The organism is Pseudoalteromonas sp. BSi20480, from assembly GCF_000241365.1.
GTDB lineage: Bacteria > Pseudomonadota > Gammaproteobacteria > Enterobacterales > Alteromonadaceae > Pseudoalteromonas > Pseudoalteromonas marina.
On sequence record NZ_BADX01000166.1, the window covers coordinates 115,343 to 173,013 of the forward strand.

Consider the following 57,671-nt stretch of genomic DNA (forward strand, 5'->3'; position numbering starts at 1 on the left):
GGGATATCATCTCGTTGAAATATTTCTAATGTTTTTAACGCTGCTGTAAAGCCAACCCGTTCGGTCCAATAAGAACTACTGATGAAGGATTGCTGCGCTGCATCCATCACTTCAGAACGACCTATTATAGCGCCTATTGGATGACCGTTACCCAACGCCTTTCCTAACACACAAATATCAGGCTCTATCGATGTTAAAAGATGAGACGCCCCTGTGTTAAGTCTAAAACCAGATGATATTTCATCAAAAATTACAACGATGTTATGTTCAACAGCTAAATCTTTCACAGCTTGTAAAAAGGCAACATCCGGCAACCCATGACGAAAAACTTCCATCATAACAACGCCAAGGTTATCACCGTGAGCATCTATGATTGCCTTAAAGCCATCAATATCACCTTCCTTAAATGGCACCACGGTATTTTGTAATTGCTTAGGAACACCAGCAGGCCTTAAACCAGGTAATAACTGCTCATCTAAATTTTCAGCGTCTGTTATATTTGTTGCTAAGTACCAATCATGCCAACCATGGTAGCCGCAAAAAGCAACAACATCTTTTTTACTATAGGCACGAGCAATTCGCACTGCTAACGCACACGATTCACCACCAGTACGAGTAAAGCGGACAGCTCCCGCCCAAGGGTGTATCTCAATAAGCTTTTCGGCTAACTCCACCTCTTCATGACAGTTCAAACTACTCATGCTTCCGTTAGAAATCGAACTTATTACCGCATCGTTAATTTCATCATTAGCATAACCTAAAGAACTAGTACCAATTCCCATAATAGAGAAATCATAGTAATGATTATCATCTAAATCCCAAACTTCACAGCCTTTAGACTTTTTATAATAGGCAGGCCATTGGTCGGGTAAAAACATTTCGGCACGCTTTGAAAGTAATTGATTCCCACCAGGAATAATTTTTTTGGCCTTTTGCCAAAGCTCTGCACCCGAATTGCTTTTTGATGACATGTTTTTTCCTTAGGAATAATAAGTTTAAATTATTTATTAACTATTATAATGAAATTTCGCTTACGCTCTAATAACTTATCGGCAATTTAAAAAAAAGACTTAGGAAGAATAGATATTTTTTATAGAAGTGATTTTTTCATAAACAAACCATGGTCAGTTTGTTCGCTAATTTCAAAGCCCAATTTTTTATAAGCAGAAATTGCAGGTGTATTACCTTTATCAACACCAAGTATTATTGTTTCGGTATGAAAGTGTTTTGCCAAGTAATCTGCACTTATAGAAATAACCTCAGCTGCAACACCTTTACCACGCCACTGAGCCTCACCTAACAAAATCCCCATTGTTGCGGTTTTATTAACTAAATCTATAGGTTCATACTTTATATTGCCGATGTGTTCACCATCAGTAAAAATGCCCAACAAAATAGCTGCTGGGTCATTATTTTTAGCTTTAATATAGTTCTTCAACTCGTCTAAAGATGACGATTTATAACTAATAAACTCTTTAGCTTTACTATCGTCAAACCAGCTTAGGTAGCGATATGTTGCATCAGCCTCTGTTAAGAGTGAAAGAACAAATCGTTTACTCTTAATCTGCATATTGACTAGCTCACCGAAGGCTTTGAGTAATCGAAGCTGTAATCACTTAACTCATTCCAACGGTCTCTGTATTGCTGTGGAGCATCAGCAATAAAATCTCGCCAAAGTGTTTTAGCTTTTTCATAGTAAGGGACTATCGTTGTCTCATCACCAAAGTTATAAAGTAGCGAAATAAGTACTGAGGTAACGTAAAGCGACTCACCTTCAAGTAGCAGATAAAGATGTGTGTATCTTGGATGGTTTTTAAATGAGAACAAATACCTTAAGCTCTCAAGTAACTGCTCTAAAGCTTCGGTTCGATTTAAAATTGGACCATCAAGTATCTCAACCATAGTGTTACATAGCTGCTCAAACTCATCAAAATCTAAATAGTCTGTCAAACACACGTTTTTATCTACTGCAGAAAATGGCTGAGTTTTTATATGTTCAATAACTTCATTTTTAGAAAAACTAAATTCTTCTAGTAAAATATCATCCGATCTCAAGGGCATACTGCCCTTAACGGCAGCGCCATCACTGCAATTAAAACAATTTATCCCTGCATCGAGTTTAGACTCTAAAAAACGTTCCATTTGCACTTTACCAGTATGCATAAAGTGATCTGTTATGATGCTTTCGCCAAAATTACCAGGCACAATGAGTTCGCCACCCATCTTTAAGGGCGCATGTATCGTTTCCCCCTCACCCGAGTAATAATAGCTGCCTTTTGAATGATGGTGATTGGGATCTTTATAACCGTTATCGGCTCCGAAAAGGTAGATATTTTTAAACTCCATACTACCAAAAAAGCTCAGCGCGGTATTACCCACCAAGGGGTTACTAAACCCTATTGTTGATGTGATCCTGCCATTATTTAAAAACTCAGATATATGAAATAAAGAGGTGCCCGCTTCGTTACTTTTCAATGCTACTCCGCACCAGCCGAATAAATCTAAAACTTTGGGGTACATTACATTGAGAACGAGCAAGTTTATTTTCTGGCGTGTATGCTCAGGAATGAATGCAGTTAAAAAGTCTTCAGTTGCTTTTGTCCTTTCCAGTGCGACATGAAAATCTGGTGTTATGCCTTGCTTGAGCAATGCTGTCGTCGCAGAGTTACAAGCAACAATAATGACTTTATCTTGTAACTTTTTAATCGTATCGATGTCATTATCTAATGACGGGCCATTAGCGACGATAAAAATAGGGAAATGATTGTAAGTTTCTGAAATCTTTTTTGCTGGTTGTAGTAAATTTATAGGTTTTAAAGAGTTATCCACTGAATGAGCAACACTTAATAGTGCATCATCAAAAAAGCCCCACCCCATAAAAAATTGATGATAATTACCTTTAAACTCATTAATTAATTTATTTACAGCTTCAGAGGGGTAATGTTGAAAAAAAAGTGCACTTGCAACACTAAACGCACCAATTTCTCCAGCTCTTAAATGCAAAGCTTCATACATTTCTTGCTCAGGAACACCGATCGAAAAGTATAAATAACTTCCAGCTTCATCTACTTTATTAAGGAAGCTAGCCCAATCAAATGTAAACAAACTTGCAAAAAAAATAATCTTCATTGGGTTCAAAAATACTTATATAAGCTGCATTAAAAGAACCGAACATATTATCTAAATGATAACCTAAGCCAACACCAAATATTATTGCACTAGGTATAAATTCAGCAACGGATTTTGTTGGAGTAAGGGCTTGTTGAGTTTCATTGTATATAGCGCCAATTTCAGCCATTAAATCAATATGGATAAAACCCGTCTCATTTTTTAAAAACTCTAATTGGCTATGGTCAACTTTACCCATAATCGGGTTTTCAAGCATACTTTTTATTTGTTCGCTAGACTGCTTATGAGGATCCTCGCTATAAATAGGCACCCCAGTGTCGTAGTCAATAAAGTTGGCTGAGCCATTTGAATTCAGAAATAAGTTAAATTTGCTACTTGGCTGATGTGAACTAAATTTCTCGGCAATATCAGGAAAATACTTTTTAAACGCTAGAATATTATTGTCAAAAGTAATATTGGCTTTATCTACAAAAGCATCTTCGTTTTGTTGTTTTTGAGAAATTGAATTGAGAGCCTCTTCAATCTCATTTATTGACTCTTGAGCACTTTGCAGATTATTTTTAGACATTTTGATATTTCTTAATATTCTTTTGATTTTTATTAAACTGAGTAATATTTTTAAAGGACTGTTTTTTTAAATCGTCGACTTTATTCAATACACTTTGATGCCTTGCGGCGACTGATAGAAAATAAGTAGCATTTTCATGTAGGGATAATTGATCGGTCGCTTTTATTTCGTCAAGTAGCTTGCGGTCTAAATTGAGGGCCTTTTCTAGGTTTGGCTCATCAATCGCAGCTTCAAGCTGCGATATCAAAGATTCCATTTTATCCAACATTTGCATCGATACCGTTTTCAGATAACGTCTGCTCTCTTACATCATGTGGAATTGCATCCCACGCTGATTTTATTTCTTTTAATAGGTTCGATACTTCAGTAATTATTTCTGGGTCGTTTTTTATACTCGCATCCAGTAAACGCTCATCCATATATGTATAAAGTGAATAAAGATTTGTTGACACATCACCACCAGCGTCAAAATCTAAACAACCGCGTAATGCATTGATTATTGCTGATGCTTTTGAGATATGCTCACTCTTTGCCTCAAAGTGCTTTTTTTCAATCGCCACTTTCGCTAAAACCATTTTCTCAACTGCACCAGCCATTAGCATTTGAATAATTTCATACCTGTCAGCCCCTGCAACTCGCGTTTTTAAGGCTTCTTTTTGATAATTCTTTACTTTAGCGTTGTACATAATTCACCTGTATATTTTATTGCTAAATCAATTCTTTATGGTTAACTATCTGAACGGGTAAACCCTGGAAGACTTGCCAGTTGTGCACTTAAGTAGGTTTGTGTTGACTGCATTTGCGCAAGCAGTACATCTAACCCTGCATATTGTTCTCGTAGCCTAGCTTCCAAAGACTCCATTCTGAATTGATGATTTTCAACATCATCTTCTAATTCAGAAATTTGTCCATTTAAACTGTCCTCTCGCTGCTTCATTATGCCGTTTGTGTCGACATAATTATTTAGCAGCTCCTCAAACTTTGAGGCTATACCATTTTCACCTGCAAAAGCCTTGCCAATATCATCAAAATTATTATCTAACGCGTCATTTAAGCTTCTGACTAAAGTCGACTTCTCTAAGTAACCTTCTTTATTAACTCCAAGCCCAATATCAAAAATACTCTCAAAGGGGCCCGCATCTGTTAAGCTTGTTGATAAAGCATTCACTAATTGCGAACTAAGAGAGCGAATAGTCGAGTCACTATTTAAAGGTTTACCTATGCGTGACTGAAACCCTAGTTGACCTATAACATTATTATAATTTGTAATTAATTCATCAACTAACGTTGTTGCGCTTTCTCGGTCAAAATCGACTGAAAGTTTGGCAGTCTCATTGTCAACACTTTCACGTTTTGCTGTTATCGTCATATCTTGTACAGCATCTTTAAAGGTGTTTGTGTCGTTTGTTATGGTAATACCATCAACTTTAATAATTGCATCTTTTGCGGTGTTTTCTGCTGCTATTCCAATGCCGCCTGCACCACCAGCATTTGCTACAGTGGATACGTTATCAAGTTCAGCATTGTCGTTTGTAATAACAAGATCATTTCCAGTGCCTGTCACTGTTGAAGTCAAAACAAGCTTCGCTTCACTCCCTGTGTTGATAATATTAGCCGTAACACCAAAATTACTATCAGAGTCATTTATCGCATCGCGTAAATCTGAAAGAGTAGCACCGGCGTCTAAGGTTAAATCGAAAGTCTTATCCGGGCCTGCTGAAAATGATAGTGTACCGCCTGAAGCACTCACAACATCTTCATTAGTAGCAAACAATCCATCCTCAGATAGTGCTCGGCTACCTTGAGCTATTGCAACTACTTCTATTTTAAAATCACCTGGTGTGATATCTGAGGTAGGTGTAACAGAGATCAAGTCTCCGTCATCACTTGTTGGCTGGGTTATATTAGCAACTCGTTTATTGAAGTTATCTGGGTCTGCTAATTTTTCAATTGTATCTTGTAACTGCGATAAAGCAGATTTAACTTCACCTATCGCTGATAACTCGACTTGAAGCGCCTCATCCTTCGCTGCAAAGGCATTCATTTTAGGTACATTTTCAGCATCAACTGACGCCGAAATTATACTTTCCAAATCGAGACCTGAACCAATACCCGCAGATGTAATAAGAGGCATAATATAATCCTAAATAGCTGAAATGGCTAAACTGTTTTATTAAACAGTAAACCTTTATTAGTTAATTTATCGGCAAATTCGTCTAAAGCTTTAGCTATTTCCCTGAACTCTTCGGTAGGAATTTCTCTAATTACTTCATCGTTGCTTTTATCAAGCACTTTAATGATAGGAAGATCTCCACCATCATCAAACTCAAATTTTAAGTTAGTTGATGTTACTGGGATATACTCATTTAGCTTCTCTAGATTGTCTTTTACTTCGACAAATAATTCTTTATCTTCTTTACCTTCTTGCTCTTCTTGATCTTTAAGATTTTGAGCATTCTTCAAATCAACAGCTTCTCTTGCTGTTAAAGCTGTACCCTTTTCAAGCTTTTCTTCTTTTACCGCGTCTTTAGTAATAGATGTATTTACAACACTGAGTCCATCTATCGTTTTTTGTGTAGAATTTAAATCAATCATCTCGGCTACCCTCGAAACATATATTAAGACTATAAGCCACATTTGGACTATTTGCTTAGTCTAAAGTGGCTCATAGTTCAAATCAATTAGCCTAAAAGCGATAACGCTGCTTGTGGACGCTGATTTGCTTGGCTTAAGATTGTTTGGCTAGCCTGTTGTAAGATCTGCATCTTAGTTAAGTTAGCTGTTTCTTGTGCGAAATCCGTATCTTGGATACGTGATTTTGCAGCCGATAAGTTTTCTGAGATATTTGACTGATTTCGGATAGTTGATTGGAAACGGTTTTGAACAGCACCTAACTCCGCACGTTTTTTATCAACTACAGCAATCATTGAGTCCATACCTGCTAAAACAAACTGTGCATTACCCTGTGTTGATACGCTAATTGTTTCGGCTCTGAACTTTGTATCAAAGTCATCTGTAGCGCCAACTGCCGCACCAGAAACATCAGAAACACCAGCAGCTAATGTAGTAAGACCTTTACCAGTTAAGTTACTTGCAACACCTGCAATTCCTGATAATGTGAATCCACCATTTGCAGAAATAGAATTAGGGCCACTTGCCGTAGTACCCACATCTTGCATACTAAAACCTATAGTTTGCACAGCGTCGGCACCAACTTGGAATTTAGCATCATAGCTACCATCTAGTAAATTTTGACCACCAAATGTTGTGTCTTCTGCAACACGGTTAACTTCTGACGATAATGAACGAATTTCTTCTTGAATCGCTAAACGGTCTTCATCTGTATTTGAACCGTTAGATGCTTGTTGAGCCAATGTACGAATACGTTGGAACATTGATGTTACTTCATCAAGCGCACCTTCAGCTGTTTGTGCAAGTGAAATACCATCGTTCGCATTTCGGTTACCTTGATTTAAACCATTCACTTGTGATGATAAACGGTTTGAAATCTGCATACCTGCAGCATCGTCTTTTGCACTGTTGATACGCATACCTGACGATAGACGTTGGAATGAAGTATCCAATGCGTTACTTGATTTGCTTAATTGTCTTTGTGCGTTCAAAGAACTCACATTACTATTTACGTATAAAGCCATGATAGCCTCCGCTTCAAAGTTCGATAGACAATAACGGGATACCCCTACCCTGTTATTATCCGTGATTTAGAGTCCTGGATTTTTAGTCCTCTAAATCATATATCGTCCATTGAAGCGAAAGCTTTAGCTTTATTTGTATTTAATTTCTACTAGCTGTGATCTTATTAACCCTGAAGTAGGCTAAGTGCCGCCTGTGGACGCTGATTAGCTTGCCCTAAAATAGTTTGACTTGCTTGCTGTAAAATCTGATTTTTAGTTAAGTTAGCCGTTTCCATTGCAAAATCAGCGTCTTTGATACGCGATTTAGCAGCAGATAAATTTTCAGAAACATTCGCTTGGTTACGGATTGTTGATTGGAAGCGGTTTTGTACCGCACCTAATTCTGCACGCTTTTTATCAACTACAGCAATCATTGCATCCATACCTGCAAATACTTGCTGTGCATTAGCCTGAGTAGATACACTAATTTCTGCAGCAACCATACTTGTGAAACTAGCAGTTGCAGCTGTAATACTACCGCTACCAATTTCGCTTATTCCAGCCGCAAAAGTAGACATACTTTTTCCTGCGACTGCAGATGCAATCCCTGCAATACCAGACATTGTAAAACCACCATTTGCAGAAATTGTATTAGCACTACCACCTACATCCTGCATGCTAAACCCGATTGTTTGAACTGCATCAGCACCAATTTGAAAGCTTGCTGAATAGGTACCGTCAAGTAGATTTTGACCACCAAAAGTAGTATCCGTAGCAATACGATTTACTTCATCAGATAATTGACGGATTTCTTCTTGGATAGCCAGTCTATCTTCATCTGTATTAGAGCCGTTTGACGCCTGTTGAGCAAGCGTTCGAATACGTTGAAAAGTAGAGGTAATTTCATCCATTGCACCTTCCGCTGTTTGTGCTAAAGAGATACCATCGTTCGCATTTCGGTTACCTTGGTTAAGGCCTAATATTTGCGACTGTAAACGATCTGAAATTTGCAAACCCGCAGCATCATCTGCTGCGCTATTTATACGAAGACCTGACGATAAGCGCTTAAATGACGTATCTAAGTCACCACCGCTTCTCTCAAGCTGCCTTTGCGCATTAATCGCACTTACATTGGTATTTACATATAAAGCCATAATAAACTCTCTTATTATCTGTCAAAGTTAGGTCACTCTCTCATTCAAAGAAAGTGGGAATTTGACAAAGTGACTAGATATGTAGGCGGTATACTCTGCCTAGGGGCAACTATCTGCCACTTTGTAAGTTAAAATAAACTTACAAAGACAAAAGCAAACATTAGGCCAACTTTATATTAAAGACTGAAAACCTGTTGTACTTAGCTCTTATTTAAAATTGGGCAGTTTAAAGGCTGTAATAGTATAATAAAGGAATAAGGCCCGTTTAGGGCCTTATGATTTGATAAGTTTGAGAGTGGGTGACTGACATAAACTAATGGCATAGTTTATGCTAGTACATATGTGTTCTACAAATGTTAGAACAATTTGGATTAAGGCCTCCGCTGGCAAAATCCTATAGCGCCTTTGTTAATACCCCATTAAGCAGAGGCGCTTTCATTTCTTCTTCGCCAATAAATTGACTAATCTAATTGTAAAGCTTTATTAACCTAGTAGGCTAAGTGCAGCCTGTGGACGCTGGTTAGCTTGTCCCAAAATTGTTTGGCTTGCTTGTTGTAAAATCTGCATCTTAGTTAAGTTTGCCGTTTCTGCTGCGAAGTCTGTATCTTTAATACGTGAACGCGCAGCTGATAAGTTTTCAGAAATGTTTGATTGGTTACGAATTGTTGATTGGAAACGGTTCTGAACCGCACCAAGCTCTGCACGTTTTTTATCAACAACAGCAATTAATGAATCCATACCTGCTAAAACAAATTGTGCATTACCTTGAGTAGATACACTGATTGTTTCAGCTCTAAATTTAGTATCAAAGTCATCCGTGCCCGCCACGGCTGCACCAGAAATATCAGAAACACCTGCGGCTAAAGTTGTTAAACCTTTACCCGTTAAGTTACTAGCAACACCTGCAATACCTGATAATGTAAAACCACCGTTTGCAGAAATTGTGTTTGGACCACTAGCCGTAGTGCCTACATCTTTCATGCTGAAGCCGATAGTTTGTACCGCATCAGCACCAACTTGAAAACTTGCTTTGTAAGAACCATCAAGAAGGTTTTGACCGCCGAATGTTGTATCTTCAGCAACACGGTTAACTTCTGATGATAATGAACGAATCTCTTCTTGAATTGCAAGACGATCTTCATCAGTGTTTGAACCATTAGATGCTTGTTGTGCAAGTGTACGAATACGTTGGAACATTGATGTTACTTCATCAAGTGCACCCTCAGCCGTTTGAGCTAGAGAGATACCGTCATTCGCGTTACGATTACCTTGGTTTAGACCATTTACTTGTGATGTAAGACGGTCAGAAATTTGTAGACCAGCCGCATCATCTTTTGCGCTATTGATACGCATACCTGATGATAAACGTTGGAATGATGTATCAAGTGCATTACCTGAGTTGTTTAACTGTCTTTGTGCGTTTAACGCACTAACATTTGTATTTACATATAAAGCCATGATGTCTCTCCTAAAGTAAACTTATCATTTACTCTCAAACTTACTAGATTAAGCAGTGGTTGTAATTTCAACGCTGTGCTTGGTTAATTAAGTTATCGGTCTAGAAAAAAAATCCTTTAGCTTTTTTTAAAAAAATCAAATTTATTTTTTAACTTATTGAATTTATTTAATTAAAATAAAAAAATTTAAAGTCATCGCTAAATAAAAACATCATTATAAATGTTCTTAAAGTGCTTTTATTGGTGAGGTAAGTAATTTATTTAAAAGAAGTATTTATTCAAAGCGAAGAGTTTTACAGAGTAAGGCAAAGTATTGCCTTACTCTGAGTTTAATTATAAGTAATCAAACAACGAAAGGTTTGCTAAACGGCCAAAGGTTGCCTGTGATGCCTGAAGTGCTGTTTCTTGTTTGGTTAACTCAGTTATTGCTTCTGTTATATCTATATCAACCAAGTCAGATCGTGCTGATTTGTTATTAATATCTAAATCTGTATTTGATTGCAGTACTTTTTCTGCTGTATTGATTCGTCCACCCAGTCCAGCTTGGGTTAGAGACACATTATTTTTTGCGTTCGAGATTTGAACAAGCGAGTCAGCAATGACTTGCTCAAATTCTTCTTCAGTTAAAGCAGGGTTAGTCAGGCCCGCTATTAGCTCACTCATAGAGTTAAGCACATTTTCTTTTTTAGGCGCTTCAAGCGTAATATCAATTTGGCCTGTCGCAACTGGCGTAACACTTATCTCCATACCTGCAAACTTAATAACAGAGTCGTTGATGTTACCGGTTGCTAGTATTGTCCCTGCTTGCTCTATTTGATAAGTATTAGGTGATCCCGCCGTAGTGATCACATTTAGTGTATTAGCACCTGCGGCAGCCGATGGATCCGGGTTATAGTTCTGTTTATGGAACGTATCAAATTGACCTTGTTCCGTTACATACACCTTAGAACTTGTAATACCGCCTGATACAACTCCATCGTTAGAAACAACATCTAAACGCGCATCCACTTTTTCAAAGGCATCAAACCCATTATCACTTGATTTAATACCAACCCCTTCAGCTATCTTAATCATATGCTGACCTTGGTCGCCGCCGTAAACATATAAACCGGTGGATGAATCGAGCGAGTAAGTCTGTGTATTATCCTGATAACCAGAAAAAATGTATTTCCCGTCTTCAGTTTTAGAGTTCATTAAATCAAGTACTGTACTTTGAAGCGCCTTAATTTCTTCGGCAAGCCCCTCTCTGTCAGCTGCACTATAAACACCATTTCCTGATTGAATGGTCAAAGTATGCGCTCTCTCTAATGCGCTTTTGATGTTTTCAAGTGCACCTTCTTCTATATTCAAGCGGCTATTAAGCATAGTTATATTTTTACTGTACTGCTCATTACTCTGTATTCTATCGGTATATTGAAGTGCGCGGGAAGCCGCTGCAGGATCATCCGACGCCGTTAACACACGCTTTTGAGTATTAACTTGCTCTTGAGCCTTACTAACATTTTGTTGATTGTTCAAAATTGAATTTAAACTACTTTGGTACATCAAATTGTTTGATAAGCGCATAATTACCTCGCAGCACTTAATATAGTGTCAAAAACAGTACGAGCAGTTGCAAGTACCTGTGCAGAAGCCGCATAAGACTGTTGAAAACGTAATAAATTGGCAGCCTCTTCATCAAGGTTTACGCCAGAAAGCGATTCATACCAGGCTTCAGATTGCTGAGCAAGCGCTTCAAATGCTTCCCCATTCGTTTTTGCTTGGTTAGTTACCACACCTATATCGCTTACCAATCCTGCATAAGCTTGATTAAATGTTTTGTGGTTGTCTGAATTTGCACCGCTAACAACATTTTGACGCACTAATTCACCTTGCTGTAACCCCGCTAACTTTTGACCATTACGGTTATCATCAAAGCCACCTTGGTTAAACTCAAGTGTGAATGTATCGCCAGTTTCAGGGCTGCCTTCAATATCAAAGTCAAAACCATATAGTTCAAAGCCATTACCTGCCTGTTGTAACATGTCTTTTGCTGGCAAAGTTGCTGTAAAAGTACTGGTATTTACACCATCACTTATTGTGTATTCATTTAGATTAGCGGTTTTAACAACACTAATAGGGCCATTTGTAAGACCTGCCGGTGACGTTGTAAAGCTACCAGTAGTAACATCATTTACCTCACCAACCGTAATCGTGGCATTTCCTATGTTGTTAATGTCGTTTGCTGTTCTTATTGGTGCTGCAAGCGCTAAATCTTCACCACGAGTGGTTGCTAAAGACATATTTGCCGCCGACTCAGAGTTAAGCTTTATTTGAAACTGATCACCTGCATTAGCAGCGCCAGCTACATTAATTTCTAAACCAAACGATTCGCCACTCGTGATTGTAGATGAATCAATGACGCCAGCGGTTATATTTGCTGTCGATGCTGTGCCTAGCGGCTCACCTTTATTATCTATTGGCTGAATTTCGACCGTTGAAGCACTGGTATAAGTAATTATAAAGTCACTTGCAGGCAATTCACTGCCCTTACCAGCTTCAAGGGTTGCAGTCATACTTGAACTACCCGTATTAGCGGTATAAGCATAGCCACCAACCGTAGGAATATTAAAAATATTACCCCCGAGCTCTCCGTTAGCGTCCATACCCAGCTTGTTTTGTTCATTAAAAGAATCGGCTATTGCTAAACCCATTTGGCCAATTTGATTTTGAGCAGGGACTAGCACATCGTCTCTAAATGCCAGTAATCCACCAATTTTTCCCTTTAATTTAGATACATCAACTTCAAGCGGCACTGCCTTGCCCCCATTAACATCTAACCTAAGTTCTTTAAAGTTTGGATCAGGATCGCCACGCATAGAAAACAAATTAAACGAGCCATTTTGCATTACAACCGCTTCACCGGTGCCCATAAATACAAGTTTTTCACCATTTGGGCCATCCAGTGTTTCTATATCAATAAGTTCTGATAAATCACGGATTGCCTTATCGCGTTCATTATAAGTAGAACTTGCATCGGCTTGGTTATTGGTGCCGTTAACAGCAGCAATATCTTGATTTAATGTACCAATTTTTTGAATTAAGCCATTTGCCTCTTCTGTAAATACGTCTAGCTGTTCATTTACAATATTTTTCTGATCGAAAACAATGCCTGAGAGTCTGTCCATTTGATTCACTAAGTTTTCAGCATCCGTCATTACCAGCGAGCGGGCAACGGTAGATGAAGGCTGATTTAACGACTCCTGAACATTATTAAACAATGAATTTATACTAGTAGATAAACTATTAGAATCTTCTGAAAACAAACTATCAACGCGGTTTGACTCTGTAACAAATTGATCAAAAAACGTTTTATTAGAGGTGTCTCTGTTGAGTTGCTCTTGGGCAAACTGGTTTAACAAGCGATAGGTTTCTCCTTTTCCTACCTGGTTATCAACCATAGTTGTATGCTCTGTGCGCTCTCGCACATAGCCTTCGGTATTTACATTCGCTATATTTTTACTTGTCGTTTGCAGTAGTTCCGAATTTGCTCTAACCCCAGAACTGGCAATGTTTAATAAGTTAAACGACATTTACTTTACTCCTTGGCGAATAACACTGGCTGCAACATCTTTTAATTGAGCACTGTTAAGCACTTTTTTTATTTTACTAGCGTAATTAGGATCCGTTGCGTAGCCGGCTTTTTGTAATGAATCTAAAAACTCGCTTGGCTTAGCTGTATTTTGTAATGCTTCTTGGTAGCGTGGGTTTTGGGTTAAAAAATCAACAAAGTCGTTTACGCTCTCTTTTATTGAGTCATAAGCTCTAAAGCTTGCTTGTTTTTTAACAGGCGTTCCTTGTTCAAACTCTAGGGTTACTTTACTTGCTTTTTCGCCATCCCAGCTTTTATCTGATTTGATATTGAATAAGTTATTTGAACTGTTACCGTCGCTTTTATTAATAATGTGCTTACCCCAACCTGTTTCAAGTGCGGCTTGTGCAACCATAACAGCAGGGTTTAAGCCAATTTTTTGTGCTGCTGTTTTAGCGTGTTCCCATACTGTAGTTACAAACTCTTCAGTACTTTTGAATGGCGCTGAAGGAGCTTCAGGCACTTTAGAATCGGTTTTATCGTTTTGAACATTAACAGAAGCTTTTTCTTCATTTTGGGTATGAGGAAGCGAAGAGCCCGCACGCATATCACTTAAAAAGTCATTGGTGGTTCTCAAAACAGAACCCGGCATAAAAGTTTTGCCGTCTGGCGATAACTGCTGAACAATTAAATCAGCAAGGCCTAAAGACCCATTTGATGAAAGCTCAGTAGATAACTGTTGATCATGCATGTCTTCAAAAAACTTAACGCTACTTGAGTTAAGTGGGCTTTCTTTATCTTCAAACGCTTCGTTAGCTTTACGCATACTTTTAAGTAGCATTTGGGTAAAAATAGCTTCAAATTGCGCAGCTGCTTTTTTAAGAGCGGCTTTAGATGCATCGGTTGATGCATCACCACCGCTTAAGGCTTCTTTACGAAGTGAATCTAAATTGCCTAAATCAAAAAAGTTTTGTTTGTCTAGATGATTAGTTTCCATCAGCTTTTTGACACAATAATGAATAATACAAATTAAAATGCAAAAATTAAGCCAGATTGAAAATGTGAATGATGGAGTGAAAGGGAAGCTTTAGCAAAGGCTTTGCTAAAGCTTAATAAATATTAAATAACAACAAGTTGACCGTTTATTGCTCCGGCTTCTTTAAGGGCCTCTAAAATAGCCATTAAATCGCCAGGCGCTGCGCCTACCTCGTTTATAGCACGAACTAAATCGTCTAAACTAACACCCGGGTTAAACACAAATGCACGCGAATCGTCTTCATTTACATCTATAATTGATTGCTGCGTTACAACGGTTTCGCCCTCAGCTAATGCATTAGGTTGAGCCACATTTTGTTGCTCTGAAATGGTGACGGTTAACCCGCCATGTGTTATTGCTGCAGGCTGTAACTTGACATTTTTACCAATCACAATGGTGCCCGTACGCGAGTTAACGATAATTTTTGCAGACATATCTGCAGGTTTAAATTCAAGATTTTCAAGCGTTGATAAATAAGACACACGTTGAGAAGCATCTCTAGGGGCAATCACACGAACAGACACAGAATCAATTGCTTTTGCACTGTTAGGCCCGACTAAATCGTTAATTGTTTTTTCAAGGCGCTTTGCCGTTGTAAAATCAGGGCGGTTTAAGTTAAACGTAATAAAATCGCCTTGCATAAACGGACTTTTAACTTCACGCTCTACTGTTGCGCCATTTGGAATACGGCCAACTGTTGGGGTATTAATAACAACACGGCTGCCGTCAGCGCCTTGGGCACCTAAGCCCCCCACTATTAAACTACCCTGAGCTACGGCATATACATTGCCATCAGCCCCTTTTAAAAACGTTTGTAATAACGTACCACCGCGCAAGCTACCCGCACTACCAATAGATGAAACGGTTATATCAATTGTTTGTCCTGGCTTTCTAAATGCGGGTAATTCAGCATGTACAGCAACGGCAGCAACGTTTTTAATTTTAGGGCTTAAATTTGCAGGTAGCGAAATACCAAAATTGCTTAACATGCCTTTAAAACTTTGCTGAGTGAAGCGGCTCTGCTCACCCGTGCCGGGTAAACCCACTACTAAGCCATAACCTACCAACTGGTTCGATCTAACCCCTTCGACCATAGAAATATCTTTAATACGCTCAGCATGTGCCGAAAATTGGCAACCTATTAGCGTGATTAAACAAATTAACTTTAATACATTCATAATGAATGCCCTCTAAAAAGGAAAAATCGAGCTGCTGAAAAAGCGTGTTAACCAACCTGCACTTTGCGCTTCTTGTGTTTGCCCTTTACCAGAGTACTGAATACGCGCATTGGCTATTCGGTTTGACTCAACTGTATTATCAGAACTCACATCTTGCGGGCGTACTAAACCTTCCAAACGAATAAATTCTTCACCAGTGTTTAACGTTAACCACTTTTCACCGCGAATCACTAAGTTACCGTTAGGTAAAACACGCATAACATTGACCGAAATATTGCCAAATAAGCTGTTTGATTGATTTGATCTAGAATCCCCCGTAAAAGAGGCGTCACTACCAATGCCAAACTGGATACTATCGCCGCCTATATTGACCGGAAGGCCTCCGAGCCCTATGACAGGGTCTAGGCTTGCATCAGATTGCTTATCGGTTTCGGTTTTAGCTGCTTTAGTAGCTTGAGTAGACTCTTGTAAATTTACAGTAATAATGTCGCCAGTACGCAGTGCTTTTCTATCTGCGTATAAGTCGTTTGACACATTAGTATTAAATAACGAACCTGTTGCAACTACGGGTTCCATACTTGGTTCAGGATACATTGGCGCATAATAGGGGTCATCTTGAACAATATCACTATTTTGTGTTGAAACACAGCCACTTAAAAATAATGTACCTACCGCAAATAACATATAATGACGCATAATTCCCCCTACACCTTATAATTGCTGATTGATGTAACTCATCATCTCGTCAACAGCCGAGATGACTTTAGAGTTCATTTCGTAAATACGCTGCGTTTCAATTAGGTTAACCAGCTCTTCAGTTACATTTACGTTTGATGTTTCAAGTGAGCCCTGAATAATTGTGCCTAAGCCTTCTACACCCGGGTTACCTTGCACAGGCGCGCCACTTACTGCCGTTTCGGTATAAAGATTTTGCCCTACAGGCTCAAGGCCCGATGGATTAATAAAATCGCTAATTGTAAGCTGGCCAATCACAACATTATCAGCTTGACCTGAAATACGAACAGATACCTCACCATCTTGTGAAATAGTAATTGATTGCGCATCATCGGGAACATTCATTTCTGGTTGCACCACATAACCAGAACCAGACGTGACAATTCGACCATCGCCATCGGTAGTAAACTGCCCATTACGCGAATAAGCAATATTGCCATCGGGTTGTAATACTTCAAAAAAACCAGGCCCTGAGATCATCCAATCCAATGAATTCTCAGTGGTTAGCATATTACCCTGAGAAAAGTTTTTTTGGTTAGCCACTACTTTTGCACCAGCACCTAACATTAAACCAGACGGCATTTCAGTGTCTTGCGACGATCGCCCACCTGGCTGGTTAATATTTTGATAAAGTAAATCTTCAAAAATAGCGCGGCTTTTTTATAACCTACCGTACTGGCATTCGCTAAATTGTTTGATATAACCGAAATATCGGTTTGCTGAGCGTCTAGCCCCGTTTTACTGATCCACAATGCTGGATTCATAATCGTGTCCTCATTTAAAGTTAAACTATGCGCATCAGCTGATCTTGTGATCTATCCAGATCTTCAGCTGTTTTCATCAGTTTTACTTGTAACTCAAATTGACGTTGATGGCTGATCATATCGACCATTTCGTGAACTGGGTTCACATTAGACATTTCTAAGGTTCCGCTTAATACTTTGACATTGGCAGAGGTATCAACAACCTCTCCTGCCTTAGGCCTAAATAAACCATCATTCCCTTTTTCTAGTTGAAAGCTATTAGCTTCAACCACCTTCAAGCGGTCAACTTCTTCTAAAAATGTAGCAGGCGCCCCCTGCGGGCGAACTTGAATTGCACCGTCTTCACTAAATTCAATTTTTTCAATCGGTACTGGTAAAATGACAGGCCCGCCTTCGCCAATTACTTGACGACCATGGCTGGTCATTAACATACCTTCAGCGGTAATATTTAATGTACCCACCTTGGTGTAAGCTTCATTGCCTGAGGCATCTTGGACGCTTAACCATGCGTTATCACTCATTGCAATGTCGAGGTCTCTACCTGTTTCAACTATGCCACCAGAGGTCATATTAGAACCTGGGCGCTCTTGCATAGAAAACACACGTGATGGCAACCCTTCACCAAAAGCCTGCATAGAGCGAGCTTGTGCAAAGTCTGACTTAAATCCAGTAGTATTCGCATTCGCCAAATTATTGGCTTTAAGGGCCAGCCCCTGTAGGCTTTGTTTAGCGCCTGAGGCCGCAATGTAGACCATTTTGTCCATAGCATCGACTCATATTAAAAATCTCTATACACAAGAAATGCAAAATAGATGCCACAATAGGAAATGATGTAAAATGGTTATAAAACAAACTAAATGAAGTGAAAATAAAAAGGGCCACTTTAAAAAGCAGCCCTTAAAATTATGTTAAGTATTAAATTAACGAATCTGTAAGATTGCCTGTTGCAGTGTTGAGTTAACCTCAAGCGCACGAGAGTTAGCCTGGAAGTTACGCTGAGCACTTATTAGGTCAACCAGCTCATTAGTTAAATTCACATTTGATTGCTCTAGTGCTGATGAATTTATTGAACCTAAAGTACCTGAACCAGGTTCACCCGCAATTGGCTCACCTGACGTTAAGCTTTTTTTCCAAGCAGTATCACCAACTTGTTGAAGGCCTTGCGAGTTTGAAAAACGCACCATAGCAACTTGACCAAGAAATGTTGAGTCGCCATTACTGTATGATGCAACAACCTTGCCGTCTGTACCAATATCTATGCCAGCCAAACGACCTACCGTAGCACCATCTTGGTCTAACGCTTTAACTTCAAATCGGCTTGCGTATTGAGTAGGCACTTTATTTGTAGTGCCCGCTTCATCACGCCAGTTAATATCAATATCATCTGGAAAGCTTGCGCCATTAGTTAAAACATCAGATAAACCAGCCGCCGCACCCGCACCACCAGGTACAGTAAGCGGGTTAAAGGTTGTACCTGTATTAGCAACACCATCAGTGCTACTTGGTAAGCCACTTGAGTCAAATTGAAAGGTTGATAGTGGTGTAAATGGTGCTGCCGTTTCTTCTAGACCTGCAGGGCTGAATGACTTGCCATCTAATGTAGCGTAAGTTTCCCATTCGTTATCATTACCCGTTACTGCAGAATCAGTTTTAACAAAGAAAAACTGTAATACATGGGGTTCACCCAGAGAGTCATAAACCGTTGTTGATGTAGAGCTGTTATATGAAGCACTCGTTTCTGGGTCAAAAGCAATCGAAGGCGCATCTGCACGAGAGTCTAAGTTAAATGAGCTGTAAACATTAGTCGTTGCACGTGGTGAACCCGATGAATCTGGGATCTGCAATGCAGACGATGTGCTCAAACTTACAGACGTTGTATCACCTGTTGCTTCATCAACAGGGAAACCTTGTAAGTAATTACCCTTTGCATCAACTACAAAGTTATCTTTATCTAATTTAAAAGCGCCTGCTCGCGTATAAGTAAAGTCTTGCGCGCCCAAGTCTTGGCTCATTGCAAAATAACCCTCGCCTGTAATCGCTAGATCAAGTGAGTTATTAGTAAATTGCAGCGAACCTTGGTGAAATTGCTGAGCAACCATAGTGGTTTGAACACCGTCACCATTTTTAGTTCTACCTGAACTAAACACTGAAGAAGCATATACATCTGCAAACTCAGCGCGAGACTCTTTAAAGCCGGTTGTATTAACGTTCGCAATATTATTTGCGGTAACGTCTAAATCTTTTTGTGCGGCAGCTATGCCTGTTAATGCAATATTGAAGCTCATAATTGACCTCTAACCTATTAAATACAGCCTGCAAACAGGCGAAATATTATCAAACTCTATTACGCGATCTCTGCGACATCAGTCAGCCTAACCGCACCTTCTTTAGTGTTAATAATGATGCCATTGGCACCGTTTATATTTACACTTTCAATATTCTTGAACGTAGCAATGGGTAAGCTTGAAAACTCACCATTTGTACTGCCTTCAGCTACAATATTGTATTCACCCTCAGGCAACCGCTCACCGGCTTCGTTTTTACCATCCCAAGCAAAGCGTATTGCACCAGCAGACTGTGAACCTAAATCAATACTGCGAACTAATTGACCTGACTCATCAGTAATACGAAGCGTTAAGCTATCTACTGGGCTTTCTGCAACGACGGAACCTTTCGCTTCACCCGTTGCATTTAAATCTAAGGAATCCGACTCAAGTAATGCTTGCTTACCAACCAATGTTGATGCCTGCAAAGCAGAGTTAGATGTCATCGAAGCTGCAAGCGACTCAAAGTTACTATTAAGATTTGAGATACCTTCAGCCATTGTGAAATTGGTCATTTGTGCAATCATTTGATCGTTATCAGCAGGTTTACTCGGATCCTGAAACGATAACTGCTGAGTTAACAACGAGAAGAAATCTTCTTGAGTTAACGCATCGCTTTGCTCTTCGGTTGTCGTTGGTGTTGTATCCTGCCAACGCAAAGAATCTAAATAGGATGAAGATGTACTAATATCGTTACTCATAACCTACCCTCGGTTAACGCTGACCTAGCAGCAGAGTTTTACTTAACATTTGCTTAGCTGCATCAGCAACTTGCACGTTTGTTTCATAAGAGCGAGAGGCAGAAATCATGTTCGCCATCTCCTCTACAACATTAACGTTGGGTTTGTAGATATAACCATTTTCATCCGCACTCGGGTGATTAGGGTTGTATTCAATCTGCAGTGGTGCACTGCTTTCAACAATGCCCAGCACTTTAACACCAACAGAAGAGCCCTGATTATTACTTACCGACTCAGAAGCTTTGGTAAGCTCTGCAGCAAATACAGGTTGTCGCGCTCGGTACGTTTTGTCTTGAGAAGAGCTAATTGTATTAGCATTCGAAATATTACTCGCAGTGGTATTTAAACGAACATTCTGTGCGCTCATACCAGAACCAGCAATATCAAAAACGTTATATAAACTCATAATTATTATCCTTGACTACCGAGAGCTTTATTCAGGCCTTTAAATGTGCCGCTTAAAAATTGTAAGCTAGCCTGATACTCCATAGCATTCTGTGTATACAAGTTCCGTTCCACCTGTACATCCACTGAGTTACCATCACCTGTATCTGTTTGATTTGGCGTACGAAATAATTCATCACCACCCACACTACGGGTACCACCACCAATGTGTTTTTCATTAGTAGTTACCATTGTATTGCCGCTTTGCTGGTGTGATTTTGCCGCTTTTAATGCTGAGGCAAAGTTAATATCTTTTGCTTTGTAGCCCGGCGTATCAGCATTAGCAATATTACTTGCTAGCACTTCTGCTCGTTGTGAACGGATCAACATAGTATGCTGATGCACACCTAAAGCTTTATCAAAACTGATAGCCATAACCATCTCCAAAAAATTGACTTAACTTGAATAAAGCAATAAATAAGCCATTTATAATTGAGTAATTATATTTTTTGTAATCGAATGATTTAAAATGAAAAACGACACATGATGTGTCGTTTTGAAGGAAAGAAAAAAGGTTTATTTCTTTTGGTAAATAATGCCAGGGTTGCATCTAACCATATCAAATTCGTCACTCAACCCGGCCATTGACTCCGAAGCCCCTAAAAATAAATAACCTTTAGGATTAAGCGCTTGTGCAAATTGTTTAATAATTTTTGCTTTTACCTCTGGAGAGAAGTAAATAAGTACATTGCGGCAAAAAATAATATCGAATTTACCCATTAATGCATACGAATCTAGTAAATTTAAATGCCTAAAGCTCACTTGTCTTTTCAAAGTGTCGTTAACTTTTGCCATACCATTGCCGCTGTCTGTAAAAAACTTTTTTCGACGTTCTGCAGACAACCCGCGCGCCAAAGCTAACGCGTCATACTCGCCATTTTTACACATGTCTAGCATAGTGTTAGAAATATCAGTACCAATGATCTGAGCACCCATTTTTAAAACGTTAGGCTGCTTAGATTGAAACTCAGCAACCGACATAGCAATAGAATAAGGCTCTTGACCAGACGAACTAGCTGCAGACCAAATTTTTACAGGCCGCCTCAAATCTTTAAACTCAGGAAACAATCTGTTCTGAAGTAGCTCAAAGGGGTATTGGTCTCTGAACCACAAGGTCTCGTTTGTAGTCATCGCATCAACAACAGCCGCGCGCAATTGCCTCTCATGCGGCCCGAGTGTTTTGCTAACAAGTTCAGATAACGACCCTACATCAAAACGAGCCATAAGGGGCGCAAGTCTACTTTTTACCAAGTATTGCTTGTTTTCACCAAGAACAATACCGCATTGCTGTTCTAAAAACGAACGGAACTGATCGTATTCATTTTGCTGCAAGTCTTTATTATTCAAATTAGTAGCACCTGTTTTGATTATTCACAATGAACCCACTTTTTAACCGCCGTGGCTAATTCATCAGGGTTAAATTTGGCAATAAAATCGTCAGCCCCAACCTTTTCAATCATTGCTTGGTTAAATACACCACTCAGTGATGTATGCAAAATGACATGCAAAGGGGCAAGTTTAGGATCTGCTTTTATTTCTGCAGTTAGTGTATAGCCATCCATTTCAGGCATTTCAACATCAGATATAAGCAAAGCAACACGTTCTGTAATATCTGTTTGACAATCAAGCTTGGCAATTTCTTTTAATCTTACGAGTGCTTCTTTGCCATTTTTAGCCAACTCAGTTTGTACACCCAGCGGCTCAAGTGCTCGTTTTACCTGATTTCGCGCAACCGCACTGTCATCAGCTATAAATACAATTCGTTCACCTAAATCTTTTTGAATGTCACCACTTTCAGCAACTTCAGAACTTACTTCTGTGTTAACAGGGCAAATTTCATTTAATATTTTTTCAACATCTAAAATTTCTACTAGCTCGTTTTCTATTTCAGTAACGGCGGTTAAATATGAATAACGTCCGGCACCAGAAGGTGGTGGCATTATTTTTTCCCAGTTCATATTAACTATACGTTCAACACCACCGACCAAAAAACCTTGCACTGAGCGATTATATTCAGCAATTATGATAAAGCTGTCTTTGATGTTATCGATTGGACGTCCACCTACCGCCATAGATAAATCTATGACAGAAATAGTTTGTCCACGAATATGAGCTACACCACGAATATAAGAATTCGATTTTGGCATACTAGTAAGCGGAGGACATTGAAGGACTTCTCTTACCTTAAATACATTGATCCCAAAACGCTGGCGCCCTCTGAGTTTAAATAATAGTAATTCTAGGCGGTTCTGGCCAACCAACTGAGTACGCTGGTTTACTGAGTCTAAAATGCCTGCCATTAAAATCTCCTTTAGAAAACAAATAATACGGAACGATAATTGCTTCCTACATATACAAAGCTACACAACATCGTGGGAGCGTCTTAATTTTGACGCAAAATATTTATACCCTGTTTGAAACCATAAGCATAGTCGAAACATTATGAGTTTGTTAAAAAAAATACAAAAGATACAGTGTTTTTTATTTTGTTACTAGCCTAGGAATGGCATTCCCTGTATCTGCACAAGTATTTAGCAAAGCATCACTACAAGAAATGGCTGTAAAATACATTGCTGAGCAAATTGGCGAACACGATAGTGAGCAAATACATCTCAGTGCATTGCCATTAGACAGCCGTATACCTGATCGTGCTTGTTCAACAACACCTGATATTATTTCATCAAGTGAACCACCGTTTAACAGACAAATTACAATACAAATAAAATGCGACGATGCACAAAGCTGGGCACAATACGTACATATAAAGGTGCTAAAAATGGCGCCAGTTGTTGTAACAACTGATAATATTGCGCGCGGTGAAGTAATAACCAGCGCTCACCTAACCGTTGAAATGAAACCGACACACTTTGTAAGAGTGCAATATCAAGACGATCCTAAAGCACTTATTGGCAGTCGAAGTAAACGCAACATTCGCGAAGGTATGCCAATATTGCTCAATCAAATATGTATGGTATGCAAAGGTGATGCTATTAATATTTATGCAAGCACAAAAGGCTTACAGATAAAAACGACCGGTGTTGCGCTTGAAGATGGCACTCTGGGCGAACAAATACTTGTAGAGAACAAAAAAACAGGTAAAGTTTTAAATGCGCGTGTAGATGGTGTAGAGTCTGTACAAGTAAATATTTAATTAAAAATAATATTAAAGTTTACTAAAGATATGCCGATATACTGGTATTAGTTGGGTAAATTATGGATTTTTATTATGGTTAATCAAGTCAATTCAGGTAATCAACAACCAAGCGCTTTAGCTAATGCTAAACAACAAAAGGTTGATTTGCAAAGAGATAATGCAAATACACAAGCAGCTCAATCGGCTACGCCTAAAGCTGCTAGCGATTCTGTAAGCTTAACACCACAAGCACAGCAATTAAAAACACTGCAAGAAAAAGCACAGCAATCTTCTGGTTTTGACAGTAATAAAGTTGCTGAGCTAAAAAAAGCAATCACTGAAGGCAAGTACCAAATAGACAGTGAAAAGCTTGCCAAAAATTTAGCTGACTTCGAGTTTGATGTCTATGGCTGATCATAATAGCTTAATTATTGTTAAGCTAAACGAGCAAGATAAGTGTTTAGATTCTCTCTCTGTTTTATTAAACGACGAGCTAACAGCTATTGCCTCAAGAAGAGGTGAAGGTTTAAAAGAAATTACCCAACAAAAAATGACTTTTTTAACCAAGCTAAATAGCCTAGATCAAGAGCTGAACAAGTTACTTGCTAAAAATGACGAACAGTCTGAAGAGCTTCCCGAGCTCATAGCCCAAGTTCGCAGTAAGTTAGAGAAATGCCAAAAACAAAACGAAGTAAACGCGCATGCAGCACATCAGGCGCAGCTTAGTGTAAAACAACTAAAAAACATTTTAATTGGTGCCCCATCGTCCACCACATATAATCAGTCTGGCGGTGAAGTTAACACCAACGGTCAGCTTGTCAGAAATTTAAAAGCATAAACTCAAAACGCTTCAGCCAAATTATCTACTTTAATAATATTTAAACCTGCTAGTTACCGGTATCTCAAACTTGAAAACCCAAAAATTGAGCCAAGCTGCGTCTAACCTTTTTGACTGAGGTTTTTTTACTCTGGTGAGACTGTTTAGTTGGCGCATTGTAATATTTAAACTGCTGTATACTTAAAATTCTAACTTGCCTAAATACTAAACGTACAGCTGTAAAATTTATTTCGAACGTCAATTTATCAGTAATACGTTACTTTTTTTACTTCACGTGGTTTTATTTCGCCAATATATAAATCATGCACGCGCTTCATATTGAGTTCAAGCTCAGTGACGTATGTGTCGTCTACTGCATACGTTTTTATAATTTGTGCACCTTTAATAACGCCCTGCACTTTGCTTTCTAGATAATCATCCTTAGCGACTGCGTTTTCAACGCTCATACCCGCAGTTACCTTTTGCCCATATACTTGCTCTGTAAGCTCTCTGTATGCTTCAAGTTTAGAGGCTTTAATAGCCATAAGCTGCTTTTGTGATGCGCTTGCCCCTTTTTGTAAACTAATAGGTGCATAACCTACCGCTTTTAATACCGGGTAATTATTAGGCTCAACATATTTGTACTCAACATGCTTATCAAACACGCTGCTGCACCCACTCAAGGTTAAACACCCAAGTGTAATAACTAATGAAATTGCTCGCATAATTTTGTGCCCTAGTAAATTAATTACGGTGGTATATGCATGTTTAATGCCATTTATAACGTTATTTTTATTGATTAATAACATTGGTACAGTCCTTGCTGCCTCAAGATAAAGCTAACGTTTATTTGGAGCAAAAAGTATGAAATCGTTTTTATTAAAGGCATTTGCAGGATTAAGCGCAACTGCGTTATTTACGTTTTCGACTTTTTCAAATGCGCAGTGGTATGAATCTACAGGGCACGCACTTATTCAAAACGACGACATAAGCGCGGCCAAATCTGCAGCTATAAAAGATGCCATAACTCAAGCGTTGGTTTTTTCTGGGGCGCGTGTCAGCTCAGTACAAACCTTGGTAGACGGCGTATTAATGCAAGATCAGTTAAAAATTAGTAGCCACGGCGAAATTCAAAAAATTGAACTTGTAAGTGAAAATAAATACGACGATAAATTTGCGATTACCCTGCGTTTAGATATATTTGCGCAAACAGAGCAATGCCCGCAAAGCAGCTTTAACAAGTTTGTTGCCGTAACACAAAGTCAGCTAGCTCATCGAGAGCAAGCTAGAATGGGTCAAATATTTGACGTAAACAAAGCAATCAGTAAACGAATATTCACTACCTTACAAAAATCAAAAATGAGCGCGCTACCCGTTGCTTATTACAATATACCTTTAAATGTAGATAGTTACTTTTCGCAGCAGTACGACTACTCAAAAGTTCAGTTAGAAGAAATATCATCTCGCACCAACGCTCAGTACGTATTACTGAGCCAAATTACAGACCTATCAACAAGTGATAAACTCAATAGTGATTATGCTTTTTGGCAAGACGATAGCTACCAACGCAACTACAAAATAGAGTTTAGCCTTTTTAATGGCACAACCTATGAGCAGCTTTGGAGCAATAGTTATCAGGGCCAAGGCACTTGGCCATTCGAAAAAACCGCCATCATTGATGTAAACAGTGATAGATTTTGGCAATCACCCTACGGTCAAAGTATACAAGATATAAATCAAACCTTAAGTTATGACTTACAAGCTGTATTAGCCTGCTTTCCAACGCAAGGTAAAATAATGCATATGGAAAACAGCAAAATAGTAATTAATTTAGGTAAAGCACATGGCCTAAAGAAAGGGCAAATGCTGAGTATTGCACACCATAACTACCTAACTGATGCAGCTGGTAATGTAATGCCTCACACCACTACAACACTCAACAAAATACGTGTAGAGCAGTTATATCAACAAACTGCAGTTGCAGTAAGCATTGACGACCAGCCCTTACCCGGCGTACAAATCAACGATGTAGTTGAAGTAATAAGCCAAGATCTTTAAAGCGCTTTAGCAAGCTGTGTTTTTAAATTAGGGTGAGCCGACAACCACTCACCCAACTGCTCAACCCCTGCCAAATGCGGATAATGCTTTCTGCATGCAAACACCACATTACGCTGCTGATTGGGGAATATAGGCATATAATCAATACCCGTGCGCTGTGTGCAAGCTAACTTTGGCACAAAAGTAACGCCATCATCCATTGCCACCAGCGCAAGTAACGTTTCTAAACTATTGCCTTTATATTGATTAGACACATCAACCCCTGCTGAAAAACAAAACTTTTGGGCTTGATCTTTAAAGCAATGGCCATCACTTAACATTAATAGACTGCAACCCTGAAGATCGCTAAGCGCGACTTTTTTATGCTTAGCCAGCGCGTTATCTTTTGAAACAGCGACTAAAAAGTCTTCTTTATAAAGTGGAATAGTGTGGTAATGGCTAAGCTCAGCTACATCGGCCAAAATTGCAAAATCAAGCTCACCATTGTTAAGCGCATCTAATATGGTGGCTGTTTGCATTTCAATAAACGCAAATTGGCTATCTACAAATGCTTCTTTCATTGAGGTTAACAAAGTTGGCAATAAATACGGCGCAATAGTTGGAATAATACCAATTGTTATCTTACCTTGTAATGGTTCATTAGAGGTAGAAGCCAGCTCTTTGAGTATTTGAGTTTGCTCTAAAATAACCTCTATTTGCGCTAATAAACGTACACCTTTAGCAGTTAGGGTTACTTGTTTGGTTGAGCGGTCAAATAAAGTAACACCTAATGTTTGTTCAAGTTTTTTAACCTGCCCACTCAGTGTAGGTTGGCTAACAAAGCACGCATCGGCTGCTTTACGAAAATGTTTATGTTGTGCTATGGCTTTAACGTATTCAAAGTCTTTTAAGTTCATGTTCAGCTCCACCCTGATAGCTTTTGACTATCAGTTTAATACAAACAAACGATTAGAACTATATTTAAATTTTCGCCATAATGGCTTTAACAAATCAAGAGGAACTAAACCATGTTAAAAAATATTGAAGGTCAAACAATCCCAAACGTTACATTTGCAACACGTCAAAACGACGAATGGAAATCGGTAACAACAGACGAGATTTTTAAAGGCAGAACCGTTGCTGTGTTTTCACTACCGGGTGCATTCACCCCAACATGTTCATCTACTCACCTTCCTCGCTACAACGAGCTAGCTGGTGTGTTTAAGCAAAATGGCGTAGATGAAATTGTATGTTTGTCAGTTAACGATACATTTGTAATGAATGCATGGGCTGAACACCAAGAAGCGCAAAACATTACTTTACTACCAGACGGCAATGGCGAGTTTACAGACGGCATGGGCATGTTAGTAGACAAAAACGATTTAGGCTTTGGTAAGCGCAGCTGGAGGTACTCTATGCTTGTAAAAGATGGCGTAATTGAAAAAATGTTCATCGAACCAGACCTACCAGGCGACCCGTTTGAAGTGTCTGATGCCGACACCATGCTTGATTACATCAACCCTAAACAAGCTAAACCTGAGCCAGTAAGCGTTTTCACTAAGCCCGGTTGTCCATTCTGTAAAAAAGCAAAAGAACTACTTACAGAAAAAGGTTTTGCCTATGAGGAAATTGTTATGGGTGCAGGTGCATCATTAACAAGCCTAAAAGCAATCTCTGGCCGCGACACCGTTCCACAAGTATTTATTGGTGGTAATCACATTGGTGGTTCAGACGACCTAGAAAAATACTTTGCCTAATAAGTAAATTTAAATGGGGGCCAAGTGCCCCTATTTATTAAAGGAAAATACAATGAAACAATTGCAAACCGACGTAGTAGTTATAGGCGCAGGTACAGCAGGCTTAAGTGCATACCGAAACGCTAAACAGTTTACCCCTAACGTACTTATGATCGAATCAGGTCCTTATGGTACAACCTGCGCACGCGTAGGGTGTATGCCAAGCAAATTATTAATAGCTGCTGCAGAAGCTGCGCACGCTATAGAAATGGCACCTGCATTTGGTGTGCATAGCTCAATGCCGGTAATAGACGGCAAAGCAGTTATGGCACGCGTTAAAAGTGAACGCGATCGTTTTGCTGGTTTTGTAGTAGAAGCCGTTGATGAACTACCAGACGAAGACAAAATTAAAGGTTACGCTAAATTTTTAGATGCAAACCGTGTACAAATAGATGACCACACCATTATTACAGCCAAGCGGTTTGTCATAGCTACAGGCTCTCGCCCTTCTTACCCTGGCGTATTTAATAATTTTGGTGACAAATTAATCATTAACGACGACGTATTTGAGTGGGACGACCTACCAGAATCTGTTGCCGTATTTGGCCCGGGCGTAATTGGCCTTGAAATAGGTCAAGCACTTAGCCGTTTAGGTGTTAATGTAAAATTATTTGGTGTAGGTGGTGCAATTGGTCCACTCACCGACCCCGTAGTAAAAGACTATGCAAATACAGTTTTTGCAAAAGAGTTTTTTGTTGATACCGACTCAAACGTATCAGACATGATGCAAATAGGCGACAAAGCGCAGCTTACTTACACCGACAAACAAGGTGAAAAACACACCGAACAGTTTGACTATGTACTAGCCGCAACAGGCCGAGTTCCTAATGTAGACAAGCTAGGCCTCGAAAACACAGGTATAGAACTTGACGAACGCGGCGTACCGCATGCCGATCCGCACACAATGCAATGTGGCGAATCAAACATATTTATAGCCGGCGATGCAAGCAACATGATCCCGCTACTTCATGAAGCGTCTGATCAGGGAACCATCGCAGGGCAAAATGCAGGGCGCTTCCCAGATGTACGCATTGGCCTACGCAGGGCCAAAATTGCCGCTGTATTCAGCGACCCACAAATTGCCATGGTAGGTGAAAGCTTTACCCAAATAACAGACCGTTTAGGCTCATGTGGCTGTTTTGAAGTGGGCGAAGTCAGCTTTGAAAACCAAGGCAGAAGCCGCGTAATGCTTAAAAATAAGGGCCATATGCGCGTATACGCAGAGCAAGGCACCGGCTTATTTTTAGGCGCCGAATTTATTGGCCCACAAGCCGAGCACATAGCGCATCTGCTTGCATGGGCAGTACAAAATAAAATGACCGTACCACAAATGCTTAATATGCCGTATTACCACCCGGTTATTGAAGAAGGCTTACGCACCGCACTGCGCGATTTAAACGCCAAGCTTAAGTTTGGCCCAGATATCATTAACCACTGTATGGAATGTGGCCCAGGCGCATAACTTACAAAAATAACACTTGCTATACAAAAAGCCAAAACGTCTTGTTTGGTCTTTTTTATTTATATTAATTTTTAAGCACTGGTATCTACAAAAAATAGTTTAGCTGTTACACTGAATACGTAATTTAATTAAAAAGATGGAATAGCTATGCCCAATAATAAATTTAGACTAGTCACTCGTAGCGATTTTGATGGCCTTGTATGTGCTGTACTACTAAAAGATTTAGATCTAATTGATGACATTTTGTTTGTACACCCAAAAGACATGCAAGATGGAAAAATAGACATCACCGCTAACGATATTACCACTAACCTTCCCTACGTAGCGGGTTGTCACATAGCATTTGACCACCACTTAAGTGAAACCGTTCGAAACGCAAGCGACATTAAAAATCATATAATTGACCCTAAAGCGCCTTCAGCTGCGCGAGTCGTTTACGACTACTACGGCGGCGCCGAAAAATTTCCTAATATTTCAGTAGATATGATGGACGCTGTAGATAAAGGCGACGCAGCTCAGTTTTCTAAAGATGAAATACTCAATCCAACCGACTGGGTGTTAATGAACTTTATAATGGATGCCCGCACAGGCCTAGGCCGCTTTCGCAAATTCAAAATTTCAAACTACCAGTTAATGATGAAGCTCATTGATGCATGTAAAGATCAAAGCATCGACGACATTTTGCAAATGGAAGATGTTGCAGAGCGAGTTGCGCTTTATAATGAGCACAACGAAAAAGCAAAAGCACAAATAACACAGTGTGCAACAGTGCATAAAAACCTAGTGGTACTAGATCTAACTCAAGAAGAAACCATTTACGCCACCAACCGCTTTGTAATTTACGCCATGTACCCCGACTGCAATATTTCAATTCATAAAATGTGGGGGCTTAAAAAGCAAAACGTAGTGTATGCAATTGGTAAGTCAATTACTAACCGCAGTTCAAACACAAACGTAGGTGAGTTATGCCTTAAATACGGCGGCGGCGGCCACTTAAATGCAGGAACCTGCCAAGTAGAGACCAGCCAAGCCGACACAGTACTCACTGAGCTGATCGATAAAATCACTAATGATGGTTAATTACTAACGATTAAATATCAAAATAAAAAAGCGAGTAAATTTACTATTTACTCGCTTTTTATGTGTAGTTATAAATTTTTAGCTATAAAAAACTGTTTTGCTAACGCTTCAACTCAATAGTTATTAATATCTTAGGTTTTTAAGGGCGGCGATTAGCAGACGTTGAGGTTGACTAAATATCGTAGTTACTTGATTGGTCAAACTGCCCTTTGCACATATATTCATGTAAATGAGCGACGCGCCCATATTGTTCCATTTAACTTTACTGAAAAGTTTTAGAAAACTTAGTGATAGTAATACCCTAGGTTATTTGTTAAAAGTAGATAAGTGAGCGTTAAGTCGGCAGAAATATGCGCGATGAGCGCACTATTAAATTGTTATATTTGTCTGGGAAATTATGCATAAGCACACCTTTAAAGAAGATGAATGGCCTTTCAGTTGCCCAATAGACTCTGCTGCAGTAACTACCAAATTTGTCTATGAAAGATTGGAGCCAATAATCCAAGTTAATCATTACATAGATGATGGGTGGCAATTTATGTGCAACACTACGGATGACCCCGATGACGGCATGGTAATTTGTATGGGGTGTTTTATTAGCAAATTTCCAGAAATGATTGAGCTTGCAGATCTACCTAAAGGCTGGGACGCATTCAGAGAAGACAAAAATCAACCGTGGGACAAACAGCAGTTTGAATAAGCCACAAATATAACAAACACATTAAGTCGCTTCGCTGGGACGCTAACACATGGGCTGCGTCACTTCGCTCCTAATTTTAGCCCATGTGTTACCGCCCTTTATGTGGGTGTTAGCTTGAAGGGAGGCGTATGTTTTCAAATATGAAACTTAGTCATTTAGTATTGCTACTAAGTTCGACTTTCACAGCAGGGAGTTTCGCTAACGTATGCTCAAGTGATGAGCTTATTCAAATCAATAATTATATTTATGACGTTAAGAACCTATCAAAAAGTTATCACTCTGCTGATCGAATAGATGAATATCATGATTACTTAACTGCAATGGAAAGGTATAAGAAATCAACTCCAGAGTGGAATGATAAACAAGCTTTAATTAACGCGTTCAGTTCTTCTTTAATTCTGTATCCTGCTTTTTACCAAGTTTCTTCTGTTACACACGTTAAAATGCAACGCGCAGAAAACCAAACCTCTTTGACTTTAAAAATTAATCGCAATGAAACGAAGGGAGTTGATTCGTTAAGTGTGTCTCTTAACCCAACAAATAATAAGATAATTGGTGCACTATTTTATTCTGATGAAAAGTTTGAGAGCGGAGATATATGCAAAAAAGAATTGGGACTAGAGTATATTCAAGCTAACAAGCAAATGCAGCCAACGCCAAACAACGGCTCGGCTGAATAGCGCGTTACCAATGACCGCTCACAGCACAAAGCAGACTGAATGTAATTTGGCTATTTTAATAAAAGGACAGCGCTAATTATTTATATTTCAATTTACTCTGCTACATATGTGCTACACAAAAATTAAAGAGAAGAAGAAGAAAAGCGTAACCCATTGATTTAATTGGTAGCCCCTGCAGGAATCGAACCTGCAACTGCCCCTTAGGAGGGGGCCGTTATATCCATTTAACTAAGAGGCCACAGCGGTGTGCTAGGGTTAAATTATAACGGCATCTGGTTTTTTATATCAAGTTTTAAATCAAGTGGAATTTGAGTTAATTACTTGATAAATATATATCTTCTTTGCTTAGTACGTATTGCGGTATAAACTCTCGGCTGCTGGCCACTATTTGCTTGGTGTTGACATTTATAATGCGTGTATTAATAACAATACCGTTTTGCCTGTAGATTAAAGTGCCCGCGAGTATATGACTTGCCATGTGATCTTCACTCAGCTTTTTGATATTTCGTGAAAACACAAAATCACCGCGTCTGTTTACGTCTATTGTACTGGTGGTTTTAAAATCAACCACACTGTAACCAAACTTTTGTAATTGATGGATTAGTGTTTCAGATATTTGGTTACCTAACTGGTTACTTTTATTGAGTGACGAGTCAAAGTTTACCAATGTACTAACAGCAATATTAACCTGTGTATCGGCTTCTGTGTCGTACTCTAGCGTGTCAACTAAGTCTAAAGCCATTTGTTCTACGTAGTTAACGAGGGTTTTATGATGCTTTACTGGCTTAAAGGGTTTTGACGCATCGTAATCATTGTTTGGTTGCACAGTTTGGTTGTGTGTTTGAGTATCGTAACTGCCATTTAATACATAGCTGGTACTTGCTTGCGTTGTTGTGTGCGAATTTGAATCATGCTCATGGTGATGCATTAGCGAGCAACCAGATAGAGCAACGACTAACCCAGCTAGTGATAATGTCCGTAAATTGGTGTTTAGTGTAAAGCGCATACTCACCTCACTCACTCGCTTGTTTTAGCATAATACCATCGGTACGGTAATTACCATTTAACGCATCAATAACTGATTGCGGTAAAAACCCTTGCGCCGAACCAACGACCGCTTTACTTGTTAAGCCAACAATTCGTGCATTGACTAAAACTCCGCCTTGGTGACTTACTAGCGTGCCTGCCAGTACGTATTGAAAGTTTTGCTCTGGGTCTAATTCAAGATAGTCTCGGCTAAAAACAAAGTCGCCGGTTTGTGTTACACGCACATAATCGGTGGTTTTAAAATCAATGACCGGTACACCAAAATTGTGGAGCTCATGCATAAAGCTTTCAGCAATTTGATTTCCTAATAAGCTACCATTACTGTAATCGTCGTCTAAAAATACAAAACTTGATACCGCTAGTGGTGTTTTATCATTTACGTATTGTAAGTTTTCGACCATGTCTTGCATTATTCCGCGCACATAGTGGTTTATGTTTTTATGCATTGGCGGCGTCGATTTTGTGTAGTTAGTTTGCTGAGCTAACCCCGACTGAAACATGTTATCGTGATTAACTGGAGCACTCACTTTGCGTTGGCTTGTTGCCAGTTGCGCTCCTTGGTTACTTTGCTCAACAGCTGGGTCGGCACTAGGGGTGTTCATAATTTGTGAACAACCAAAACCTAGTGGCAAACATAGCGTGATTAATAAGTTTCTCATTGTGTACTCCTCGTTAATATTCACTGCGATAGAGTGAGCCATCGCGCTGCTGAATTTTTTCATTTCCCCACATTACATTGATTGGGATCTCGGTACTGCCAGCAGATAAAACTTGCTTATTGCTAATGTTTACCATGCGCGCATTTACAATGTATGCATGCTGTTGACGTGTCACGGTGCCGGTGATTATAAGGTCAATATTTTGGCGCTCTCGTAACTGTTCTAAATTACGGGTCAGCGCGCTGTCGGCATTATGAGATAAGTGTAGGTTATTTGCTAAGCGATATTCGACCATGTGATAACCCATTTGCGTCATTTTGGTTAATATACTTTCTTGTATTTGTTGGCTTAAGCCCGACGCTTGCTGCGTCATTAGCTTAGTGTCGAGCGCATCTGCAAAGTAAAAACTACTCACACCTATGCGAGTATTATTGCTTAATGGACCTTTTAAATGACTTAATTGCACAGTTAAGTTGTGTACATAGTCACTTACTGTATAAGGTGCCATCGCTGCTTTTGGGGCATATGTGCTTATACTTGGCTCGGGTTCAGGAATTAAACTGCACGCGGCCAAGTTAATTAATAATAAGGGTAGTAAAAGGCGCATAGTTGCCATCCTCTTGTGATCATACAAGAGACTAAGCAATTATTATGCCTAGAGGGTTGGTTGTGGTTTTTCCTGCGTATAATAGGTAACAAAACAATTAATTTTTTGCTGTTTTAATGCTTCGCAAGCGGTTGTTGCTTGTTTATTTGTTTTATATGCGCCTAACTTTAAACGATAAAACGTATTGGTTTTTATTACTTTAGTTTCAACATTAACAGCTAAATTAGTATCAAAAAACGTCGGTACTTTACGTTTTAAATTAGCCAGTGCCGTGTTTAATTTAGTTTTACTGTTAAATGCTGCTACTTGAATAGCGAAAAATGCCTGGTCGCTTTTTAAAATACTTTCTTTTGGAGTGGTTGTTTGAGCGTTGTTTGTTCCAGCCGTATTGGTTTCGTCAATGGCTTTTAAACGAGTAGTCAGCTTTGATAGCTGCCCTTCTAGCTCAAGCAGATCGTTAACTTTAGGCTCAACTGTTTTCCACTCATTTGCAGACTGTTTGAGCGCTTTTAAATCCTCGCTTGAAATAAGGACAGTGTTTGGTGTTGTTGAACTCGGTGGCGCTTTTTTATATGAAGTACACCCTGTTATAACGAGCAAAACCCCAATACAAAATAAAGTGTTTATAAATTCCTTTTTAATAACCATACTTTTTACCTACCACCCTTTTGATTATGGTCAGGTATTTTATGGATAAAAAAATTTTTAAGTCAAGTTTCTATTTTAACTACAGCTTTACAGGCTTATCTGTGTAGTTACTCACTATGCAGTCAAGCTTATACACTTTAAATACTTCGCAGTCTGCTTTGGCATTTTTTAGATTTTGGTACGAACCTAACTTAAGCCTGTAAAACGTTTTTTTGTTAATTTTTGCGGTTTCAACATTGGTCAGTATTTTTTTTCTGAATAAGGGGGCAGCTTTGGTGTTTAGCTCTTTCCACGCTTTTGCGATGTCTTTTTCTGAGTCAACCGATGCCACTTGCAGAGCAAAAATATGTCTAGGTGTATTAAGTTTAACTGTCTGCTTTTTATTTCTGTATTGATTAACGCTTTGGCTACGCGAACGAGCAGCTTGCTGATTGTGAATTGTGCGCGTGCTGTACGAGCTATTTGTAGGCTGATTAGATTGGGCTATTGCCTTACTGTTAATAATATCTATGTGATTAACAAGGTAGGTAATTTCTTTTTCTAGCTTTAAAATACGCTCTATACCCGCTCTGGCTTGCTGCCATTGCAATGCTGCATCTTTTAACTGAGCCAGCTCTAATGCAGTAATAGGTACATACTCAGGCGAATTAGTTTGTGTTTCTGGTGCTTGCACTAATTTAGCTTCAGGCGTAATAGAGCATGCTGTACCAAATAGCAGTATCAGCAGGCTTAAAAGTAATCCTGTTATTTTTTTGTTATTAGTTAACATTTAATCGCTGTCCTGAAAGCAGTGTAATCACACTTACATTTCAGTTAAACATCCTCTTTACAAAGCGTTTAACCTTACTTTAATTTTCGAGCCACACCCTAGCCCTTTACATAAATAAGCGTATTTAATTCAATAAGCTTATGTATTTTTGACTCCTCCATGAGAACACTTTTCAATACAATTTTAATGCCACTTAAACTAAACATTACAACATAAATTACATTATGTCTGTAAAGTAATCAAAACTATTCTAATTTTTACATTAAAAAAACAAGTTATGCAAAAACCAAATAAAAAAAGCGCCTAATTAGGCGCTTTTTGCTGATTAAATGTAAACGGTTATACAAGTGTTTTAATAAACGTTTTTAACTCATCGGCAAATTCGTCACGACGAAGTGCAAACTCAATGGTTGCTTTTAAATAACCAATTTTACTACCACAATCGTGGCTTCGGCCTTTCATTGCGTAAGCATCCACTTTTTCGCTTTGCATAAGCATGGCAATAGCATCGGTCAGCTGAATTTCATCGCCAGCACCTTGCGGCGTTTTTGCAAGTAGCGGCCAAATATTTTCACTTAACACGTAACGCCCAACTACTGCTAGGTTTGAAGGTGCCTCGTCAACCGGTGGTTTTTCTACCATGCTAACAATTGGTGAGCTTTCACCCTGTGCTATTTCGGTGCCACCTAAGTCCACCACACCAAACTTATCTACTTCCTGCATTGGTACAGGCTCTACCATAATTTGGCTGTGCTTAGTTTGTTCAAAGTGAGCGATCATCTCTGCAAGGTTGTCTTTTTTAAGATCGCTTTCAACGTCGTCTATAATCACATCGGGTAAAATAACGACAAACGGTTCGTTACCAATAATTGGCGCGGCGCAATTAATAGCATGGCCTAGCCCTTTTGCTTCGCCTTGGCGAACGTGAATTATTGTTACGTCTTTAGGGCATATAGCTTGCACTTCGGCAAGCAATTGCCGCTTAACACGCTTTTCAAGCGTTGCTTCTAACTCAAAGCTGGTATCAAAGTGGTTTTCGATAGAGTTTTTACTTGAGTGCGTGACAAGTACTATTTCTTTTATGCCTGCGGCAACCGCTTCGTTTACTACGTATTGTATTAAAGGTCGGTCTACGACAGGAAGCATCTCTTTAGGGATTGCTTTTGTGGCTGGTAGCATGCGCGTACCAAGTCCCGCTACTGGGATCACTGCTTTCATGTTGTTTTCCTTAATCGGTTATTATACTGAAAATGGATATTGAATTGCGTCATGGCATTGATAGCCAGTTACTTCAAAATCGTCCCGGGTAACCCACGTTTCTATGTCTTCAAGTGACTTTATATTTGGATTAATTGTAAGTGTAGGCGATTCAAATGGTTCGCGCTTGAGCTGGACGTCGCGCATTAATTCGAGCTGATTTTCGTAAATATGAGCGTTAGCTATTTTATGATACGCCTTACCCGGTTTGTGGCCGGTAATCTGAGCGACCAATGCAAGCAATACAAAACATTGAATTTGATTAAAATTTAGCCCCAGTGGATTTTCGCCCCCCAAAAAGTGCACAACCTGTTATCAGGTTTAAGTATAATACAAACATTCTTACTGTGCATTAAAATTATGCACAATCAGATGAATTAGCGTTTATTTTTATCACAATAATTATTGGATCACGTAGCGTTCTTTTGACAAACGAGTGAGAACTTTCCCAAACGTGATTAGATGGCGCTCACAGAGCTCGCCTAATTCGTTGCCGTCTATAATGGTGACGTTGAGTTTACCGGCGATTTCCCTGGTTGATTTAGCCAACTGGGTAGCATTGGTAATAAATACCTGCTTGGTAATTTCCCGGCCCAAGTGCTGGCCATAGATTGCATTAGCGTTGGATATTTCCTGCACAGCGTTATGACCCTTATAAGCCCCTTGCTTATGTTTAGCCTGAATGAGTATGGCTTCGCTCGCGAAAGTTAACACGCCATCGGCACCAAAGTCTGAACCGTCTTTTGTTAGCCATGCACTGTCGGCCTGATATTCACGAGAAAGTAACTCTAATGTCAGTGCTTCGAACTGTTTCCAGCTTAAGCGTTGCATATCTTCAAATGTAATAATGCTATCGGCTCCAAGGCTATGCTTATCGGAACCGGTTGGATTAGGCATTACTTCACCCGGTGTAACCACTGCGTCTTTAAGCATCGATTTTTGTGATAACAGGCTATGCAGGTTAACGTCAAAAGACTCAAACGAGGGATGATGCAGAATGGGCACGTAAATGTTTACGTCTTTTTTCTGACCGATACGAAATACCCTATCGGTGGCTTGTGCTTCTTTTGCCGGATTCCAGTGACGCTCAAAGTGGATAACGTTGTTAGCCCCAACAACTGTTAAGCCAACACCGGCCGCTACTGGCGACATAATAATGATATTAAAGCCTTCTTTGGCCTCAAAGTCAGTGATCATGGATTTACGGCTTAAGGCGCCGGCTTTTTTAACTACCGCTTTGGCATCGCCATTGATAACGTGCAGTGGCCCAAGTCCAAAGTAGCTGCCCAACGCAATACTTAAAAAACGTTGCAGGCGCTTGTTTACCGCAAAGATAATACACTTTTCGTTTCTGGACTTGATATCGTTAAGTACTTCGATGGTTTTGGCCATTTTGGCGGATTCATCGAACAGGGTTTTAATTTCACGCCTTGATGTCGGCGCGTCTAAGCGACCGCCGTCTGCCAAGCGTGGATGCAGCGAGCTATCACGTAAGCGCATTAAAGTTGTTAGCACATGGCTGTTTTCATCTTCTAACTGCGCTTCTATAGAGCCATCGTACACTTTTTGCTGATAGGCGGTCATAATGGCATGTAGCTTAAGTTCGTATTGCCAATCACTTGACTCTATCCCTACCAGCATATGCTTTTGCGGTAAACCTTCGAGGTTATCTTCTTTTACGCGACGCAGCATTAATGCCCCTACCTTTTCCCGTAGCTGGCGCCCAAGGGTTGCCCTAACTCTATCCACTTCATCCCCAGCTGCTTGCAGGATAGGCGTGATATAGGTTTGCCTGAACGTTTGATAAGAATCCAAATAGCCGGGACAAGCGGTATCCATTAAACACCAAAAATCAGCTAGGCTGTTTTCTACCGGTGTACCGGTGGCTAGTAGCTTAAACTTGGCTTTTAAGCCTTTGGCTGCCCGGGTTTGCAACGCATTGGGATTTTTAATGTTTTGCGCTTCATCGAATACTGCCAACCCCCAGTCAATTTGTGACAGGGAAAACTGGTAATCACGCAGTGTTTGATAGGTGGTGATCACCAACCGGCGTGGTAAATCCAAGCGATCCGGCCCATATTTTTCGCCGAATTTAAGGGAATAGCGAGGCTCGAATGATTCTTCATCGATATTAGAAGCTTTAGTTTCGGCACTGCCATCTCGGAAACTGTTTAAGTCGCCGTCTGACTGTAAAATAACGATGTCTCTAAAGGGCGATTCATTGAAGGTTTCTATGACTTCGTCCTTCCAGTTTTCTAGTAGACTAAGTGGTGCCACAATGAGTGTTGGACGACAAGTTTCGCCCGCCTCTTCGCACAACCGATAGTAATGGTCTATGCCAGAAAGCGACATAAAGGTTTTACCCAGCCCCATGTCGTCTGCCAACAATGCACCATTAACCAGCTCTTTCTGGCGAGCCATTTCTTCCAGTCCGAGGATCCATTTAACGCCCACTAGCTGATGCGGGAATGGTGTGCGCTTATGATTCGACCAGTCAAGTTCTTCGCTGTACAACACATCATTAAGCGCTTCTTCAACCAGCTTAGAGGGGCTGTCTAATTCGTCATCATTGAGGGCAATATCGATAACGATTGGTCCATCGTCGATATCAACATTCTCATCATCATTTGGTGCATCGGGAGAGTTCGGCTCTTTTTCGCCGTCATCTTCTGGCTGGTTGTTAATTTTATCTTGCAGCTTGGAGAGGGTTTGCGTTATGTCGGCTTCACTACCGATATCGTAGTTTTTGCCCTCAAAGACAATTTCTGTCGCGCCTGTTGCTTTAGCATCGTTAATAACTTGCTGTAATTGAAAAAGATCTTCCTGTGTTTTAACTTCTTTGGTAACTGCACTAATTGGCAAAATCTTTCCGGCTGCATGGTTTTGACCAAACCAATCGATTCCCGACTCGTCGGTTTCACCAAAGTAAGCGTGTTTAAAGCGAGTGGCACCTTTTACCCGAAGCGCAAAGCCGACATCCAGATCAACAAGTGAAGCATCCAAAAACGCCCCAGGGGCTTTTAAAAACTGTTGTACCTGAGAGCGCGGAATGGCCCTGTGCCCGATGATTTCTTTGGCGGCTTTGGCAGTTTTCTCGTTAAAGAGAATAATCTCATTACCCACTTTTAGGGTACGGCCATTTTTGGCTTGTAACTGCCCTAGTACACGTTGAAGTTTATCGTGATCGGTCTTTTGGCCCATACTTGGGGTAAGAATGAGATTACCTTGAGGATCAAGCTCAGCTTCTACTGCAATCTTGTCTGGTACATGTATTTCGAGTTTATCGAAGTGGCTTAAAGAGAGTTTCGCCCCCGCCTGTTGAGCTTGCTGCAAGCTATGCAATAGCAAAAGATTATCCGATTCACTTTTGGCTGACTTCGAATGTTCAGTAAGTGCCGTGAAAACCTCGAACATTGCTTTAGTTAACGTAAATTGCGTGTCACCAAAAGAGAGAATACTCCCATTTTGTTTATAAGCTGCCGTCATGCGGCCGGAAGGTGACTCTACATTTACAATGACTTTAAAGGACTCGCCTGAGGTAGTTCCCTTAATATCTACAGCGGCTTTACCATTCCATCTTGTTGGTAAATTTAATAGCTGGAAAACATCTTCATCTAACGCAGAAATAACGTGATGTGGCACTATAAAACCATTAGGGATAACTTCGGCATTACCTTCTTCGGTGAGCATTTGCAGAGCAACGAACTGTGCAGTGAGATATTCATCTGCCCCACCAGATTTGATTTTGTTAAATTGGTATTCAGGGCAGTAAAAATCGACGCTTTCATTGCTGATTTCAAAGTCAAACTTGGCGCTTGATTCTTTTACGCTAAACAAAGATGAAATCCAGTTTTTCATTATCCTACTCCGTACATCCGCTTATATTTTTTATAGTCTTCTTCGCTAAGCACATCGGAAGCTTTTATTTGAACACCCATCTTTTTCAATGCATCCACGGACTTTTGTTGCCATTTAAAAGTGTCTGAAGAAACATGTGCAAAATGGTCAAATACACTGCATCCGCGAGCGTACATCTGACGGCTCATGCGCCCCGTTAAATCGTCGTATCTTAATCGTTGTTTACCAAACTGTAAGACAGGAGCCGTTTCATGTAGGTTTTTATAAAACCAAATCTGGCAGTTATGGCTTCCCTCTATCATGTGCCCTCTGGTTAGTTCTGCATAAATAATAGAGCGATCACCATCTTCAACGATCGAGTAATCAGGTACGTGTTCCGGCCGATAATTATCGCGAATATATTTATCCGCCTTTTTGGAGAGATAAAGTTTAGTATGTACAATCGTGCCAGCCTCATGCATCCCCTCCAAAAAGTGTTTGCGAGATGGGAACATGCGCATCATGTCATCGTCACGGGTACTTTTAGAGTAATCTTCCAGCGCTTCGAGGAATAGTTTGAGATCCAGTTTGGATAACCAACTCTGTACCTTTTTACTTTGTTGCGGGTTTAGCTGGCTCCACCATTTAATGTAACGAGGGTGATTTTTGGGTACGCGAGGATCGCCTGCAATGGCGATTACGGCATTTTGCCAGCTCTCGTGCACATTTTGTGTTGGCGCTCTGTCGATTAAAATGCGCAATGCCACGTGACCAATAAGATCCTCTGAATCATAACGGCTATTAGCAACAGTTTCTCTACTGATTTCTTCAAGCAACTCGTGCGGTTGATTTACCGGAATATTCTGAAGCTGCTCCACAAAATAGACTGACTGGGCCCGTTTAACAAAGTCACCTGAAGCATATTGATCGAGTCCCCAATGCTTGACATGTTGCTCGAAGGTTGATTCGCGCTTAATTGCTTGTTTCGCCAAGAATGTTGGACCATCAGCACATAGCACTTGTTCCTCCATACCTTTGGCCAACCCTTTTCGCTTGCGCTCTGTACACAACCAGTCACCAATGTCATCAGGTTCTGATATGGCATCAAAATCACTTAAAAAATGCTGAAAGAGTGATTCAATAAACAGGTTACTGCCATTAGGGATAACAACCAAAATATCACTGAGGAGTTCTCGATCGATATTAATTGCGCTGCGAATCTTTTGATTTGCCGTTAAAGCAATTGATAGTGCTCTTACATCAAATCGATTATCAATGCGAAATAGGTCGAAACGGTTTCTTGATAATAGATTAAAAAGCTTTGACCAAGCTGCTTCGAATTTAGGGTTATCTGTCCCTGCTTTTTTGGCAATCGCTCTTTGCTCAGCCGTTAAGCCCTTAAGCACTTTCATATTTTTACGATAATATTCATCACTTAAGAAGAACTTCATTATTCGCTCCACTTGTCCCAGGTTCTTTTAGACATCTTTAGCTTTTTCATAATCTTCAAGCTTGGGCTTCTTAACCGTAAAACGGATATCGATGCGGCGATTTCGAGCTCTTTGCTCTTCTGTTTCTTCAGTTAAATCGACTCGTCGTGTATCTGCATAACCACTCACAGAAAAGAGTAACTGGCCATTGAAGTTTTGGAGTTCATTCAGCTTGGGCTCTACCAGGATCTCGGTTTGCCATAGCTTCCAAATCGATACCGCCCTGTCGGCAGATAAACCCCAGTTACCTTTTCCTCGGTACCATATACCAACGCTGTCGGTATGCCCTTCCACAAACACGGTATCCAGATATTTCCAACGCTCGTTGGTAGTAATCGCTTTATGCAGCGCGATGCCAATTGCCCTAACTTCTTCCTGTGTTTGTTCATCTTCTGGTAGCGTATCTTTCGCAGACTCAAAAGAAAGCGTACTTTCAGGGATCCGAAGAACCGTATCGTTCTCAACAATTTCAACGTGAATGTTTTGTTCAGCCAATTCTTCCTGAATATCGATAAGAATGTTTCTTCGAGCTTCTTCTGCTTTTTTAAGCTCTACGATACTGGCATCTATTTTCTCTGACTTTTGGGTAAGCTCAATAATTAGCGCTACCGCCGCCAGAATAAAAATCACTAACAAGCCTGACATCAAATCAGAAAAGGACATCCAGTATGGATTTTCTTCATCGACCTTTGAGCCTCTGCAGTTAAATAACCTATCCATGTGTTACCCCAATTTAACCTGCATTTCATCAACAACACTGGAAAGCGCTTTAATCGCATTATTCATTTGCGTTGAATAATCCGTAACGGATTGAGACCAAATTCTTAAATGTTCGGCCGTTTGACCGTTAGCTTGTGTCGCATAATCTTCGAGCATCTGAGTCATGTTGCTGCTGAGTTGTTCTACTTCGCCTCTCAGATCGCCGATAAACTCTTTTTGAGTTGCTTTGAGTTCAGAGAATGTTGAACCAGCACTTTCAATCAAACTATTAAGCTGTGTAGTCAATTCACTAAACCTCGAAACATCCTTCATTAACTCTTCACGTAGGTTTTCCATTCTTTGAGCAGACATCTGATTCTGGTTTGCCAAATCAGCCGTGCTTTCCACCGCTTCTTTAATTGCACCAGACAACTTATTACCTGCGTCGTTAACATGAGAGCTTAAAACACGCATATTATCTGCTGAAACACGCAGTTCTGTTGAAGATTCACGCATAGCTTGTGTAGCCTGCGCACTGGCATCGACTGATGAATTTATGCTGTTTTGTAATGTTTGCCCTTGGGCAATTAATTGTTTAACGGTAGCAACCTGATCGCCTACCGACTTTTCTACTGACTGAAGGATTTCATTAGAAAGTGTAGAAATAGCTTGGGTTTGTTGTTCAATCTTAGCATTTCGCTCAGTTTCCAGCTGCGAAGAACGTTGCTCCCTTTCATCAAATGACTTAGTCAGGCCACTAAGCTGAGACTCTACAAAGTTACTCAACGTTTCACCCTGTTTTCTCGAGTTCTCAACAAGCTCATTTACCTGAGATTTGATTGTGGTTACCAATTCTTCATCTCGTCTTGCCGAAGCCTCTTCGCGAGATTTCATCTGTGTAGACATTTCACCGATTTGATTCTCTACGAAAGACGATAGTTTATGATGAATCGCTTCTGACTGAGACGACAGGCTGCTTACCTGATTTGAAATATCAGCAATCAGGGCTTTTTCACGTTCGCCTGAGTCAGCCTGCGTCTTCTGTAATTGCTCAACAAAGCTATTCATAGTGGTTTGCATAGCATCAACAGACTGGCTAACTTTTGATGAGACATCATCAAGTGCCTGGCGCTGTTGGTTACCTGCTTGCCCGAAGCCATCCATAAAGCTTTCAAGTAAACCTTCCAGAGCTTTTTGGTTTCCTTCGGAAGTTTCATCTACCAGTTTATTAATAGCCGGAGCCATAATTTCGGAGAGACTGTTTTCTAAGCTAGATTGAATTCCCTGTGTTGCAGTAAGCATAGCCTCCTGCATTTTCTCACCAATTTGCTCAGCTAAGCCTTGCAGAACTTCTCTCGATTCAGAGCTATTTTCTGAAATTTTCTGTAGTTGCTCTTCAGGACGAATTCTGGGGAAAAGCCAATCAACACGGTCTTCTATTACTCTGATTTTGCGACGTATGAGCTGTTCACAGAATTTTTCAAAAAAGTTGAAAATTACGCTTAGAGCAACGCCCCATACCGAAGTTAAAAATGCAATTTTGGCACCGTTTACAACTCCGGCTACACCTTCCTGCATTTCATTTACATCAACACCAGCCCCCAGCTTTAAATCAGCAAGACCTAACTGAAGCCCCATAAATGTACCGATAACACCAAGTGCTGTCAGGAAACCTGGCACGGCAGCAATCAAGCGGTTTTCAGTAACGCTTCGAGCCAAGGTATAAGAATTAAAAAAGTGACCTGCGTCAAGTGTGTTTCGAAGTTCAACCTGCTCACCGTTTTGAATCTCAACGAGTGTTTCATCGAACTCCATCCACAAAAAGCCAATGCCTTTGTCTTTTTGCTTAGCCTGTTGATAAAGTGAATCTCGTTTGCTTGCAACATCGTCACGTTCAAGCGGTTTTAGCATTTTTGATAGCCAGTTAAGCTTAGCTCCCGTCACTAAACATTTGTAGACAAAGAAAAGAGCAAACACTACGGTAACACTTATTAAAAGCGCAACGAAAAGAGTACTTAACTCTGTTCCTGTCTGTGGATTTAAGGTGAATTGAGAAAAATCGGGGATTAACCAAGTAAGCTCAATCTGCTTTTCATTTGCCATCATTTACTCCATTTATTATTCTTTGTAGCTTCTCCGCCAAAATTACATCCCACCATAAAACGTATTAACAAAGCCTTTTAGCTTTTCTGCCAACCTTGGTATTACTTTTTTGCGTTGTAATACACTTGGTGGCTTTTCCATGGTGGCTACTATGTCTTCACGCAATGGCTCTTGGTTGCTGAATATCATGCGTTCAACAAGCTCTTTTACGTTTTCAGGTATTAAATGTTCTTCGTCAGCCATTGCTTGGGTGGCTTTTTCTTTTTCTACTTCCCAATAGGCGGCAAAGGCATCGTCAACTTCTTCCGCTGATTGTACATCAGGCAGGTTTTCTTGAATGAATTTATCAATCAGCTCTTGTTTGCTGCGTAGTTCAGGATCACCACTAATGGTTTGCATTAACGCTTTATATTGCTGCTGGTATTCTTCATCAGAGTCAGATTGTTTAAGTTTGCTTACTAGCTTTAAGATGTAAGCAACATTCACTTCATCCATCGCTAGTAGCTCAAGCTCAAAATCAATTTCTTCTAATATCGACTCTTTTTCAGGGGCAGTATTGGTTTTAACCTTGTCGTATAAATCTAAGTACTTACTTTTATAGTCTTCATATTCTTGTTCTTGAATGCTGACATCATCAAACTTAAAGTCAGCGAAAGTTGAAAGCACATTGCGTAAACGCATTAACTCCCTGAATGCCTTAATAAATTCAAGTTCAGCGTTTTCATCATCAAGGCTGTCAACACTTGCCGTGTCAGGCGCGATGGTTTGCATTTGCTCTAACGCTTGGTTAAACATCTTAATGAATTCTTCATACGGCGGCATGATCACCGTATCTTTCGCATCTTTGTTTGAAAACAGCGCTAAGGCATCATCTGTGCGCTTTTTCAGGTTACGAAAGCTGATGATGTTACCTTGCGACTTCTGCTCATTTAGAATGCGATTGGTGCGTGAGTACGCTTGAATTAATCCGTGATACTTAAGGTTCTTATCAACATAAAGCGTATTTAAGGTTTTACTATCAAACCCTGTTAAAAACATATTTACCACAAGCAAAATATCAACTTTTCGCTCACGCACTTTTTTAGAAATATCGTTGTAATAGTTGTAGTAAGACTCGCTATCTTTAGTGGTATAGCTACTGCCAAACATTTTGTTATAGTCGCCAATAAACTCTTCAAGTCTATCTCGGCTATGGCTTGCTATACCTTCGTACTGGGCTTGAGGTTCAGCAACTTTATCTAATACAACTTCGTCTAAGCCATCAGCATCTGGGTCTTCTTCATTAGCGGCATACGAGAAAATAGTGGCTATTTTAAGGTTGTGTTTACCTTCTGCCTTTTTCTGGGCAAATAGCTCGTAATACTTAATTAGTGCTGGCACGCTTGAAACACAAAACATCCCGGTAAACGCTTTGCTATGGGTTTTACGATTATGCTGAGCAATAATGTAATCGGTTATTTTTTCTAACCGAACGTCAGATTCCATTAACTCTTTGGTGTCGATACCTTCAACGTCTATATCAACTTCATTGGCGCTGTCTTTTTTCTTATAACGGCCAACATACTCAACATTAAACTTAAGTACGTTTTCGTCTTTAATCGCATCAACAATGGTGTATTTATGAAGCGGTTTATGGAATAAGTCACTGGTGGTGTATTTACGAGAAAACTTAGACACCGCATTTTCAGCAAAAATAGGCGTACCAGTAAAACCAAACATTTGGTGATTAGTAAAAAACTGGCTAATGCGTTGATGAGTATCACCAAACTGGCTGCGATGACATTCATCAAAAATAAACACTACGTTTTTGTCTTTTACTGGCTCCATGCGGCTTGAATAACGTTTATTGCTAATGGCGTTATTAAGCTTTTGAATGGTAGTAACAATTAGCTTTTCGTTACGGCGAGTATTAACCTTTCCGCCTTTCGCTTTAGTTGATGACTGCTGCTCACCGTCTTTTTCAAGGTAATACACATCTTTACCGGTGAACTGGTCAACAAGCACTTTGGTTTTGTCTGTACCGTCTACACAGCCTTTAATAAAGCTATTAAATTCTTTGGCGGTTTGATAATCCAAATCTTTACGGTCAACTACAAACACCACTTTGTGAATGGCGCTATCACCCGTAAGTAACTGAGCGGTTTTAAATGAGGTAAGTGTTTTACCTGAACCGGTAGTGTGCCAAATATAACCATTCATCTTAGCGGCGTTAATGTCACCTTGGCTTTGTTGACTGCGTTGTTCAGACAAGTCATTTAGGCTAGCTAAACTCCTTGTCTTCTCGCCTTGTCGCCTCGCCAAAGCACCATTATCTTGCTCAGATATTATTTGTTGACGTTCAGCTACTCGGTCAATAATCGCTTCAGTGGCATATATTTGATATGGGCGCATCACCATTAATATGCGGTCTGTCTCATTCAGTACCACGTATTTAGTGATCATGTCGGTTAAGTGTTTAGGGGTAAAAACACCTTGGCGAATTGGCTTAACTCGGTATAACGGTCGTTATTTTCTTTTGCCCAGAAGAAGGTTTGTTTAAAGCTTTGTTTGCGATTATTAGCGTAATACTTGGTATTTACACCATTAGAGATAACAAACACCTGCACATACTGGAATAAGCCATCTTCAGCCCAGTAAGAATGGCGCTGATAACGGTTAATTTGATTAAACGCTTCTTTAAGCTCTAAGCCACGGCGCTTTAACTCTATTTGAACAAGAGGTAAACCGTTAACCAAAATGGTTACGTCATAGCGGTTTTTGTAACGGCCTTCTACGGTAACTTGTTGGGTAACTTGAAAGTGGTTTTTGCTAACATCGGCATCAATAAAACGAATGTAACCAGCGGTGCCATCGTCTTTATTTATTTGCAGCCTATCACGCAGTATTTTCGCTTTATCAAAGACATTGCCTTTAGCTAAAACATTGCGAATTTGCTTAAGTTCATTGTCACTTATCTCAAAGCCATTAAGCTTTGAAAGCTGCTTTTTTAAGTTAGCTCTTAGCGAGTCAATATCAGTGATATTGACCTTTTCAAACTGCTGCTTACCATCAACTTTTTTAGCAAGCTGAGCAACTAAGTTATCTTCTAATTCTTGTTCTGACTGATAGGCCACATTAACTTCCTTGTGTTAGCTTTCTAGTAATTTATCCATTTTCTTCTTGGCAACGTGTTCTAATAATTTTCTGCCAGAGTCAAAAATGACCTTAAATGGAAAGTCTTTAAATTCAGACTTTAATTTGGAGAAAACTTCTTTATTGGCAAGCGATTTAGCAAAGTCATGACCCGTCTGGGTTAACCTTAAATCTTTAAGAACAACACCCCATTGACCATCCAAGCTTTGATAAATCCCCATATGTTTCAAATTACCAATTTCGAGAGAACTTAAACTTACTAATTCGTTATCAATTAAAATTTGGTAATGAAATAAAAACTTCTGATTAATGTCACCATTCTCATCATGTGGAATTCCTGCCTTTTTTAAATCGGCAAAAGTAATATGAGCAGTTTCAGCTTCAATAAATACAGTTAAAATATCTTTTATATATTCGAGATCAATTTTCATACCTAGTCCTTTAGTTATACAAACATCTGCTGTAACAAACCTTTTTTGAAGGTTTTTGTTAGTTCTATTTGCTCATTTACCGCATTAACTTTTGTTTCAAGAGCTTTTATAAAACTAACAATTTTTTCTCGTTCACCTTCACAAGGTAACGGAATAGGTAAAGCATAAAAATCGGCAGATGTTATATTCATTCTGTCATGTCTGGCACCAAAGTTCGCAATGCTGTGCATATATCGATGCCACATAGTTGTATTAAAATATTGCTCTAAATAATCTAAAACGTTTTCATCTTTAAAGCGGAAAGCAGTATAAAGAGGCGACATAACACCTTGGCCTATGTGGTTGCGTTTAATAGGGCCAACAGGCGCAAGTTCAGAAATTCTAGGGTTATAAATAAAGTCATTCTTTTCAACAACGGTATATCCAGTCAAGTTACCTTGATTAGCTATATCTTTATTGAAATAATCGCCTTGATTTACAATGCCACTTTTAGCTGAGTTGGTTAGTACAGCATTAACAGCATTATCTTTGTTTTTAAGATTATTTTTATCAGCTAATTTTGATAATGGCTTTATTTGCCAATCAGGAAAGGCGTTGCCATTGTCATCTTTAAAGCGAATTTCTTGCTTAAACAGCTTTTGCATCACGCCTTTTTTATATTGAGTGAGCAAGGCATGCTTTTCTTTAAGTAGGCTGATTTTTTTATCTACTGAAGAAAGAAAGTCTGCAATTTTTTGTCTTTCTACTCTAATGTTAGGCTGAAGTATGTTTAAACTTTTTAGCATACCTCCAGTTATCAAAGGCTGACCTGAACCGAATATAAATTTATTAAGGTTTACACTTTGAAGCAGATAGTAATAAAAAATGAATTCATCCTCATTTTCTAGTTCAATTACCAAGGTATTATCAGTAACACCGAATTTTCCTTGTACACAGTTTAATTGACCTGCATTCGCTCCAACTCTAGCAACTAAAATATAGTTACCATCATGAGTAAAATTATTTGTGTAACCAAGTTTTCCCGTTGAGCCATAAACTGGAAACTGACCATATTCTTCAATTTTACTTTTGCCTGAAGAAATCTTTAGACACTGCGATTGAAACTTAGTTTTTATCCAAGAATCTTTAAAGTCGTTAAACCTCAATTTTACCGTAATACGTTCCATTATCTTACTGCCTTTATTCCAAGTTCAGCGCAAAAATCAGACAGCACAATATCTTCAACGATAATATTTTTATTTACTTTCTCTATTGAGAATGCGACGGCTTCTATATCAACAAGTTCATCTTCTTCAAAAGTATCAACATAACGTGGGATATTTAAATTAAATTCATTTGAAGAAATGGAGTCATCCTTTTCGGCGTCTTCTATTTTTGCAACAAAAGCAAACTTTTCTTTAAACTCACGTTTTTCTACGGCGTCTAATATTGCCTTTAAATCTTCATCACGAAGATAGTTCTGATTGGTTGCTTTACCAAAGTTCTGGCTAGCATCAATAAACAAAACATTATCGTTATGTTCACGGTTCTTTTTGAGTACCCAAATACAAGTTGGGATAGATGTGCCATAGAAAATGTTTGCCGGTAGACCAATTACCGCATCAAGGTAGTTTTTATCTTTAATTAAATGCTTACGAATATGCCCTTCGGCTGCACCTCGGAAAAGTACACCGTGAGGTAATACAACTGCCATAGTGCCATTTTCATCTAGCTGATGAACCATGTGTTGCACAAAGGCAAAATCTGCTTTACTTTTTGGTGCTAATTTACCGTAATCTTGAAAGCGTTCGTCAGTTAAAAAGCCTGCTGATGCACTCCAATCAGCCGAGAATGGCGGGTTTGCGACTACGGCTTCGAAGCGTTTTTCAACATGATGTGGCTGTTCTAGCGTGTCATCTTGCTGAATATCAAAATTGCGATAATGCACACCATGTAAAATCATATTCATGCGAGCTAGGTTGTAGGTACTTGGGTTAGATTCTTGACCAAAGTAACCACCAACTTCACCGCCTTTGCTTTTGATCTCTTTTGATACTTTTAAAAGTAGTGAGCCTGAGCCACAGGTAGGGTCGTACACACTTTTAAGCTTGTCTTTACCTTGTGTCACTAGCTTGGCAAGTAATGTTGAAACCATGGGTGGCGTATAGAATTCACCAGCTTTTTTACCAGCACCAGAGGCAAACTGACCAATGAGGTATTCGTAAGCGTCACCTAGTACATCAATGTCGGTTTCATGATGCAGAAAATCAATATCATCAAGGTGAGTTAATACTTTTGAGATAAGCTCATTTTTAGCGTTTTCTGTTTTACCTAGTTTGTTTGAGGTTAAGTCGAGGTCATCAAACAAGCCGTTGAAGTCATCTTCTGCGGCAGTACCCATAGTGCTTTGTTCAATATGGTTAAGCACTTCAGATAAGTCTTCTAAAATAAACTCACCGTTTTCACCTTTTTGCGCCAATACATGAAATAGCTCGTTAGGTTTTAAGAAGTAACCTAAATGGTCGATTGTCTCTTCTTTAATCGCTTCTAAGTATTCTTTGCCTTCGTCTGTGTTTTCATCAATAGCGTCAAACTTAATGCCATCTTCTTTTAATAAGTCATCGGCATATAAATCCATACGTTCAGATAAGTACTTGTAGAAGATAAAGCCTAAAATATAGTCACGAAAATCATCGGCGCTCATGTTGCCACGTAAGCTATTGGCAATATTCCAGAGTTGTTTTTCTAATGCTTTTTTGTGTTGTTCAACCATGTTGGTTACTGTTCCTAGTTAAGTTGTTGGCCTGGTGTTATTGAGAAGTCGATTAAATCGACCAGGCTGTTTTTATTCTTCAAATACAATTGATACTCGTCGCCAGTCAATGTTGCGTCTTCTGTACAATCAACATTCCACTGGCGGAGTATGTAATTTGCTAAAGCGGCTCGAACTTCAAGTTCAAGTATGCTCTTTGTCATGCCGTAATCCATTTCAATAGCTTTGCTATGGCTGAGCCTTGGATGTGGTACTAGCTGCAATTCACACAGCGTATTCCAAGCGCTATCCATGTTGGCCTGTTCATTACTTCTAGGCTTTGTTTCTTGCAGTTCGATACTCTTGAATCGTGTGCAAACAAAATCCCTAAACTCTTTGCTTTTACGGTCATATGCTCGCACATGCCACCGATGGCCGTTATTAACAATGGCATGTGGTACTAACTCTCTTTTGGTTGTACCGCTGCTGAGTGACTCATATTCGCATAGGATTGCTGAGTTAGAGGAAATCGCTCGCATGATGGCTGAAACAATTTCTGCTTTAGGATGAACTAATCTAACTGCATCAAAACACGCTGGCGATTTCTCTTGTGGCAGCGAGAAACCATCTCCAAAGCCTCTTGCTAATGTTTGCAGGGCTTCCTCAGGGTTGTGCTCGAAAATGGCTCTGAATGCGCCTGAGCGTACATACCGCTTATTCTCATGCATAAGCACAGCATTGTCTGGTGCTAACTCTCTATACAGAGAAAGATCGCGAGTACACGAAGCCAAACCAGTTCCAAATTTTTGGATCAAGTCTGCTCTTGCTATTTGACCAAAGAATTCAAGGCTAAAGTCAATAAAAGCAAGGCGTTCACGTTGTGCATGGTTCAGATTTTCGAGCAGCATACTTTAATAAAACCAAGTTTTAATTAAAGTACATTAGCTTAAACGGCGAAAAGGAGCAATCAAATTGATGTAATCATTTTGATTGTTTTGGAATTGATGGTGTAGGTTCAAGTTACTGCTAAGTGTTGTCTTTTCGAGACGGAGTTTGATTATGTGATTGTCAGCCATTCAGGAGAAGGGGGGATTGAATTGAAATAAGTAGAGTAGTGTCTCTTTATACAGATTTGTTGAATCGGTTGTTTATACGTTAATAAAGACTACCCCGAGTGCAAAAGCTAGAGAGCTTTAGAGTAACAGTGGGCAGGAAAGCCAAGAGCAACATTCAAATCCGTTTAAACTTCACAATCTGGGTAACCCAGGAGTTGACGTTACGGTATCTAGAGCTCGAAGCCTACAAAAGCTTATATCTATTGCAGAAATTGAAGGTGGTTGTATCGTAGATATTCCATATGACAAAGAGATGTTGCATCCAGCTCGATATTTCGAGGATTTATACTTACAGAAACTCCGAGCCCAAGGACTTAGCAGTAATGGCCTCAGCAAGAGGTTAGGTATATCGGTCGAGCAATTCGATGATTTTCTTAAAGAGAAAATAAGCGTAACAGTTACTTTGGCTAAACGGCTTGAGACGTTAACCGGAATGCCTTGCGATTTTTGGTTACGCGCACAAAGTAAACTTGATAATTCGCGTAAATATGATTGCTGGTGATCAGAATCAAGGCTTCATTTTAATATTCGAGACTGAAATTAAGCCTTCATCTTAATATCAAGATCAGAATCAAGGCTTCATTTAAATATCCGCGACTGAAATTAAGCCTTCATCTTAATATCAAGATCAGAATGAAGGCTTCATTTAAATATCCGCGACTGGAATTAAGCCTTCATCTTAATATCAAGATCAGAATCAAGGCTTCATTTTAATATTCGAGACTGGAATTAAGCCTTCATCTTAATATCAAGATCAGAATGAAGCCTCATTTTTATATAGGCGATCATGACCTTTCCCCCAAAATTAACACCAGTGTCTTCCACATAACTCGATAAGGCTAAAGACGTATAAGGTTAACTCATCTTAGACCGAAAACGGGTAAGCGATTGGCTCATGATGTTGATAACCCTCAACTTCAAAGTCATCTAGAGTTACCCATGTTTCAATATCTTCAAGGGTCTTAATCTTAGGATTAATGTGGAGTTTCGGAGCTGGGTAAGGCTCTCTTTTCAATTGAACATCTCGCATCAGGTCTAGCTGATCTTCGTAAATATGTGCGTTAACAATTTTATGGTATGCCTTACCTGCCTTGTGACCTGTTATTTGAGCCATCAGTGCTAGCAAAGTAAATACTTGAATTTGATTAAAATTTTGCCCTAATGGCACATCACAGGAACGTTGTGAAGAAGTTAAATAAAGTGTATTTCCCAATAACGAGAATGTGTGAGTATGCATACATGGACGTAAGCAGCCCATATGAAACTCACCTGGGTTATAAAAAGTCAGGATTTCACCTCGATCATCGATACCATTACGCAAATCTTCATAAATTTTACGAAGCTGGTCGAATTTCTCTCCCTCAGAGTTTCGCCAATTACGCCCTTGTACACCATAAACTCGACCCATATCATCTTCGCCTTTACGGTGAGGATTGTTCAACCAAGCGTCATTATCGTTAGCGTTCGCATTCCAGGTATTGCATCCAATTGCTCGAAATTGAGCCGCACTATCGTATCCTCGAAGATACCCCAACAACTCAGCAATAGCCGCTTTCCAATAACTTTTTCTTGTAGTTACTAATGGAAACTCATTAGCTGCTACGTTATATTCCATGTCTGCATTAACAACAGCTAAGCAGCGTTTACCCGTTCTTTCATTTTCAACCCATACACCTTCGTCAACTATACGTCGACATAAATCCAGATACTGTTTCATACAATCACCTTAACTCTAATAATTCTTTTAAGCGCTCGACTTCTTGCTCAGATTCCAAAAGCGACTTCCGTTCTCTTTCATATAATTCTTTGTAATGATCTCGCGATTCTCTCATTTTTTGAAATCGTTTATCTGAATGCTCGAAAAAACGTTTCATATTTTGATATTCATTAAACCAGTAAACAACTTCTTCTCTGGTTAGATGTAAACTTTGCTCCAATGCTACTTTGGTGTCATTTGCATTTTCACGTTCCAGTTTTTCTTCTTTATGCTTTTTAAGCTTTCTGGAGTCTTTAATCTTTTTTAGTTCAGTGACAGGCCACCCTCGGTTTGAAATTGCATTTCTGTGCATACCTGTCATTTCTGCTATTTGGGTAACAGTTGCCTTCAACTTCTTATTGCTTTTTATCTTTTCCAGCGCACATTTAATAGATTTAGTATTGGCTTCAAAATTATCACTGTTCTTCTGATCATAAGCTTGTTCTATCATAACTCCACTTCCTCACCGAGGCTTTCAAGCACCATTTTTGCTTCGTTCATTGCTGCTTCAATTTGTTCTCTGTTGTGAGAATATTCAGGTTTATTCAAGTTTGACTTATTTAAAATATAAACTTCACGCCATTTCGGAGCATGTCTACTTGTTACGACCGCTTGTTTGCATCTTGCTGGATTACAACGTAATGAACCAATACAGGGTAAACTAGCATCAAATTCTTCTTCACGACCTCCATAGCAAAGCCCTTGCCCCATATATACAACCGCTACGCCTTGTTCTGCCATTGCCTGATATACTTCTTCTTCAGTATATCCTTCGGCCATATAGCCCTGAAAGGTTTTAACTAACCTGCTTTTATGCTCACTTGCTTTACCACCATAATAGGTACCATTTGGATTATGAGCAGTCTTGATAGCATCCAATTCAGCGGCTCTACGAAATGACTTTTCACTACCTTTTCTCTCACCATCTTTTGATAGCATTTCACCAATGTCGCCATACCCTAATGTTACTGATGATGTAGCACCTGAAAAAGTATATTTAGAAACACTATCCACAAAATGTTTTAACTGAAATGATATTAACGGTAAACCGACTTCTGCTCTAAACAGTTGATATGTTAAGGTATGGCGCAACATATAGGGGTTAAAGTTTATTTCTTTAACTACTTTTTTTCCTAGCATTTTTTGTATAAATACTTCCATTTGGTATTTTATACCATTACTTGTCATTGGTAATGGTGTAACATCTGGATTGACCGTATCCACGTTAGAAATTAAATATGGCGAAGCTTTTATCTTAGCGATAAATGAAGCAGCGAATACAGCATCCCTAATGATTGGAATCGCTACCCACTTGTCGTCAAATAAACCGGTATGAGTTTCTTCTTGGTGCTTCTTAACAGCGCTTTCAATCAACCAAACTCCGTCTTCTTCTACTAGACAAGAGGAATCCTGGACCCGTACCTCAGCTAATTCTGATGGTCTCATTCCTGTATACTGGCCAACTAAGTAAACACATGAATACGCGACAAGATTAAAGTAATCTCTGAGCCTTTCTAATTCATAGCCTTGCATCTTTAGCGCTTTACGCAAAGTCAGCCCGCCAAAAACTTCAGCATTTTTATTAACCATCCAGTCATAAGGTTCTATTAAAGCATTAACAAAACTCGCAGAATATCCTTTAGTTCTTAATCTAACTCCGATATAACCAGTAAGGGTCTCGTGAGAAACTCTCTCCTTTTTTGCCCAAGATAAATAATCGCTAGCATTGAACCGTTCCAAGGAACCTCTATCAGATATATTATCGATTTCACCTATTGCTTCCAAGAAATCAATAACAATGAATGAAGCTGCCTTTGATAGAAACTCAAACGCTAAATCAGGTAATACCTGATCTTTCTTGTTCTTGTCTGCATTTGCTGTTTTTTTCCAATCTAAGCTGTTTAGCTCAACATAAGTAATCGGCTTTCCGAATACATACTCTTGAGAAGCTGGGCTTCTTATATAGTGAAAGAAATTATCTAATGCGGTGCTCTTTATTCGTTTATAATTCTTAGCAGCTTTGTAATAGTACTCAGGACCTACATCAGTCAAAGATTCAATACTTGCTTGAACAAACTCATTACCGAGTTCAGTTGCAGCTTGCTTAAAAAGCTCGTTAATAAAGTCTAAACCGTTCTCGAATACAGCAATCAGCGTATTTGCTTTTAGGATTCCTTTTGTTGGCTTCCTTTTTCGTTTATTTTTAGGTCTAAAAATAAAATTATTGAGCAACGCAAGCTCAAATATTATTTTCATCTCAGTTAAAACAAACTTCGGAATATCATTGTACTTTGAAAAATCAATCCGTAATTTTGGTCCTTGTACATTTCGTGCTGCATTGGGATAATCGTGGTTAAAGTCCCAAACTAAATCAGAGAATTTCGATATCTTCGAAACAGGCATTTGCATTAGTAAATTCAAATAAGTCGAACAACTTGGTTCATTTTCCTGAGAATAACTAGAAACTTGCTCTTCACCCGAACTAAAGGCGCTAAGAATATAAATTCGATTGCCTACGAAATTGGTCAATAAATCCAACTTGGCTTCACCATTCATTACACCACTCCATCGACAAGTATTGTATCTTCTATGTATTCAGCCAAGCGCTGGCCATTTTCCAGTTCTTCCGTAGAAAAATCTGATAACTCAGGATCTATAATGCCCTTTATTAGTTCTAGGTTTTCACGAACTACATGCCCATAAGGCGTATCCATAACACGGGTATGCTCAATTAAGTGAGTGTAATCACGCTTCATCGCAAATATCTCTGGTAAGTTTTTAGCCGTGATGACTACATTATCGCAAGATAAGCACTTATTATATTGTGAGCATGGAGTACCGGAAGTATAAGAAGATAGATTTTTAATAAACTCAGGTGGATCAAATATATTCTTACACTCAGCCAATGGAGTTCGGAATGTAATTAAGATTTCATCGTTATTTTTTGGCT

At 39.4% G+C, this 57,671-nt stretch carries 54 protein-coding genes, 1 tRNA gene and 2 pseudogenes (2 of these 57 running past the window's edge); 9 read left to right on the forward strand and 48 right to left on the reverse strand.

Annotated elements, in window-relative coordinates; translation table 11 throughout:
- From P20480_RS01710 to P20480_RS01610, 24 genes and pseudogenes are all read right to left on the reverse strand, one after another.
- Window positions 1-971, reverse strand: partial view of an aminotransferase class III-fold pyridoxal phosphate-dependent enzyme gene (locus P20480_RS01710; protein ID WP_008132659.1) — the 5' portion only. Its footprint begins 355 nt before the window's first position; 971 of the gene's 1,326 nt are visible here — the first part of the coding sequence; its start codon is at window positions 969-971; its stop codon lies beyond the left edge, outside the window.
- Between the two features lie 119 nt (window positions 972-1,090).
- Window positions 1,091-1,570, reverse strand: a complete 480-nt coding sequence (locus tag P20480_RS01705) for a GNAT family N-acetyltransferase (RefSeq protein ID WP_006792717.1) — start codon at window positions 1,568-1,570, stop codon at window positions 1,091-1,093.
- A 5-nt stretch (window positions 1,571-1,575) separates the two neighbouring features.
- Window positions 1,576-3,129, reverse strand: coding sequence for a motility associated factor glycosyltransferase family protein (locus tag P20480_RS18795; protein ID WP_008132660.1), 1,554 nt, complete (start codon window positions 3,127-3,129; stop codon window positions 1,576-1,578).
- A complete protein-coding gene (locus P20480_RS19970; protein ID WP_008132661.1) occupies window positions 3,092-3,697 on the reverse strand; it encodes a hypothetical protein in 606 nt (201 codons plus the stop codon). Before P20480_RS19970 ends, P20480_RS18795 begins: the two co-directional genes overlap by 38 nt.
- A complete protein-coding gene (locus P20480_RS01700) occupies window positions 3,690-3,953 on the reverse strand; it encodes a hypothetical protein (protein ID WP_238530323.1) in 264 nt (87 codons plus the stop codon). Before P20480_RS01700 ends, P20480_RS19970 begins: the two co-directional genes overlap by 8 nt.
- Before the next feature lies 1 nt (window position 3,954).
- Complete coding sequence (gene fliS, locus P20480_RS01695; protein ID WP_006792714.1) at window positions 3,955-4,383, reverse strand: flagellar export chaperone FliS; 429 nt, start codon at window positions 4,381-4,383, stop codon at window positions 3,955-3,957.
- A gap of 41 nt (window positions 4,384-4,424) precedes the next feature.
- On the reverse strand, window positions 4,425-5,831 hold the full coding sequence (gene fliD / locus P20480_RS01690; RefSeq protein ID WP_008132663.1) for a flagellar filament capping protein FliD: 1,407 nt from the start codon (window positions 5,829-5,831) through the stop codon (window positions 4,425-4,427).
- Window positions 5,832-5,857: 26 nt separating this feature from the next.
- Entirely contained in the window at window positions 5,858-6,292 is a 435-nt protein-coding gene (locus tag P20480_RS01685; protein ID WP_006792712.1) for a flagellar protein FlaG, read from the reverse strand.
- 86 nt (window positions 6,293-6,378) lie between these two features.
- Window positions 6,379-7,353 (reverse strand): flagellin N-terminal helical domain-containing protein, encoded by a 975-nt coding sequence (locus P20480_RS01680; protein ID WP_006792711.1) that lies wholly within the window; start codon window positions 7,351-7,353, stop codon window positions 6,379-6,381.
- A 164-nt stretch (window positions 7,354-7,517) separates the two neighbouring features.
- On the reverse strand, window positions 7,518-8,486 hold the full coding sequence (locus P20480_RS01675) for a flagellin N-terminal helical domain-containing protein (RefSeq protein WP_006792710.1): 969 nt from the start codon (window positions 8,484-8,486) through the stop codon (window positions 7,518-7,520).
- Between the two features lie 483 nt (window positions 8,487-8,969).
- Window positions 8,970-9,944, reverse strand: a complete 975-nt coding sequence (locus P20480_RS01670) for a flagellin N-terminal helical domain-containing protein (protein ID WP_006792709.1) — start codon at window positions 9,942-9,944, stop codon at window positions 8,970-8,972.
- 332 nt (window positions 9,945-10,276) lie between these two features.
- The gene (gene flgL, locus P20480_RS01665; protein ID WP_008132664.1) at window positions 10,277-11,509 is read right to left on the reverse strand and encodes a flagellar hook-associated protein FlgL; all 1,233 of its coding nucleotides are present in this window, start codon (window positions 11,507-11,509) and stop codon (window positions 10,277-10,279) included.
- A 2-nt stretch (window positions 11,510-11,511) separates the two neighbouring features.
- A complete protein-coding gene (gene flgK, locus P20480_RS01660; protein ID WP_008132665.1) occupies window positions 11,512-13,515 on the reverse strand; it encodes a flagellar hook-associated protein FlgK in 2,004 nt (667 codons plus the stop codon).
- Window positions 13,516-14,511, reverse strand: coding sequence for a flagellar assembly peptidoglycan hydrolase FlgJ (flgJ, locus tag P20480_RS01655; RefSeq protein WP_008132666.1), 996 nt, complete (start codon window positions 14,509-14,511; stop codon window positions 13,516-13,518).
- 122 nt (window positions 14,512-14,633) lie between these two features.
- The gene (locus P20480_RS01650) at window positions 14,634-15,728 is read right to left on the reverse strand and encodes a flagellar basal body P-ring protein FlgI (RefSeq protein ID WP_006792705.1); all 1,095 of its coding nucleotides are present in this window, start codon (window positions 15,726-15,728) and stop codon (window positions 14,634-14,636) included.
- Window positions 15,729-15,740: 12 nt separating this feature from the next.
- Window positions 15,741-16,424, reverse strand: coding sequence for a flagellar basal body L-ring protein FlgH (gene flgH, locus P20480_RS01645; RefSeq protein ID WP_008132667.1), 684 nt, complete (start codon window positions 16,422-16,424; stop codon window positions 15,741-15,743).
- 15 nt (window positions 16,425-16,439) lie between these two features.
- Window positions 16,440-17,227: pseudogene (gene flgG / locus P20480_RS18800) on the reverse strand (flagellar basal-body rod protein FlgG).
- A 20-nt stretch (window positions 17,228-17,247) separates the two neighbouring features.
- Window positions 17,248-17,991 (reverse strand): flagellar basal body rod protein FlgF, encoded by a 744-nt coding sequence (locus tag P20480_RS01640; RefSeq protein WP_006792702.1) that lies wholly within the window; start codon window positions 17,989-17,991, stop codon window positions 17,248-17,250.
- A gap of 156 nt (window positions 17,992-18,147) precedes the next feature.
- Window positions 18,148-19,512: a flagellar hook protein FlgE gene (gene flgE, locus P20480_RS01635; protein ID WP_006792701.1), complete on the reverse strand. Its 1,365-nt coding sequence runs from the start codon at window positions 19,510-19,512 to the stop codon at window positions 18,148-18,150.
- A gap of 59 nt (window positions 19,513-19,571) precedes the next feature.
- A complete protein-coding gene (locus P20480_RS01630; RefSeq protein ID WP_006792700.1) occupies window positions 19,572-20,252 on the reverse strand; it encodes a flagellar hook assembly protein FlgD in 681 nt (226 codons plus the stop codon).
- Between the two features lie 13 nt (window positions 20,253-20,265).
- On the reverse strand, window positions 20,266-20,697 hold the full coding sequence (gene flgC, locus P20480_RS01625) for a flagellar basal body rod protein FlgC (protein ID WP_006792699.1): 432 nt from the start codon (window positions 20,695-20,697) through the stop codon (window positions 20,266-20,268).
- Between the two features lie 5 nt (window positions 20,698-20,702).
- A complete protein-coding gene (flgB, locus tag P20480_RS01620; RefSeq protein ID WP_008132681.1) occupies window positions 20,703-21,110 on the reverse strand; it encodes a flagellar basal body rod protein FlgB in 408 nt (135 codons plus the stop codon).
- 141 nt (window positions 21,111-21,251) lie between these two features.
- Window positions 21,252-22,082 carry a CheR family methyltransferase gene (locus P20480_RS01615; RefSeq protein WP_006792697.1) on the reverse strand — a complete coding sequence of 277 codons (831 nt, stop codon included), beginning with the start codon at window positions 22,080-22,082 and terminating at the stop codon, window positions 21,252-21,254.
- Window positions 22,083-22,102: 20 nt separating this feature from the next.
- The gene (locus P20480_RS01610) at window positions 22,103-23,035 is read right to left on the reverse strand and encodes a chemotaxis protein CheV (protein WP_006792696.1); all 933 of its coding nucleotides are present in this window, start codon (window positions 23,033-23,035) and stop codon (window positions 22,103-22,105) included.
- A 203-nt stretch (window positions 23,036-23,238) separates the two neighbouring features.
- Here P20480_RS01610 and flgA point away from each other — a divergent pair, with 203 nt between their 5' ends.
- From flgA to flgN, 3 genes are all read left to right on the forward strand, one after another.
- Entirely contained in the window at window positions 23,239-23,886 is a 648-nt protein-coding gene (gene flgA, locus P20480_RS01605; protein ID WP_008132684.1) for a flagellar basal body P-ring formation chaperone FlgA, read from the forward strand.
- Window positions 23,887-23,961: 75 nt separating this feature from the next.
- A complete protein-coding gene (gene flgM, locus P20480_RS01600; protein WP_006792694.1) occupies window positions 23,962-24,282 on the forward strand; it encodes a flagellar biosynthesis anti-sigma factor FlgM in 321 nt (106 codons plus the stop codon).
- On the forward strand, window positions 24,275-24,706 hold the full coding sequence (gene flgN / locus P20480_RS01595; RefSeq protein WP_010555884.1) for a flagellar protein FlgN: 432 nt from the start codon (window positions 24,275-24,277) through the stop codon (window positions 24,704-24,706). The genes flgM and flgN overlap by 8 nt, the downstream gene beginning before the upstream one ends.
- 245 nt (window positions 24,707-24,951) lie before the next feature.
- Here the strand turns inward: flgN and P20480_RS01590 are convergent, their stop codons facing one another.
- Window positions 24,952-25,410, reverse strand: coding sequence for an LPP20 family lipoprotein (locus tag P20480_RS01590; protein WP_033019180.1), 459 nt, complete (start codon window positions 25,408-25,410; stop codon window positions 24,952-24,954).
- A gap of 139 nt (window positions 25,411-25,549) precedes the next feature.
- Between P20480_RS01590 and P20480_RS01585 the strand changes: the two genes are divergently transcribed.
- Window positions 25,550-26,743, forward strand: a complete 1,194-nt coding sequence (locus P20480_RS01585; protein ID WP_008132688.1) for a flagellar assembly protein FlgT — start codon at window positions 25,550-25,552, stop codon at window positions 26,741-26,743.
- Here the strand turns inward: P20480_RS01585 and P20480_RS01580 are convergent.
- Window positions 26,740-27,639: a LysR substrate-binding domain-containing protein gene (locus P20480_RS01580; RefSeq protein WP_008132690.1), complete on the reverse strand. Its 900-nt coding sequence runs from the start codon at window positions 27,637-27,639 to the stop codon at window positions 26,740-26,742. The genes P20480_RS01585 and P20480_RS01580 overlap by 4 nt on opposite strands.
- 111 nt (window positions 27,640-27,750) lie before the next feature.
- Here P20480_RS01580 and P20480_RS01575 point away from each other — a divergent pair, with 111 nt between their 5' ends.
- From P20480_RS01575 to P20480_RS01560, 5 genes are all read left to right on the forward strand, one after another.
- Window positions 27,751-28,479: a glutathione peroxidase gene (locus P20480_RS01575; RefSeq protein ID WP_006792689.1), complete on the forward strand. Its 729-nt coding sequence runs from the start codon at window positions 27,751-27,753 to the stop codon at window positions 28,477-28,479.
- A gap of 52 nt (window positions 28,480-28,531) precedes the next feature.
- Complete coding sequence (locus P20480_RS01570; RefSeq protein ID WP_008132692.1) at window positions 28,532-29,980, forward strand: dihydrolipoyl dehydrogenase; 1,449 nt, start codon at window positions 28,532-28,534, stop codon at window positions 29,978-29,980.
- Window positions 29,981-30,127: 147 nt separating this feature from the next.
- On the forward strand, window positions 30,128-31,060 hold the full coding sequence (locus tag P20480_RS01565) for a DHH family phosphoesterase (RefSeq protein ID WP_008132694.1): 933 nt from the start codon (window positions 30,128-30,130) through the stop codon (window positions 31,058-31,060).
- Window positions 31,061-31,457: 397 nt separating this feature from the next.
- Window positions 31,458-31,760, forward strand: coding sequence for a hypothetical protein (locus P20480_RS18805; protein WP_006793678.1), 303 nt, complete (start codon window positions 31,458-31,460; stop codon window positions 31,758-31,760).
- 128 nt (window positions 31,761-31,888) lie between these two features.
- Window positions 31,889-32,440, forward strand: a complete 552-nt coding sequence (locus P20480_RS01560) for a hypothetical protein (RefSeq protein WP_008132696.1) — start codon at window positions 31,889-31,891, stop codon at window positions 32,438-32,440.
- A gap of 163 nt (window positions 32,441-32,603) precedes the next feature.
- On the opposite strand, the gene P20480_RS01555 is transcribed toward P20480_RS01560, so the two are convergent.
- From P20480_RS01555 to P20480_RS01450, 22 genes and pseudogenes are all read right to left on the reverse strand, one after another.
- Window positions 32,604-32,678 (reverse strand) — tRNA-Arg (locus P20480_RS01555).
- Between the two features lie 75 nt (window positions 32,679-32,753).
- Window positions 32,754-33,446 carry a FlgO family outer membrane protein gene (locus P20480_RS01550; RefSeq protein WP_008132697.1) on the reverse strand — a complete coding sequence of 231 codons (693 nt, stop codon included), beginning with the start codon at window positions 33,444-33,446 and terminating at the stop codon, window positions 32,754-32,756.
- A 7-nt stretch (window positions 33,447-33,453) separates the two neighbouring features.
- The gene (locus P20480_RS01545; protein ID WP_006792683.1) at window positions 33,454-34,146 is read right to left on the reverse strand and encodes a FlgO family outer membrane protein; all 693 of its coding nucleotides are present in this window, start codon (window positions 34,144-34,146) and stop codon (window positions 33,454-33,456) included.
- Between the two features lie 13 nt (window positions 34,147-34,159).
- Window positions 34,160-34,753, reverse strand: coding sequence for a FlgO family outer membrane protein (locus P20480_RS01540; RefSeq protein WP_008132698.1), 594 nt, complete (start codon window positions 34,751-34,753; stop codon window positions 34,160-34,162).
- A gap of 48 nt (window positions 34,754-34,801) precedes the next feature.
- On the reverse strand, window positions 34,802-35,401 hold the full coding sequence (locus P20480_RS01535) for an SPOR domain-containing protein (protein ID WP_008132699.1): 600 nt from the start codon (window positions 35,399-35,401) through the stop codon (window positions 34,802-34,804).
- Window positions 35,402-35,480: 79 nt separating this feature from the next.
- Window positions 35,481-36,170 (reverse strand): SPOR domain-containing protein, encoded by a 690-nt coding sequence (locus P20480_RS01530; protein WP_008132700.1) that lies wholly within the window; start codon window positions 36,168-36,170, stop codon window positions 35,481-35,483.
- Between the two features lie 339 nt (window positions 36,171-36,509).
- Window positions 36,510-37,388 carry a UTP--glucose-1-phosphate uridylyltransferase GalU gene (gene galU, locus P20480_RS01525; RefSeq protein WP_006792679.1) on the reverse strand — a complete coding sequence of 293 codons (879 nt, stop codon included), beginning with the start codon at window positions 37,386-37,388 and terminating at the stop codon, window positions 36,510-36,512.
- 21 nt (window positions 37,389-37,409) lie between these two features.
- A pseudogene (locus P20480_RS01520) lies at window positions 37,410-37,709 on the reverse strand (thymidylate synthase); the annotation flags it as partial.
- Window positions 37,710-37,829: 120 nt separating this feature from the next.
- Window positions 37,830-41,285, reverse strand: coding sequence for an SNF2-related protein (locus P20480_RS01515; RefSeq protein ID WP_008132702.1), 3,456 nt, complete (start codon window positions 41,283-41,285; stop codon window positions 37,830-37,832).
- Window positions 41,285-42,715, reverse strand: coding sequence for an EH signature domain-containing protein (locus P20480_RS01510; protein WP_008132704.1), 1,431 nt, complete (start codon window positions 42,713-42,715; stop codon window positions 41,285-41,287). Before P20480_RS01510 ends, P20480_RS01515 begins: the two co-directional genes overlap by 1 nt.
- 27 nt (window positions 42,716-42,742) lie before the next feature.
- A complete protein-coding gene (locus P20480_RS01505; protein ID WP_008132705.1) occupies window positions 42,743-43,474 on the reverse strand; it encodes an OmpA/MotB family protein in 732 nt (243 codons plus the stop codon).
- A 3-nt stretch (window positions 43,475-43,477) separates the two neighbouring features.
- Window positions 43,478-45,559 (reverse strand): anti-phage ZorAB system protein ZorA, encoded by a 2,082-nt coding sequence (gene zorA / locus P20480_RS01500; protein WP_238530324.1) that lies wholly within the window; start codon window positions 45,557-45,559, stop codon window positions 43,478-43,480.
- Window positions 45,560-45,598: 39 nt separating this feature from the next.
- Window positions 45,599-47,998: a type I restriction endonuclease subunit R gene (locus P20480_RS01495; RefSeq protein WP_008132709.1), complete on the reverse strand. Its 2,400-nt coding sequence runs from the start codon at window positions 47,996-47,998 to the stop codon at window positions 45,599-45,601.
- A gap of 5 nt (window positions 47,999-48,003) precedes the next feature.
- The gene (locus P20480_RS19975) at window positions 48,004-48,669 is read right to left on the reverse strand and encodes a type I restriction endonuclease (RefSeq protein ID WP_008132712.1); all 666 of its coding nucleotides are present in this window, start codon (window positions 48,667-48,669) and stop codon (window positions 48,004-48,006) included.
- A gap of 15 nt (window positions 48,670-48,684) precedes the next feature.
- On the reverse strand, window positions 48,685-49,119 hold the full coding sequence (locus P20480_RS01485) for a DUF2513 domain-containing protein (protein WP_008132714.1): 435 nt from the start codon (window positions 49,117-49,119) through the stop codon (window positions 48,685-48,687).
- 14 nt (window positions 49,120-49,133) lie between these two features.
- Window positions 49,134-50,285, reverse strand: a complete 1,152-nt coding sequence (locus P20480_RS01480; RefSeq protein ID WP_008132715.1) for a restriction endonuclease subunit S — start codon at window positions 50,283-50,285, stop codon at window positions 49,134-49,136.
- The gene (locus P20480_RS01475) at window positions 50,285-51,871 is read right to left on the reverse strand and encodes a type I restriction-modification system subunit M (RefSeq protein ID WP_008132717.1); all 1,587 of its coding nucleotides are present in this window, start codon (window positions 51,869-51,871) and stop codon (window positions 50,285-50,287) included. Before P20480_RS01475 ends, P20480_RS01480 begins: the two co-directional genes overlap by 1 nt.
- 14 nt (window positions 51,872-51,885) lie before the next feature.
- On the reverse strand, window positions 51,886-52,758 hold the full coding sequence (locus tag P20480_RS01470) for a WYL domain-containing protein (protein ID WP_008132719.1): 873 nt from the start codon (window positions 52,756-52,758) through the stop codon (window positions 51,886-51,888).
- A gap of 1,072 nt (window positions 52,759-53,830) precedes the next feature.
- Window positions 53,831-54,682 (reverse strand): thymidylate synthase, encoded by an 852-nt coding sequence (locus P20480_RS01465; RefSeq protein WP_008132721.1) that lies wholly within the window; start codon window positions 54,680-54,682, stop codon window positions 53,831-53,833.
- Between the two features lie 4 nt (window positions 54,683-54,686).
- Window positions 54,687-55,172: a hypothetical protein gene (locus P20480_RS01460; protein WP_008132722.1), complete on the reverse strand. Its 486-nt coding sequence runs from the start codon at window positions 55,170-55,172 to the stop codon at window positions 54,687-54,689.
- The gene (locus tag P20480_RS01455; RefSeq protein ID WP_008132724.1) at window positions 55,169-57,277 is read right to left on the reverse strand and encodes a site-specific integrase; all 2,109 of its coding nucleotides are present in this window, start codon (window positions 57,275-57,277) and stop codon (window positions 55,169-55,171) included. Before P20480_RS01455 ends, P20480_RS01460 begins: the two co-directional genes overlap by 4 nt.
- On the reverse strand, window positions 57,277-57,671 hold the 3' portion of the coding sequence (locus P20480_RS01450) for a tyrosine-type recombinase/integrase (RefSeq protein ID WP_008132726.1). 2,473 nt of this gene lie beyond the right edge of the window; the window shows 395 of its 2,868 coding nt (coding positions 2,474-2,868); its start codon lies beyond the right edge, outside the window; its stop codon occupies window positions 57,277-57,279. The genes P20480_RS01455 and P20480_RS01450 overlap by 1 nt, the downstream gene beginning before the upstream one ends.

Coding starts and splice junctions, on each gene's coding strand:
- P20480_RS01705 (WP_006792717.1), bottom strand. CDS start 1,570: ATGCAGATTAAGAGTAAACGATTTGTTCTTTCACTCTTAACAGAGGCT.
- P20480_RS18795 (WP_008132660.1), bottom strand. CDS start 3,129: ATGAAGATTATTTTTTTTGCAAGTTTGTTTACATTTGATTGGGCTAGC.
- P20480_RS19970 (WP_008132661.1), bottom strand. CDS start 3,697: ATGTCTAAAAATAATCTGCAAAGTGCTCAAGAGTCAATAAATGAGATT.
- P20480_RS01700 (WP_238530323.1), bottom strand. CDS start 3,953: ATGGAATCTTTGATATCGCAGCTTGAAGCTGCGATTGATGAGCCAAAC.
- fliS (WP_006792714.1), bottom strand. CDS start 4,383: ATGTACAACGCTAAAGTAAAGAATTATCAAAAAGAAGCCTTAAAAACG.
- fliD (WP_008132663.1), bottom strand. CDS start 5,831: ATGCCTCTTATTACATCTGCGGGTATTGGTTCAGGTCTCGATTTGGAA.
- P20480_RS01685 (WP_006792712.1), bottom strand. CDS start 6,292: ATGATTGATTTAAATTCTACACAAAAAACGATAGATGGACTCAGTGTT.
- P20480_RS01680 (WP_006792711.1), bottom strand. CDS start 7,353: ATGGCTTTATACGTAAATAGTAATGTGAGTTCTTTGAACGCACAAAGA.
- P20480_RS01675 (WP_006792710.1), bottom strand. CDS start 8,486: ATGGCTTTATATGTAAATACCAATGTAAGTGCGATTAATGCGCAAAGG.
- P20480_RS01670 (WP_006792709.1), bottom strand. CDS start 9,944: ATGGCTTTATATGTAAATACAAATGTTAGTGCGTTAAACGCACAAAGA.
- flgL (WP_008132664.1), bottom strand. CDS start 11,509: ATGCGCTTATCAAACAATTTGATGTACCAAAGTAGTTTAAATTCAATT.
- flgK (WP_008132665.1), bottom strand. CDS start 13,515: ATGTCGTTTAACTTATTAAACATTGCCAGTTCTGGGGTTAGAGCAAAT.
- flgJ (WP_008132666.1), bottom strand. CDS start 14,511: ATGGAAACTAATCATCTAGACAAACAAAACTTTTTTGATTTAGGCAAT.
- P20480_RS01650 (WP_006792705.1), bottom strand. CDS start 15,728: ATGAATGTATTAAAGTTAATTTGTTTAATCACGCTAATAGGTTGCCAA.
- flgH (WP_008132667.1), bottom strand. CDS start 16,424: ATGCGTCATTATATGTTATTTGCGGTAGGTACATTATTTTTAAGTGGC.
- P20480_RS01640 (WP_006792702.1), bottom strand. CDS start 17,991: ATGGACAAAATGGTCTACATTGCGGCCTCAGGCGCTAAACAAAGCCTA.
- flgE (WP_006792701.1), bottom strand. CDS start 19,512: ATGAGCTTCAATATTGCATTAACAGGCATAGCTGCCGCACAAAAAGAT.
- P20480_RS01630 (WP_006792700.1), bottom strand. CDS start 20,252: ATGAGTAACGATATTAGTACATCTTCATCCTATTTAGATTCTTTGCGT.
- flgC (WP_006792699.1), bottom strand. CDS start 20,697: ATGAGTTTATATAACGTTTTTGATATTGCTGGTTCTGGTATGAGCGCA.
- flgB (WP_008132681.1), bottom strand. CDS start 21,110: ATGGCTATCAGTTTTGATAAAGCTTTAGGTGTGCATCAGCATACTATG.
- P20480_RS01610 (WP_006792696.1), bottom strand. CDS start 23,035: ATGGCAGGCATTTTAGACTCAGTAAACCAGCGTACTCAGTTGGTTGGC.
- flgA (WP_008132684.1), top strand. CDS start 23,239: ATGGCATTCCCTGTATCTGCACAAGTATTTAGCAAAGCATCACTACAA.
- flgM (WP_006792694.1), top strand. CDS start 23,962: ATGGTTAATCAAGTCAATTCAGGTAATCAACAACCAAGCGCTTTAGCT.
- flgN (WP_010555884.1), top strand. CDS start 24,275: ATGGCTGATCATAATAGCTTAATTATTGTTAAGCTAAACGAGCAAGAT.
- P20480_RS01590 (WP_033019180.1), bottom strand. CDS start 25,410: ATGCGAGCAATTTCATTAGTTATTACACTTGGGTGTTTAACCTTGAGT.
- P20480_RS01585 (WP_008132688.1), top strand. CDS start 25,550: ATGAAATCGTTTTTATTAAAGGCATTTGCAGGATTAAGCGCAACTGCG.
- P20480_RS01580 (WP_008132690.1), bottom strand. CDS start 27,639: ATGAACTTAAAAGACTTTGAATACGTTAAAGCCATAGCACAACATAAA.
- P20480_RS01575 (WP_006792689.1), top strand. CDS start 27,751: ATGTTAAAAAATATTGAAGGTCAAACAATCCCAAACGTTACATTTGCA.
- P20480_RS01570 (WP_008132692.1), top strand. CDS start 28,532: ATGAAACAATTGCAAACCGACGTAGTAGTTATAGGCGCAGGTACAGCA.
- P20480_RS01565 (WP_008132694.1), top strand. CDS start 30,128: ATGCCCAATAATAAATTTAGACTAGTCACTCGTAGCGATTTTGATGGC.
- P20480_RS18805 (WP_006793678.1), top strand. CDS start 31,458: ATGCATAAGCACACCTTTAAAGAAGATGAATGGCCTTTCAGTTGCCCA.
- P20480_RS01560 (WP_008132696.1), top strand. CDS start 31,889: ATGTTTTCAAATATGAAACTTAGTCATTTAGTATTGCTACTAAGTTCG.
- P20480_RS01550 (WP_008132697.1), bottom strand. CDS start 33,446: ATGCGCTTTACACTAAACACCAATTTACGGACATTATCACTAGCTGGG.
- P20480_RS01545 (WP_006792683.1), bottom strand. CDS start 34,146: ATGAGAAACTTATTAATCACGCTATGTTTGCCACTAGGTTTTGGTTGT.
- P20480_RS01540 (WP_008132698.1), bottom strand. CDS start 34,753: ATGCGCCTTTTACTACCCTTATTATTAATTAACTTGGCCGCGTGCAGT.
- P20480_RS01535 (WP_008132699.1), bottom strand. CDS start 35,401: ATGGTTATTAAAAAGGAATTTATAAACACTTTATTTTGTATTGGGGTT.
- P20480_RS01530 (WP_008132700.1), bottom strand. CDS start 36,170: ATGTTAACTAATAACAAAAAAATAACAGGATTACTTTTAAGCCTGCTG.
- galU (WP_006792679.1), bottom strand. CDS start 37,388: ATGAAAGCAGTGATCCCAGTAGCGGGACTTGGTACGCGCATGCTACCA.
- P20480_RS01515 (WP_008132702.1), bottom strand. CDS start 41,285: ATGAAAAACTGGATTTCATCTTTGTTTAGCGTAAAAGAATCAAGCGCC.
- P20480_RS01510 (WP_008132704.1), bottom strand. CDS start 42,715: ATGAAGTTCTTCTTAAGTGATGAATATTATCGTAAAAATATGAAAGTG.
- P20480_RS01505 (WP_008132705.1), bottom strand. CDS start 43,474: ATGGATAGGTTATTTAACTGCAGAGGCTCAAAGGTCGATGAAGAAAAT.
- zorA (WP_238530324.1), bottom strand. CDS start 45,559: ATGATGGCAAATGAAAAGCAGATTGAGCTTACTTGGTTAATCCCCGAT.
- P20480_RS01495 (WP_008132709.1), bottom strand. CDS start 47,998: ATGATCACTAAATACGTGGTACTGAATGAGACAGACCGCATATTAATG.
- P20480_RS01485 (WP_008132714.1), bottom strand. CDS start 49,119: ATGAAAATTGATCTCGAATATATAAAAGATATTTTAACTGTATTTATT.
- P20480_RS01480 (WP_008132715.1), bottom strand. CDS start 50,285: ATGGAACGTATTACGGTAAAATTGAGGTTTAACGACTTTAAAGATTCT.
- P20480_RS01475 (WP_008132717.1), bottom strand. CDS start 51,871: ATGGTTGAACAACACAAAAAAGCATTAGAAAAACAACTCTGGAATATT.
- P20480_RS01470 (WP_008132719.1), bottom strand. CDS start 52,758: ATGCTGCTCGAAAATCTGAACCATGCACAACGTGAACGCCTTGCTTTT.
- P20480_RS01465 (WP_008132721.1), bottom strand. CDS start 54,682: ATGAAACAGTATCTGGATTTATGTCGACGTATAGTTGACGAAGGTGTA.
- P20480_RS01460 (WP_008132722.1), bottom strand. CDS start 55,172: ATGATAGAACAAGCTTATGATCAGAAGAACAGTGATAATTTTGAAGCC.
- P20480_RS01455 (WP_008132724.1), bottom strand. CDS start 57,277: ATGAATGGTGAAGCCAAGTTGGATTTATTGACCAATTTCGTAGGCAAT.